At 40.3% G+C, this 45,960-nt stretch carries 35 protein-coding genes, 1 tRNA gene and 1 pseudogene; 16 read left to right on the top strand and 21 right to left on the bottom strand.

What is annotated here, in order from left to right:
• The 3 genes from C7H19_RS20485 to C7H19_RS20475 form a co-directional block, all read right to left on the bottom strand.
• On the bottom strand, window positions 1–467 hold a 467-nt coding region (locus C7H19_RS20485), incomplete at its 3' end, for a hypothetical protein (protein WP_146136564.1).
• 585 nt (window positions 468–1,052) lie between these two features.
• Window positions 1,053–1,126: transfer RNA gene (locus tag C7H19_RS20480), tRNA-Arg, on the bottom strand.
• A 95-nt stretch (window positions 1,127–1,221) separates the two neighbouring features.
• On the bottom strand, window positions 1,222–1,539 hold the full coding sequence (locus C7H19_RS20475; RefSeq protein WP_106458776.1) for a 2Fe-2S iron-sulfur cluster-binding protein: 318 nt from the start codon (window positions 1,537–1,539) through the stop codon (window positions 1,222–1,224).
• Window positions 1,540–1,773: 234 nt separating this feature from the next.
• On the opposite strand from C7H19_RS20475, the gene C7H19_RS25920 reads away from it, so the two are divergent.
• The gene (locus C7H19_RS25920; protein ID WP_181280691.1) at window positions 1,774–1,950 is read left to right on the top strand and encodes a hypothetical protein; all 177 of its coding nucleotides are present in this window, start codon (window positions 1,774–1,776) and stop codon (window positions 1,948–1,950) included.
• Window positions 1,951–2,008: 58 nt separating this feature from the next.
• Here the strand turns inward: C7H19_RS25920 and typA are convergent, their stop codons facing one another.
• On the bottom strand, window positions 2,009–3,802 hold the full coding sequence (gene typA / locus C7H19_RS20470; RefSeq protein ID WP_106458775.1) for a translational GTPase TypA: 1,794 nt from the start codon (window positions 3,800–3,802) through the stop codon (window positions 2,009–2,011).
• 162 nt (window positions 3,803–3,964) lie between these two features.
• Here typA and C7H19_RS20465 point away from each other — a divergent pair, with 162 nt between their 5' ends.
• Window positions 3,965–4,573 carry a chorismate lyase gene (locus C7H19_RS20465; protein ID WP_106458774.1) on the top strand — a complete coding sequence of 203 codons (609 nt, stop codon included), beginning with the start codon at window positions 3,965–3,967 and terminating at the stop codon, window positions 4,571–4,573.
• Window positions 4,574–4,592: 19 nt separating this feature from the next.
• Here C7H19_RS20465 and C7H19_RS20460 read toward each other — a convergent pair whose 3' ends face one another.
• Complete coding sequence (locus tag C7H19_RS20460; RefSeq protein WP_219907699.1) at window positions 4,593–4,994, bottom strand: hypothetical protein; 402 nt, start codon at window positions 4,992–4,994, stop codon at window positions 4,593–4,595.
• Between the two features lie 66 nt (window positions 4,995–5,060).
• On the opposite strand from C7H19_RS20460, the gene C7H19_RS20455 reads away from it, so the two are divergent.
• On the top strand, window positions 5,061–5,846 hold the full coding sequence (locus C7H19_RS20455; protein WP_245927675.1) for a hypothetical protein: 786 nt from the start codon (window positions 5,061–5,063) through the stop codon (window positions 5,844–5,846).
• A gap of 35 nt (window positions 5,847–5,881) precedes the next feature.
• Entirely contained in the window at window positions 5,882–6,229 is a 348-nt protein-coding gene (locus C7H19_RS20450; RefSeq protein WP_106458773.1) for a phage holin family protein, read from the top strand.
• A 195-nt stretch (window positions 6,230–6,424) separates the two neighbouring features.
• Here C7H19_RS20450 and C7H19_RS20445 read toward each other — a convergent pair whose 3' ends face one another.
• The 6 genes from C7H19_RS20445 to C7H19_RS20420 all read right to left on the bottom strand — a co-directional run bounded on the left by C7H19_RS20445 (window position 6,425) and on the right by C7H19_RS20420 (window position 17,157).
• Window positions 6,425–10,333, bottom strand: coding sequence for a VCBS domain-containing protein (locus tag C7H19_RS20445; protein WP_181280690.1), 3,909 nt, complete (start codon window positions 10,331–10,333; stop codon window positions 6,425–6,427).
• A 327-nt stretch (window positions 10,334–10,660) separates the two neighbouring features.
• Window positions 10,661–12,253, bottom strand: a complete 1,593-nt coding sequence (locus C7H19_RS20440; RefSeq protein ID WP_106458771.1) for a TIGR03032 family protein — start codon at window positions 12,251–12,253, stop codon at window positions 10,661–10,663.
• A gap of 237 nt (window positions 12,254–12,490) precedes the next feature.
• Window positions 12,491–13,288: a hypothetical protein gene (locus tag C7H19_RS20435; protein ID WP_106458770.1), complete on the bottom strand. Its 798-nt coding sequence runs from the start codon at window positions 13,286–13,288 to the stop codon at window positions 12,491–12,493.
• A gap of 70 nt (window positions 13,289–13,358) precedes the next feature.
• Window positions 13,359–14,153, bottom strand: a complete 795-nt coding sequence (locus C7H19_RS20430; protein WP_106458769.1) for a type 1 glutamine amidotransferase — start codon at window positions 14,151–14,153, stop codon at window positions 13,359–13,361.
• 6 nt (window positions 14,154–14,159) lie between these two features.
• Entirely contained in the window at window positions 14,160–15,494 is a 1,335-nt protein-coding gene (locus C7H19_RS20425; RefSeq protein ID WP_106458768.1) for a Mur ligase family protein, read from the bottom strand.
• Window positions 15,495–15,675: 181 nt separating this feature from the next.
• A complete protein-coding gene (locus C7H19_RS20420) occupies window positions 15,676–17,157 on the bottom strand; it encodes a calcium-binding protein (RefSeq protein WP_106458767.1) in 1,482 nt (493 codons plus the stop codon).
• Between the two features lie 174 nt (window positions 17,158–17,331).
• Here C7H19_RS20420 and C7H19_RS20415 point away from each other — a divergent pair, with 174 nt between their 5' ends.
• The 3 genes from C7H19_RS20415 to C7H19_RS20400 all read left to right on the top strand — a co-directional run bounded on the left by C7H19_RS20415 (window position 17,332) and on the right by C7H19_RS20400 (window position 23,003).
• Window positions 17,332–19,998 (top strand): two-partner secretion domain-containing protein, encoded by a 2,667-nt coding sequence (locus C7H19_RS20415; RefSeq protein ID WP_181280689.1) that lies wholly within the window; start codon window positions 17,332–17,334, stop codon window positions 19,996–19,998.
• Between the two features lie 185 nt (window positions 19,999–20,183).
• Complete coding sequence (locus C7H19_RS20410) at window positions 20,184–22,580, top strand: CHAT domain-containing protein (RefSeq protein ID WP_219907698.1); 2,397 nt, start codon at window positions 20,184–20,186, stop codon at window positions 22,578–22,580.
• An 81-nt stretch (window positions 22,581–22,661) separates the two neighbouring features.
• Window positions 22,662–23,003 (top strand): XisI protein, encoded by a 342-nt coding sequence (locus C7H19_RS20400; RefSeq protein ID WP_106458764.1) that lies wholly within the window; start codon window positions 22,662–22,664, stop codon window positions 23,001–23,003.
• A 9-nt stretch (window positions 23,004–23,012) separates the two neighbouring features.
• Here the strand turns inward: C7H19_RS20400 and C7H19_RS20395 are convergent, their stop codons facing one another.
• Genes C7H19_RS20395 through mutT form a run of 5 tightly spaced genes read right to left on the bottom strand, consistent with a single transcriptional unit; the run spans window position 23,013 to window position 28,961 of the window.
• Entirely contained in the window at window positions 23,013–23,765 is a 753-nt protein-coding gene (locus tag C7H19_RS20395; RefSeq protein ID WP_106458763.1) for a DUF928 domain-containing protein, read from the bottom strand.
• Window positions 23,740–26,118 carry a CHASE2 domain-containing protein gene (locus C7H19_RS20390; RefSeq protein ID WP_106458762.1) on the bottom strand — a complete coding sequence of 793 codons (2,379 nt, stop codon included), beginning with the start codon at window positions 26,116–26,118 and terminating at the stop codon, window positions 23,740–23,742. The genes C7H19_RS20395 and C7H19_RS20390 overlap by 26 nt, the downstream gene beginning before the upstream one ends.
• 6 nt (window positions 26,119–26,124) lie before the next feature.
• Window positions 26,125–27,339: a DUF1822 family protein gene (locus tag C7H19_RS20385; RefSeq protein WP_219907697.1), complete on the bottom strand. Its 1,215-nt coding sequence runs from the start codon at window positions 27,337–27,339 to the stop codon at window positions 26,125–26,127.
• Window positions 27,282–28,505, bottom strand: coding sequence for a sigma-70 family RNA polymerase sigma factor (locus C7H19_RS20380; RefSeq protein WP_106458760.1), 1,224 nt, complete (start codon window positions 28,503–28,505; stop codon window positions 27,282–27,284). The genes C7H19_RS20385 and C7H19_RS20380 overlap by 58 nt, the downstream gene beginning before the upstream one ends.
• A 33-nt stretch (window positions 28,506–28,538) precedes the next feature.
• A complete protein-coding gene (mutT, locus tag C7H19_RS20375) occupies window positions 28,539–28,961 on the bottom strand; it encodes an 8-oxo-dGTP diphosphatase MutT (protein WP_106458759.1) in 423 nt (140 codons plus the stop codon).
• Window positions 28,962–29,172: 211 nt separating this feature from the next.
• Here mutT and C7H19_RS20370 point away from each other — a divergent pair, with 211 nt between their 5' ends.
• On the top strand, window positions 29,173–29,466 hold the full coding sequence (locus tag C7H19_RS20370; protein WP_106458758.1) for a hypothetical protein: 294 nt from the start codon (window positions 29,173–29,175) through the stop codon (window positions 29,464–29,466).
• 95 nt (window positions 29,467–29,561) lie between these two features.
• Here the strand turns inward: C7H19_RS20370 and C7H19_RS20365 are convergent, their stop codons facing one another.
• Together C7H19_RS20365 and C7H19_RS20360 are read right to left on the bottom strand one after the other, a co-directional pair.
• Window positions 29,562–29,912: a DUF760 domain-containing protein gene (locus C7H19_RS20365; protein WP_106458757.1), complete on the bottom strand. Its 351-nt coding sequence runs from the start codon at window positions 29,910–29,912 to the stop codon at window positions 29,562–29,564.
• Between the two features lie 141 nt (window positions 29,913–30,053).
• Window positions 30,054–31,010 (bottom strand): RNA polymerase sigma factor, RpoD/SigA family, encoded by a 957-nt coding sequence (locus C7H19_RS20360; protein WP_106458756.1) that lies wholly within the window; start codon window positions 31,008–31,010, stop codon window positions 30,054–30,056.
• Between the two features lie 512 nt (window positions 31,011–31,522).
• On the opposite strand from C7H19_RS20360, the gene C7H19_RS20355 reads away from it, so the two are divergent.
• The 3 genes from C7H19_RS20355 to C7H19_RS20345 all read left to right on the top strand — a co-directional run bounded on the left by C7H19_RS20355 (window position 31,523) and on the right by C7H19_RS20345 (window position 35,903).
• Window positions 31,523–32,137, top strand: a complete 615-nt coding sequence (locus C7H19_RS20355; RefSeq protein WP_106458777.1) for a histidine phosphatase family protein — start codon at window positions 31,523–31,525, stop codon at window positions 32,135–32,137.
• 180 nt (window positions 32,138–32,317) lie between these two features.
• Window positions 32,318–33,691: a cobyrinic acid a,c-diamide synthase CobB gene (locus C7H19_RS20350; RefSeq protein ID WP_219907700.1), complete on the top strand. Its 1,374-nt coding sequence runs from the start codon at window positions 32,318–32,320 to the stop codon at window positions 33,689–33,691.
• A gap of 439 nt (window positions 33,692–34,130) precedes the next feature.
• Window positions 34,131–35,903 (top strand): iron uptake porin, encoded by a 1,773-nt coding sequence (locus C7H19_RS20345; protein ID WP_106458754.1) that lies wholly within the window; start codon window positions 34,131–34,133, stop codon window positions 35,901–35,903.
• A gap of 115 nt (window positions 35,904–36,018) precedes the next feature.
• Here the strand turns inward: C7H19_RS20345 and psb35 are convergent, their stop codons facing one another.
• Window positions 36,019–36,228: a photosystem II assembly protein Psb35 gene (gene psb35, locus C7H19_RS20340; protein WP_106458753.1), complete on the bottom strand. Its 210-nt coding sequence runs from the start codon at window positions 36,226–36,228 to the stop codon at window positions 36,019–36,021.
• Window positions 36,229–36,349: 121 nt separating this feature from the next.
• On the opposite strand from psb35, the gene C7H19_RS20335 reads away from it, so the two are divergent.
• The 3 genes from C7H19_RS20335 to coaBC are packed head-to-tail and all read left to right on the top strand — an operon-like array spanning window position 36,350 to window position 41,997.
• Window positions 36,350–39,970, top strand: a complete 3,621-nt coding sequence (locus C7H19_RS20335) for a CAAX protease (RefSeq protein ID WP_245927674.1) — start codon at window positions 36,350–36,352, stop codon at window positions 39,968–39,970.
• 9 nt (window positions 39,971–39,979) lie between these two features.
• Window positions 39,980–40,726: a DUF3011 domain-containing protein gene (locus C7H19_RS20330; RefSeq protein ID WP_106458751.1), complete on the top strand. Its 747-nt coding sequence runs from the start codon at window positions 39,980–39,982 to the stop codon at window positions 40,724–40,726.
• A 23-nt stretch (window positions 40,727–40,749) separates the two neighbouring features.
• Window positions 40,750–41,997, top strand: coding sequence for a bifunctional phosphopantothenoylcysteine decarboxylase/phosphopantothenate--cysteine ligase CoaBC (coaBC, locus tag C7H19_RS20325; protein WP_106458750.1), 1,248 nt, complete (start codon window positions 40,750–40,752; stop codon window positions 41,995–41,997).
• Window positions 41,998–42,022: 25 nt separating this feature from the next.
• Here coaBC and C7H19_RS20320 read toward each other — a convergent pair whose 3' ends face one another.
• On the bottom strand, window positions 42,023–42,598 hold the full coding sequence (locus C7H19_RS20320; protein WP_106458749.1) for a hypothetical protein: 576 nt from the start codon (window positions 42,596–42,598) through the stop codon (window positions 42,023–42,025).
• Between the two features lie 78 nt (window positions 42,599–42,676).
• Window positions 42,677–43,549, bottom strand: a complete 873-nt coding sequence (locus tag C7H19_RS20315) for an MBL fold metallo-hydrolase (RefSeq protein ID WP_106458748.1) — start codon at window positions 43,547–43,549, stop codon at window positions 42,677–42,679.
• A 226-nt stretch (window positions 43,550–43,775) separates the two neighbouring features.
• Between C7H19_RS20315 and C7H19_RS20310 the strand changes: the two genes are divergently transcribed.
• Window positions 43,776–45,581 (top strand): ABC transporter ATP-binding protein, encoded by a 1,806-nt coding sequence (locus C7H19_RS20310; protein ID WP_106458747.1) that lies wholly within the window; start codon window positions 43,776–43,778, stop codon window positions 45,579–45,581.
• Between the two features lie 170 nt (window positions 45,582–45,751).
• Window positions 45,752–45,960: pseudogene (locus C7H19_RS20305) on the top strand (photosystem II q(b) protein); the annotation flags it as partial.

Genomic DNA, 45,960 nt, shown 5'->3' with positions numbered 1-45,960 from the left:
TTCCTTGATACATCGCGCCAAAGCGTCGTAATCCAACTGGACGGGCTTGATAGTGCAGTAGAACAAAATGCCCAGTCGTTATAAATTAAGCTGTTATCAGATTTATTCCACACAAGAGAACCATCGCTTTGATGCGTCCAATAGTGTTTTAAAGCTAATCCTTGAAAGTTTTGAGATGGTGAGGTTAACAGGCTAAATTTCAAGGGTTTAAAAGCTTTCTTAATTGAGTAGGTTAGTTGAAGGCGGTAATCTTTCTTTGCTCCCAAAAGTAATAAATACTCATTTTGTTGCCCATCCTGACCCGATCTAGCTAAACGATCGCGGTCATGGTTCCAACGACCAACGGTTAAAACGTTATTAGGAAGATTGGATAAGACACAATCATCTAAAAAGATTTGCTTGGAATCGGGATTAAAAGGTTTTTTCAGTAAAGGTAGCCTTAAACCTGTTTTTAACCCTCGACGCATCCCTAGAAGTCTCCTAGAGAGGGTTTACCGCTTAATGAGACTGCTTCGGAGTAAAAGGCGGTACTGACGCTACGAACATAGAATACTTTGCCTGATTGGTAAGAACCAGTATCTAAGCCTAATCCTTGGTTTGTCGCTCTAAATCTTCGATCCGCGTTGGCGGTGCTTGCTGTTTTGTCGATCGCGTAATAAAGGGCTAGGGCTAACCAATCTTCGATGCTATCTGCGTTAGCGGTCAGACCATCTGGTAACGCAGCCGCTAAATCTTTTTGAACGAGAATTAAAACCCGATCGTTTGCCTGAAGTGTATTTAAATGAGTTGTGGCTTGAGCGGGTGTTCCTGTAAATGCGTTGGGTGCAAATGTGTTGGGTTGCCTGAATTTCTAATTGTAGTCAACAACATTTAGAATACCCACAGAAATGAAAGGTATTACATTAGACAAAATCTTTTGTGACCATCTCTGACGGTGTATTACAATTAGGCTTTCAAGTGTGTTACACAAAGGATTTACTAGATTGATACTAGAGAATTTTTTCTAAAATCAATAAAACCTTTACTACACAAGTATTTTAGCTTATCTTTAACGGGTACGGCAGGATTCGAACCTGCGACTCGCTGCTTAGAAGGCAGCTACTCTGTCCACCTGAGTTACGCACCCTTTTACACATGGCTTTTTATTATATCATAACAGATACAGAAAACAATTAATTTTTAATGGAGACGCGATCGGCTCGCGTCCTGATTATAAAGACTTTAGGGTTTACCAAACTGTCTTTGATAAACCATTTCTTCTTTTTCGGAGACGAGTTTAATATTTGAGCGTGGGTAAGATACACAAAGCAATGCGTAACCTTCACCTTGCAATTCTGGTGAAAGTCCCATTCCGTCGCTTTGTTCGACTGTTCCTGTTTCTAGGTGTGCCGCGCAGGTTGTACAAACTCCAGCATGACAAGAACTGGGTAAATCTATACCCGCATCATAAGCCGCTTGTAAGATGGTAGTATCTTCGGGGACTTGAATTGTATAACAATTTCCTTGATGGTTAATTTCAACCTGATAGGTATTGGACATAATTATTGAAAACTCATTACAAGATTGCACTCACTTGATCTAATTTACCTTGAGTCTTGACTGCTTCTGTCAAACCATGTAACGAAATCTTAAAAACTAAAAATACAAAAGTAGATTGTAAAGAAAAGTAGCTATATTTAAAGCTTCATTGCAATTTGAGGGTTTTTCGATTGTGTCAGAAAACAGGGGTGATATTGTTGGTAAACGTCAATTTCAGGTAGTCTTTTAGCATCTATGTATAACAACAACTCTGATAAAGATTTATTGGGTGCAGCTTTAACCGCCGCTTTGGGCGCAGGAATTGTTACTTCTTTTGCTGTTGGACAAGGACAGCATCCGATGATAGCTTTAGGAATTACAGCGTTTGCGGGCTTATGTGGTGTTGTCTGTCGTCAGTTTGATTTAATATAAAACATTACCGAAAAAAGGGTTTGGCAACCAAACCCTACGACAAAGAATAAAATTAACTTTAACGTTTAGCTAATTTTTTCGATGGCATTTTCCGTAGACGAACCGATACTGGGGTAACTTCCACCAATTCATCTGACCCAATGTATTCTAATGCTCGTTCTAGAGTCATTTCAACGGGGGTTTGTAATTGGTCTAATTCATCACCTGTTGCTGAACGGTGGTTAGTTAGCTGCTTGGTTTTACAAACATTCAGTTCTAAGTCTTGAGGGCGATTATTTTCACCAACAATCATACCTTTATAAACTTTAGTTCCTGGACTGATAAAGAATGCGCCTCTGTCTTCAGCATTTTTCAGGGCGTAGAAGGTAGCCACGCCTTCCTCAAAGGAAATTAATACACCATTACGACGTGTTTCTACATCACCCGAAAGCGGACGATATTCTAAGAAACTGTGGTTCATGATGCCTTCACCACGAGTCAGACGAATAAACTCACCTCGAAAACCAATTAACCCTCTTGCGGGGATAGTAAATTCTAGTTGAGTGCGTCCATTTCCGCCGACTTGCATATCCTGCATTTCGCCTTTGCGTTGCCCAAGACGTTCGATACAAGAACCGACCGCAGCTTCAGGAACATCTAAAATAAGATATTCATAGGGTTCACAAGGATGACCATTGACTTCTCGGTAAATGACTTGTGGCTGTGATACTTGAAACTCGTAACCTTCACGGCGCATCGTTTCAATGAGAATACCTAAGTGTAATTCACCGCGTCCAGAAACGAGGAATTTCTCGGCTGAGTCCGACTCTTCGACCCGCAAAGCGACGTTAGTTTCTAATTCTCTCATTAAGCGATCGCGGATTTGTCGAGAAGTAACAAAAGTTCCTTCAAGTCCAGCAAAAGGAGAATCATTTACAGAAAAAGTCATCTGTAAAGTGGGTTCGTCAACTTTAATCAACGGTAACGCTTGTGGGTCATCAGGAGAGGTTAAAGTTTCTCCGATATTGGCATCAGCAAAACCCGCAACCGCTACAATAAAACCGGCGCTGGCTTCGGCTAATTCAACTCGTTTGAGTCCTTCAAAACCTAATAGTTTACTAATTTTGGCTTTAACAATTTCGCCGTTTTCTTTAACTAAAGCGGCTTGTTGACCAGCTTTAATTGTACCGTTATGAATGCGACCAATTACGATCCGACCGAGATATTCAGAGTAATCTAGGGTTGTGACCTGCAACTGTAGAGGTTTCGATAAATCGCCGGCTGGTGGTGGAACATGATGTAAAATCGCCTCAAACAGAGGTTTCATGTCTGTTCCTTCTTCTTCTAGTTCATTTTTCGCAAAGCCTGCTAAACCAGAAGCAAACAGCGTGGTAAAATCGCACTGGTCATCATCTGCACCCAGTTCGATAAAAAGGTCAAAAACCTTATCAATTGCGCCGTAGGGTTCAGCGTTGGGACGGTCAATTTTATTAATAACGACAATTGGTCTTAAACCCTTCTCAAGGGCTTTCTTGAGAACAAAACGGGTTTGGGGCATTGGCCCTTCATTAGCATCAACAATTAAAATACATCCGTCAACCATCCCTAAGACCCGTTCAACCTCGCCACCAAAGTCAGCGTGTCCAGGGGTATCAACGATATTAATTAATGTATCTTTATAGCGAACTGCGGTATTTTTAGCCAAAATAGTAATACCCCGTTCTCTTTCGAGGTCATTGGAGTCCATCACACACTCTGGTACATCTTCACCTTCTCGGAAAATACCAGACTGTTTGAGGAGAGCATCAACCAAGGTTGTTTTACCGTGATCAACGTGGGCAATAATGGCTACGTTACGAATCGGCAGCGACATAGAATTTAGAGACTAAGAATTATATCTAAGTAGTAAAAATTTCTTAATAATTCTAGCCTAGCTTAATTCGTTGAAAATTAACAGTTTTTTTATTTTTGACGACTTTGCAGGCTTGAGGAATGTTATCATAAGCTAAATAAACATAAAGTTTTATTAAGAACCTTGACTGCAACCCTTAGACCTCAAAACAGTCCTCTCACTGCCTCTGGGTGGTATTCCCTTGACCCCATTTGGCGAGGAGATGAAGATATAGTAAAGCAGGGGCTACCCCATCAGCAGCTTTCCCCACCTTGGCAAATGCTTGTACTGGGGGACGGTTCCCCAACGCGTCATCTTCAATTACTGACTGGGGAAAAAACCGAAGTAGATGTAATTGATATGTCTTTAGTCGGAACTGATGATGATGGAGCCCCGATGCAAGTTCAAGTTATTTCCGAACCGAGATTACGTCGTCAAGTGTGGTTAAGAACGGCTTCTGGACAACGTTTAGCCTATGCTGCTTCGTGGTGGGATGCTAATCATGTCGATGAGTATCTTCAGAATCGTTCTTTACCGATATGGGAAAGTCTGACTCGCTTACATACTGAGTTATATCGAGATGTACAGGGCATTTATTACGGTCATTCTCCAGATTTAGAAAAAGCTTTTCAAGAAAAAGGTCCGTTTTGGGGTCGTCATTACCTGTTTTGGCACAATAGAAAACCCCTAACCCTAATATATGAGGTTTTTTCGCCCTATTTGAGCAAATATCTTGGACCTATGGGAAATTAACACGTAATTAATTGTGTATCTAGTTCTCTTGTCGAATAACTCGGCCGTTTGTGTCTGTCCGATAGACCCAAGTTTGTTTTTCTCTGGTGATGACTACTCTCCAACCATCAATTAATGCTTGGCTACACATTTCGTCGGGTTTGGCTAGTCCTAAACAGCCATCTGTCCAAGATTCATGGGTAGCATTCATTAACTTGAATTCTTCAGCCGGAAGATTAGTCTGTTTAGATAAATCATTTTGAACCGCTTTGAGAACTGATGCGGGTAATTGTTGATTTTCTTTAACTTGGGACTGTGATTCTTCACTCATGGCAAAAGCAGGGTAAGTGATGAACACAGGGAGCATAAAGGTAAAAACAAGCAATAATACCCAAATCGTCGAAAAGCTTAGGCCAAGTGTCGTCGTTTTACAAGATTTCATGATCAATATCACCTCAAAAATGGGAACACTACTGATGTAGTCTTTCTCAAACCGCAGCCCTTGAATATGTCCTCTTTGGAATCATCATATCTCATTTCTCAACTTCCCTCCTCCACCCCAGGGGTTGAAACTAATTCAGTTAAAGACCAATTATGGATGTATGGAACGTTTAGTCTGTTGGCTATTCTTATAGCGGTTTTAGTATTTGGCAAAGTGAAACTGACCCAAGCTCATAAAAATTTACAATTTGAACAGTATAAAAGCCAAGACCTTAAGAAAAAACTTAAGTTAGCTTTACATACTATTAAAAAAATGGAAACTAATCCAGATTTGGTACATTCGAGGGCATTTAATTTAGACTATCTTCGGATGCGAATGGATGAAGAGGTATTCCATTATGTAATTGTTAATCAAATTAAACTCAAAATTGTACAACTTATTGGGGAAGCTTTACGACCCAGTACGGCTAAAAATGCGGTAGGTATTATCCCCGGAAGTCGTCAGGTTGAAGAAACTTTTGATGTTACTTATGAGGTTGAAGCACAAGAGGGAAAATGGAATAAAGGGGTACTTTTTCGCATTCAGATTAAATTGACTAAATTACCGACACAAACGACAACTGCAACGGTTAATGAAATTATTGAGTGTATCGAAATATTTTTATCGGCTGCGGAGGAACACGATAACTGGCAACCCGCGATACATGGCCATGTTGTTTTAATGAGTTGGGATCAAAAGGCTAAACCCACTCCATTAATGATTTTAGAACAATCTGAAGAAGGGGTTAATGTTAGTTTTCGTTCGGCTCCAGTAAAGTCTATTTCGTCGGTTTCGTCTAGCCGTCCCCAATAATGTAAAATTAGATTAATATTTGGACTTGATGAACGATGTTTTCGTTTCTTTTGACTTGGATTCTGACAGCACTCGCTTTACTTTTAACCGCGTCTATTGTACCAGGTATTAGTATTGCTAGTTTTTCTGTGGCGATTATTGCTGCTGTTGTTTTAGGTTTAGTAAATGCGATCGTTAAACCGCTTTTAATCTTTTTTACTTTACCTCTAACTATCCTGACTTTAGGTTTATTTATTTTTGTCGTGAATGCGATCGCTTTTTCTCTGGTGGCTTATTTTACGCCTGGTTTTCATGTTGGTGGCTTTTTTCCCGCTTTGTTTGGTTCAATTGTTTTATCGATTATTTCGAGTATTTTAAATAGTTTGTTTCTTTCTGGAAGTTAGCGTTTAAGAATTTTAATGCTGTTTGCACAGTTTCATTAAGTGGTCTGAGTTGCCAATTTAATTTCTGTAATAATGGGTCTAGCGCAATATTGGTTAGGTCGTTGATTTGATCAATCAATTGTATGGTCTAAAGATACCATAAAGAAGATTTCTCCCATTCCATTGTAGAAAATAGAATAGGAGATTTAGGTCTGGTTAAATAATTACATTTGTACCAATAATGAAATTAGTTGCTGTAGTATTGTACAGAGTCGCCATTCTGACAAAACTATTAGCCCCACCATCAGCGTCAATCTGTAATAAGGTACTATTTCCTGACTGGAACAAGCGTAAATATCCGTCAGCTACGGGATTACTGCCACTATAACCGATATTGTCCAATAATTCCGTTAGAATTAGTTGAGCTTGGGTATGATCAAACTGATAAATTTTATCGCCCGTTATTGCTGTACCGCGATCGCTCATTTCTTGATAGACAAATTGGTTAACTTGTGAACCGCCATAAAGGGTATCACTTCCACCACCGCCTACCAGTATATTATTACCTAACTGCCCAAAGAGAAAATCATCGCCATCACCGCCATAGGAAGTATCTTGACCATTGCCGCCATAAATGGTATCATTTCCACCATTGCCGAAGAGTAAGTCATCCCCATCACCAGCTTGAATGAAATCATCGTCATCACCGCCCTCGATGGTATCATTTCCACGACCACCCTCGATGCGATCATTTCCGCTATTACCATAGACAAGATCTTTACCGGCTAGTCCTTTGATGATATCGTCGCCCGCACCTCCAGAAAGCGTATCAGCCCAGTTAGTTCCCAAGAGTTCTCTTGATACAGTTATCTGAACTGTACCGATATCCGTACCACCATTGCCGTCGTCTACGGTGTAGTCTAAGCTAAAATTGCCCACACTTGTTGGGTTGTATGTAATAAAGTCATCGGTTTTATCCAGAAGTGTTCCGTTATCGTTGAGGGTTGCTGTACCACCAGTGATGTTAGAGATACTGGTAATGCTTAAGACATCTCCATCGGCATCCGTATCATTGCTTAGTAATGTAGATACTGAAATGTTTATTGGAAAATTAACAACCGCCGTTGCTGTATTATCGAGCGCAACAGGTGATAAATTATCATCAAGACCGTTAATCGTAATGGTGATGTCTTGAGTAGTTCCATCAATACTTGATACGGTAAAGGTTTCGGTTTTCGTTTCACCTGTATTAAGATATTGTACGGCACTATTGACAACGGTGTAAGTATATGATCCTGCACTGGTGATGCTGAGGCTGCCTAAAGGAGAGCCAACTGGTACAACTGTTGTACTAAATTGATTTTCGCCCGTATCAGGATCAGTAACCGTAAGTGTACCGGTTGCGGTTAAATTAGGATCACTATCATCTTCTGTTACAGATGCAGATGATGTTCCTGTAATTGTAGCAACATCGTTTACGCCATTAATGGTAACGGTGATGTTTTGGGTAGTTCCATCGACACTTGATACGGTAAAGGTTTCGGTTTTGGTTCCACCTGCACCCAAGTATTGTACTGCACTATTGACAACGGTGTAAGTATATGATCCTGCGCTGGTGATGCTCAGGCTGCCTAAAGGAGAGCCAACTGGTACAACTGTTGTACTAAATTGATTTTCGCCAGTATCAGGATCACTGATGGTTAGGCTTCCCGTTGCTGTTAGATTAGGATTAGTAGTATCTTCTGTTACAGATGTAGATAATGTTCCTGCAATTGTAGCAACATCGTTTACGCCAGTAATGCTAACGGTGATGTTTTGGGTTGCAGTACCATCAATACTTTTTACGGTAAAGGTTTCGGTTTTGGTAATTCCTGCTCCTAAGTATTGTACTGCACTATTGACAACGGTGTAAGTATATGCTCCTGCACTGGTGATGCTGAGGCTGCCTAAAGGAGAGCCAACTGGTACAACTGTTGTACTAAATTGATTTTCGCCAGTATCAGGATCAGTAACCGTAAGTGTTCCGGTTGCTGTTAGATTAGGATTAGTAGTATATTCTGTTACAGATGTAGATAATGTTCCTGTAATTGTAGCAACATCGTTTACGCCATTAATCGTCATTGTAACAGTAGCCGTAGCTGTTCCACCTTTGCCGTCGCTGATGGTGTAGGTAAAGCTGGGGTTTGACACAAGTCCCGCAGTCATGGAATTATACTGACCGTTGGGGTTGAAGGTGAAGGTGTTGTTGGCGTTGAGGGTTAGTAGTGCGCCACTTGGGAGTGTGCGCGGGCTACCGACGGTGATGGCTGTGCCGTTGACTTGGGTGATACTGAGGGACTCGCCATCGGGTTCGCTATCATTAAGCAAGACATCCCCAGTTGTAACGGCGGTATCTTCATTGGTTGTTGCACTATCGTTTACGGCAACTGGCACTTGGTTATTGAGGTAGTATTTGAGCGTGCCGCCACCTGCTCCAACAACGGCATCAAGATCCCCGTCCGAGTCAATGTCAGCAAAGGTGGGCTTGCTATAATTCACCACATCGATGCCATTAAAGGGGTTAGATGTCCCTGTTTGCTCCCTGTATACCGGAGCAAGGGCTGTCCCTGTATTCTTATAGTATAAGAGCCTGCCGTATAATTCTCCAACAACGGCATCAAGATCCCCGTCCGAGTCAATGTCAGCTAAGGTGGGCTTGTTAAAATACCCCACATTGATGTCATTGAAGGGGTTAGATGTCCCTGTTTGCTCCCTGTATACCGGAGCAAGGGCTGTCCCTGTATTCTTATAGTATTTGAGCGTGCCGTCCGATGCTCCAACAACGGCATCAAGATCGCCGTCCGAGTCAATGTCAGCAAAGGTGGGCGTGCTATAATTCCCCACATTGATGTCATTAAAGGGGTTAGATGTCCCTGTTTGCTCCCTGTAGACTGGAGCAAGGGCTGTCCCTGTATTCAAATAGTATTTAAGAGTGCCGTATTTTTCTCCAACAACGGCATCAAGATCCCCGTCACCATCAATGTCAGCTAAGGTGGGCGCGCTAGAAAGACCCACATATATGTCATTAAAGGGGTTAGATGTCCCTGTTTGCTCCGTGTATACCGGAGCTAGGGCTGTCCCTGTATTTTTATAGTAGTTAAGATTGCCGTCATATTCTCCAACAACGGCATCAAGATCCCCGTCACCATCAATGTCAGCTAAGGTGGGCGCGCTAGAAAGACCCACATATATGCCATTAAAAGGACTGGTAGGAGGTTGGGTGAAGTTTACGGGTTTTGGGGTTGGAATGTTCTCGAAGTAGTTAAGATTGCCGTCAATTTCTCCAACAACGGCATCAAGATCCCCGTCCGAGTCAATGTCAGCAAAGGTGGGCGTACTAAAAGACCCCACATCGATGGTATTAAAGGGGTTAGATGTCCCTGTTTGCCCCCTGTAGACCGGAGCAAGGGCTGTCCCTGTATTCTTATAGTATAAGAGCCTGCCGTATAATTCTCCAACAACCGCATCAAGATCCCCATCACCATCAAGATCAGCTAAGGTGGGCTTGCTCAAAGACCCCACATATATGCCATTGAAGGGGTTAGATGTCCCTGTTTGCTCCGTGTAGAAGGGAGCAAGGGCTGTCCCTGTATTCAAATAGTATTTGAGAGTGCCGTCAAGTGCTCCAACAACGGCATCAAGATCCCCGTCCGAGTCAATGTCAGCTAAGGTGGGCGCGATAAAAGACCCCACATATATGTCATTAAAGGGGTTAGATGTCCCTGTTTGCTCCGTGTAGAAGGGAGCAAGGGCTGTCCCTGTATTCAAATAGTATTTGAGCGTGCCGTTAGATTCTCCAACAACGGCATCAAGATCCCCGTCCGAGTCAATGTCAGCAAAGGTGGGCGTACTCCAAAAACCCACATCGATGGTATGAAAGGGGTTAGATGTTCCTGTTTGCTCCGTGTAGACTGGAGCAAGGGCTGTCCCTGTATTCAAATAGTAGTTAAGATTGCCGTCACCTTCTCCAACAACGGCATCAAGATCCCCGTCCGAGTCAATGTCAGCAAAGGTGGGCGTACTCAAAAGACCCACATCGATGGTATGAAAGGGGTTAGATGTTTCTGTACGTTCGATAAATGTCATGAACATTCTCCAAAAACCAATGAGTCAACTATTGACAAATTATTTTTTTTGTGGTAGATAAATATTTTTCTACTGCATTAAGTAATTCTTCAACAATCTTCTTTCATCTAATCGTTTATTTACTTGATTCGCAGCGATCGATATCACCAGCAACCTGTGATTCTTGTCACACCGTAAAAACACGGATAATACCAAATCCGTATAAATCGAACTCTTTTCATTAAGCTTTAGTATGACTGGGCTTGGAGACCAAACCCCTACAGGATATTTTTTATTGAGTATTTATGGCGGATTTTATCTAATACATATCGCGTCTTTACAAGATCTCTAAACGTTTAAGAATTTTAATGCTGTTTGCACAGTTTCATTAAGTGGTCTGAGTTGCCAATTTAATTTCTGTAATAATGGGTCTAGAGCAATATTGGTCAGGTCGTTGATTTGATAAATCATTTGTATGGTATTGCATTCATTCTTCGCCAGTTCCAGTTCTAGGGCATATACTAAGCGTTTGCCGATACCATGTCTTTGATAGGGCGGTAACACTAAAAGCGAGATCAGTTCTGCTATTCCATTGGGAAGGATTTCTGCAATAGCAAAACCGACAATTTCACCGGTTATTGATGCCGAAAGTCCAATCAGTTCGCCGCGTTGGGGTTGATTTTGCCAACGTTGACTCAAACGAGGAAAAGTCAAATCATCATAGGCGAGGGCGTTACTCGGAGTGAGATGATAAACTCGTTGATATTTAATTTGATTCCTTATAGTTTCCCCTTCCTCATAGGAGGGGGTTAGGGGGCGGTGGAGAGGGTGAGGTTCTGAGGGAAGTCCCGCTACAGGGGCAGTTTTACCCAGACTTGGACGTTGTGCGGTGGGTTTGGTAATCACAATACCCCCCGAACCTGGGAAAGTGACTAAGCGTTGAATATCATCGTTTTGCAGTCCCATTGTTTGTGGACGACGCACACCGGGCAAAACTACCACATCAAATAATTCTTCAACAATGCCCTCTAAATGTACCCAGTGCAGAAGTTCTCCAGTGTTAAGATCGATCGCCATTAGTCCACATTGAGGGGTTTTTCCTTCTTTGGCTAACCTTTCTTCGAGGGCGAGTCCGGTAAAAGTACGCGCCCTTAGTTTCGACAAACCCACCAAGGCAACATTTCCCCAAAACGCTAAACCTCGCACGAAACCAGGACAAAAAGTAATTGGGACAAATTTTTTATCTTCAATATATCCTAGTTCACCTGTACCAGAATTGAGTAACCACAATTTCCCTTGATACCAGCGTGGCGAGTGGGGCATCGATAAACCTGTGGCTATAATTTCGTTATTCTGTACATTTATAACTACGCCCCCATTTACTCGATGATTGCGCCAACCCGCCGCCGTATCTGATGTACTACAAGCCGTCACATAAGCCAAAAGTCCATCTTTCATCGCTAACCCATTAAGGTGACATCGGTCTTCGGCGACTAATTTAGAAATAAACGGCGGTTGCCAGATGGGGACAAAACTATAATCCTTACTCAAAGTCGCCAGACAGCTAAAATCGCTATTGACAAAAATAATATTTTGTGCATTGTCCACGACAACATCATGTACATTGAGATCCCCTGTGGTGTATGCGGTTCGGGGAATATAAAGACGATCGCAACTTCCCTGTAATTCGCTTCGAGCGAGGTGGTTATCGAAACGCCAGACCTGATATCGTGTACTCAGATAAAGTCGATCGCCATCTGCATAGAGTCCCATCGGTTTATCGAGTAACCTTTCATGGGCAGCTAAACGCCCTTCAGAATTAATCCCAACACAAAACAGGCGATTTGTTTGATAGGTAGTAAAAGCAAAGCTAATTTGTTCTTGTTGTAGCCATAAAGGGAAATCACTTGACGATGTTATTTGTAATAGAGGATTGTTCATGTTTGTTATAATCTTTTTTTAAAAAAATTAATAAATATAAGATAATTGAGTCGGTTTCTTAAGACAATAGGTATAAAATTCGCTTTTTTTGTTGATTCTGTCGTTAGTGTTAGACTGAATATCATTCTTAATAAATTTATTAGTAAAAAATTGGGCTTGGAGACCAAGCCCCTACGCGAAGATGATCAAATTGGTCTTAAATTTAACTCTATTACAAGTGCGATCGATGTTTTTATTTTAGGAGTTATTTTCTATATTAGTCGGAACAAAGGTTCTTGTTCTTCTAACATACTTCCAGGCAATACCTTCAGGATCTCTACTTTGACTCCATTGGGCAAAGTCTGGTTCAGATTTTCGTCTACCAACGGTACTAGAATTAGTATCAAGACGTTTGGCTAATTCCGATTGAATTAGGGATAATTGATCAGATGATTCACTAAGAAGGGAGTCATCAGATGAATCAATTAAATCGCTTTCATCTTCATCATCTTCTTCAGTCAAAGTAAAATTAGATGGTGTTTCATCCTCTTCTAATTCTTCTTCAAAATCAAGAATCTTAGAAATGTTCATCACCGAAGCTTCTGGAGAAATAACCGGAGAACTTTTTGTCTCGATAATTTCGTCTTCTTCTTCTTCGACTGGATCACTGTCAGCGAAAATGCTACCTAAAGCGTTTGCCGTCAAAAAGTAATAAACAACGCCTTCATCATCTATTTTCTTGCGTTGTGCGCCAAATTCTTCGGCTTTTCTCTCTAAAAACTCTTTGGCCGTCCATCCGCTTAGATTTGCTTTTTGTGATAAATCCATCGGTGTCAGACAACCTTGGTTTTCCGTCACTAATTGATGAAAAACTGGATCAATTGTACGTGACCATTTTGTCCACTGATAATTCTGCCAGATTTTCAAGGCTAGACTTAATCCCATAAAGAGTAAAATCCACTTCCAAGCAGTGAAAAGGATCATAATCACGATCGCTAAGGGAAGGATTAGGATTAAAAAGCCAGCCGTAGTACGATCAAATACGTTTGCAGTCATAATGGTTAATTTGCCAATCGATATCAATGGCAAGTTGAATCGCTTCTGCCATAAAGTCCATCCTTACAGTTTAGGGTTTATTGGCCATGCTCGTTAAGTCTAATCGCTTAAACATGGCTTGACGGGCTTGTAGGGCTAAAGAATCATTAAGTTTTGTTAAATTAATCGGGGTTTGATATTTTTCTAAGAGTGCTTTTTGGATTAACCAATCGGCAATAAAAGGGTTTTTCGGTAATAATGGCCCATGAGAATAAGTAGCGATCGCATTTCGATAAAAAGCCCCTTCATAACCATCCTCTCCATTATTCCCATAGCCTTGAATCACTTTTCCTAGGGGGGATACCTGCCCTAAATATGTTCTTCCTCCGTGATTTTCAAAGCCTATGACCACAGGAGAATCATTTAGGAGTGTTTTTAAGTTTTGTGCTAAAGGAGTGGCTGTAATCTCAAATACGACGTTACCGATACAACGTTTGGCATCGGGTCCAGGGTGTTTACTAACCATATCCAAAATCCCTAACCCTTCGATACGTTGTCCTAAAGCGGGTTCGTAGTAATGTCCCAAGAGTTGCGGGGAACCACAGGTAAATACTCCTGGTGTTCCTGCTTCTATTCTCGTAGAAATTGCGTCTGCTTTGGCACCTTTTAGATCCCGCATGACGATTTCTTGTTGTCGATCTTGCGCCCCACCACCGACAATGAGATCAACTTGGTGAAAGGTATCGATCTCGGTTTGTTGATCTAGTGGGATAATTTTTACAGGGATATTACGCCACTGACAACGACGCTGTAAAGTAATCACATTTCCGCGATCGCCGTAGGTACTCATTAGGGTAGGATATAACCAGCCGATGTTCAATTCCATATATTTTTATAAGATTTTTCTTCCTGTTAAAATTTCTCTGACTTCTAACATAGCCGAATAAGTTGGCAATATATATAATGTGTCTCCTTTTTCTGTATAGTCTAATGCCGTTTCTATGGCTTCTTTCAAGTCTTCTTTTATAATTAAATTCGATTGATTTTCTAAATCTCGACTATATTCTAATCTGAGAGCCAGATCAAAAAGACGATCGCCTGAGACAATTAATTTACCACCAATACTCGCTAATTTTTCTGTATCTACATCCCAGATCCAAGAAACATCAGTCCCATCGGGTATTCGATCGTTTAATATCACTAAAGTTGTGGATGGTTTTCCCTCGATTTGTAGGTCTTTTACAGCGCGAATAGTTTCATTCATGCCCACAGGATTTTTAGATAAAAGAATACGGATATTTTTCTCGTTAATCGTCAATTCTTCGGCGCGTCCAAATGCGGCTTTAAAGTTGATCGCCGTCTCAAATATCGTCTCAATATCTATCCCTATTTCTTTAGCAACTAAACCAGCAGCCAAAGTATTATATTTATTGTAAACACCAATCAGAATTTGTGGCCAATCCTTACTATTTAAAGTTGGTTGACTTTTATTGAAACCGCAAGCAGGACAACTAAAATCACCCAAATGAGAAAGATAAACCCCCTGATAGTCTAAAGAATGACCACAATTAGGACAATAAATAGAGTCTACTGCGTGAGGAATTTCATCTAGATATAAATTTGTTTCACTTAAACCAAAAAATAGAACTTTTTGGGGGAGATTTTGTCCTAAATAAGATAGAGTTGGATCATCAGCATTTAGGATAACTGTAGTGGTTTTTGGTAGAGGTGATATTGCTTGTTGCCATCGACGACTAATGGTATCTACTTCACCATATCTATCTAACTGATCACGAAATAAATTTAGCCCAACAATAAACCGAGGACGACAATCTTTTAATACGAGTGGTAAAACATTTTCATCGACTTCTAAAATAGCGTAATCGGCGTTAAGTTGTCCAAATAAATTCGTATTTCCGAGTAAAGTTGTGATTAAACCATTAATTAAATTAGCACCCGTAATATTATGAGCGATCTTTGCGCCGTTGCGTTCTAATATTGTTCGTAAAAATAGAGATGTTGTCGTTTTTCCATTCGTTCCCACCACTAAAATAACACCATCTTTTACCTGTTCACACAACAAAGGTAGTAAACGCGGATGTAAACGTCGTGCAATTTCACCAGGTAAGACACTAGCCGCACCAAGACGAAGTTGTTTTACAATAGCAGTAACGGTTTTAGCTGTCCCAACGGCCAGGGCTAAACGAATTCGATCGAGCAGTTGCATGAGTTTAATATAATCAATCTGTATATTCTTTTTTAGAATACTCTACTGACCATAGATATCGGGTTGCTCAGTGAAGTTCCATTCTTTGAAAGTTGATCTCAGGATATATTGACTGGAAAAACCCCTTAAAGAACAATTCGTCTTTGAAGGGTTAGATGAAAAGGATAAATGAACAAAAATCTTAAACAAAAACGAAGTTTGCACCGATCGTAACATTAGTCGTATCTTGTAGAATCCCTAATAATTCAACACCATAATAAATCAGCGTGTCTGTAGCCGACGTACCAGTAGTATTGCTAAATTGTAGTGAATATTGACTGATATTACCTGCAACTTGGATTTTATCATATGTGGCCGAAAAGTCGGTAATCGTAGCGCGTCCAAGCCCTATATAAAAAGGATTTCCCGCTTCACCTAGAACAAATGTATCTTGTCCTGCATCACCTGTAAGGATATCGTATTCTACACCAGAACCAAAACCACAGAGAATATCGTCGCCTTCTCCACCTAATAGAGTATCATTATTGAATGAGCCATAAAGTGCATCATTGTCATCGCCACCGTAAAGAATATCATCGCCACCGAAACCATAGATAGTATCATTACCAACAAGTCCATAAAGATAGTTGCTAACTTCGTTACCACCGATCCAGTTATTTAGAGTATTACCTACACCCGTAGCAGCAGAACCAGCAAAACTTAAAACTTCCACGTTGTCGGGTAAAATATAATCAAAGTCAACAATAACGCGCTCGGTCCCTTGATTCTGGCTTTCTATAACTACGTCATTATTAGAATAGATATAGTATTCATCATTGCCAGTTCCGCCCATCAACTGATTATATCCTGTTCCACCAATCAGATAATCATTACCTGCACCACCGTTTAAGGTATTATTTCCAGCGCCACCATATAAATAATCATTACCACTTCCTCCATCATAATAGTCATCGCCATCCCCACCATCAAGGGTATCATTGCCACTTCCTCCATTAAGACTATCATTACCCGTTCCACCGATGAGATAATCATTTCCATTTCCACCATCAAGGGTATCATCACCATCAAACCCATCAAGGGTATCATCGCCATCCAAACCGCGTAATCTATTATTGTAGAGATTTCCAACGATCGAGTTATTCAGAGTATTCCCTGTTCCCGCAATATTATTACCAATGAGTCTTAAATTCTCTACATTGTCGCCTAATGTGTAATTAATTGAAGCATAAACGGTATCAAAACCCTGATCTACATACTCCGTAACAACATCATCTTTATTATCAACATAGTACAGGTCATTGCCATAACCGCCGTACATTTGGTCTTTTCCTGTACCACCATCAAGGGTGTCATTACCATAACTACCATAAAGAAAATCTTGCCCCAAACCTCCATAAAGAAAGTTATTATCGAATTCAGCCAAAGTACTCGCTACTGCAAACAAAACATCATTACCTTTGCCACCAGTAATTGTATCTTGACCTTTGCCTCCAGATATGGTATCATTACCATCCCCACCATCAAGATAATCATTGCCGCCACTAGCAGATCCTAGCCCATTTCCGCCAAATATCCAATCATCACCATTATGACCGTAGATGAAGTCGTTGTCAGCACCACCATTGAGAGTGTCGTTGTAATCAGAGCCATGTATAGTTGTCATATGATTAACTTCCTTTTTTACTTAAAACCCTTACATTCAATACACACGATGGGGTTTTTGATTTTATGCAGTGAGTAGGTAAAAAATCATCAACATTTTTTTTGGCTCAGTGCGATCGTGAGAAAATAATGAAATAACGCATCCTTAGTTCTTGCCTTGAAAACAGTCTCATTCTTGACCCTAGTAGCATTTTTTGTTTTAATCTCTAGAGGAGAGCAATTCGCATATGCTCAAATAAAAAGCGATCGCACATTGGGAACCGAAGCATCTGTAATCAATTCTCATGCTGAAGGGGAAACAATCGATCGTATCGAAGGTGGAGCGATCCGAGGAAACAATCTATTTCACAGTTTCGCTGAATTTAATGTTATAGATGGACAACAAGTCTATTTTGCTAACCCAACAGGTATCAAAAATATTTTTAGTCGGGTAACTGGAAATAATCCCACCAATATTTTAGGAACTTTGGGCGTATTGGGTGAGGCTAATTTATTGATACTCAATCCTAATGGTATTTTCTTTGGTCCCAATGCAAGGATAGATCTTAAAGGAGCATTTGTCGCAAGTACGGCAGATCATTTAATATTTGATGGTTATGCTTTTAGTGCCAACAATCCTCAAGAAGTTCCCCTGCTCACTCTAAATGTACCGATCGGCTTACAATATGGAAATTCAGGCGCGATCAAAGTACAAGGATCTTTACTTGAGGTTTCCCAAGGACAAACTTTAGCCTTAGTTGGTGGTAATCTCAGTTTAGAAGGTGCTTCATTACTTGCTTTTGGGGGTGAAATTGAGTTAGGAAGCGTTTTAGGTAATGCAACGGTGCAGATCGATTCTAGCGATTTTAGACTACATTTTCCCAATGAGTTAGGCAATATTTCCCTGAATAATGAAGCGAGAGTGAGTGTCAGGTCAGAAAATGGCGGTAATATCCGAATTAATGGACATAACCTCGATATTTTAGGTGGAAGTGTATTATTAGCAGGAATAGAATCAGAATTAGGAGCGAGGGAAAGTCAAGCAGGAACTATCGAAATTAATACAACTGGAACAATAACCCTAACAGATGGCAGCTTGATTAGTAATATAGTAAAACAGGGCAGTGTAGGGAATAGCGGAGAGATTAACATCACAACTCGATCGCTTTCAATAACAAAAGGCGCAAGCGTACAAGCCAGCACATCAGGACAAGGAAATGCGGGAAATATCAATATTATTGCTCAAAAATCAGTAATTTTGGATGGAACAGATCTAACAGGTTATCCGAGTTCTATATTTAATACAGTCAGACAAGAAGCAGTCGGAAAGGGTGGCACGATCAATATTACGACGGAAGAACTTTCGGTAACAAATGGAGCATTATTAAATGTTGGCACTTATGGAATAGGAGATGCCGGAAATATTAATATTATTGCTATAGAAAAAGTTTCTTTTGATGGAGCAGATCTCGCAGGTTATTCGAGTGCAGCCATCAGCGAAGTGAATATAAATGCGATCGGTAACGGTGGTAGCATTAAAATTACGACGGGCGATCTGACGATGACTGATAGTGCCTATCTCAGTGTTGGTACCGATGGACAAGGAGACGCAGGAAGTATCATAATAAATGCTCGTAATACCGTTTCTTTTGATGGTGTAGGTAGCAATAATGCTCCAAGTCTTGCTTTAAGTATTGTCGATGATCAAGGAGTCGGCAAAGGTGGCAATATTAATATTATGGCTCAGTCACTTTTTTTGACCAATGGTGCTGTATTCGTTGCGAGTACGAATGGACAAGGAAACGCGGGTAATATTAATATTCAAGCTCAGAACATAGTTTCTCTTGATGGCATAGGTAGTAACGATATTCCCAGTGCGCTATTAAGTCAAGCTACTCCCGATGCAACTGGCGACGGTGGTAATATTAATCTCACGACTGATGCTCTTTCTTTAACTAATGGTGCGCTATTTAGTGTTAGCACAGAGGGACAAGGAAAGGGCGGCAGCATCTCAATTCAGTCTCAAACGGCATATGCTAGTAATGGTGCTAGTATTTCTGTTGGGAGTCAGGGAACGGGAATAGGCGGCAATCTTCAACTTTCAACAAATACGCTTGTACTGAATAATAATGCGTCACTGAAAGCCCAGACGAATAGTAGTAAAGGCGGCAATATTATTTTACAGGTACAGGATTTATTGATGTTGCATCATACCAGTCAAATTTCGGCAACGGCGGGACTCTCTGGTGCTGGAGGTGATGGCGGTAATATTAATATTAATACTGGTTTTTTGGTGGCTGTGCCGAATGAAAATAGCGATATTACGGCTAATGCTTTTGAAGGTACTGGGGGTAGAATTGAGATTACAACCCAAGGGATTTTTGGCATTGCATTTCGAGAATATAATACGCCTTTGAGTGATATTACGGCGAGTTCTGAGTTTGGTATTCAAGGAGAGGTGATCTTTAATCTTCCCACTATTGAGCCTACAGAAGCATTAGCACAATTACCAGTTAATACGGTTGATATCTCTCAACTTATTGCGCGAACTTGTCCACAAGATGCCGGAATAACGGCTAATAATCAAGGAGAATTTTGGATAACGGGGAGTGGTGGTTTACCGTCTTTACCTAGTCAACCTTTTAATGGTGATGCAGTCTGGCAAGATTTACGAGCGATCGTTCCTCAACCCATCACCAGTCCTAGTATAAATCGGGAAGAGACATTAGAAAATCAATCAATTATTGAAGCTCAAGGATGGGTGATCACAATAGACGGCCAAATTATGCTTATCGCCCAAGAAAACCGCGTTACGCCCGACTATTCTAAAGCAATTCTCCGCAATTGTCAGATTACTCCTTAAATATGAACAAAAGGCGCAAAAATAGTCTAATATTTCTCGGAAAATTCATTTTAGGCTTGATTCTGGTTTTAGTGTTTGCATTCGTCGCCGATTTTTCCGTAGTAGGTCGCGCCTATAACATAATATATAAAAAAAGTCAAGCAAATTTAATAAGTTTCAATAAAACTTCTGCGGTTGGTGAAATAGTGCAGCAGGGCAGGGAATTCTATCAGTTAGAACAATTCTATCAAGCCGTTACAGTGTGGCAACAAGCCCTAAAAATATATTACTCACAAGATGATGAACTAAACCAGATCCTAGTATTGAATTATCTCTCGCTGGCGTACCAAAAACTAGGACAGTGGGAGGAAGCGAATAGATCGATCGCAGAAAGTCTAAAACGTTTAAAAACCAATCATCCTGAGCAATTATCCCTATTAGCCCAAGCTTTAAACGCCCAGGGAAGTCTACAATATACCCAAGGACAAACCGAAACCGCCTTAGAAACATGGCAACAAGCAACCGCCATTTATCATCAAGTAGCCGATGAAATAGGCTATATAGGTAGTTTACTCAATCAAGCCCAAGCACAGCAAACATTAGGACTTTATTTAAGTGCGAAAAGAACCTTAGTTCAAAGTGAAGAAATTCTTCAGCAACAATCTAATCTACAACTTAAAATAACTGGGTTACGAAGTCTGGGTAATACTTTACAAGCAATTGGTGAGTTTGAGGAATCTAAACGCGTTCTCGAACAAAGTTTAGCACTTGCCCAAGAACAAGGATCATCAGAAATAGCCGCAACACTTCTGAGTTTAGGAAATACTCTGCGATCGCAACAAGAACCCGAAATCGCTTTAACTCACTATCAAAAAGCCGCTAACCTTTCTGGAACAACAATTCTGCGGGTTCAGTCCCAACTAAATGAACTGGATCTACTTTTAGAATTAGAGCGATCGCAACAAGCCAAAAACCTCGCTACAATCATTGAAAAACAGATCGATGATTTACCTATTTCTCGCATAGCAATTTATAGCAAAATTAACTTAGCCCAAAGTTTACTTAAATTTCCTGACCGACAGCCGCTTAACATTGCTAAACTTTTAGTTACTGCTGTTCAACAAGCCAAAACACTTAGCGATCGTCGTGCTGAATCCTATGCTCTGGGCTATTTGGGGCAACTTTACGAAAAATCCCAGCAATGGTCAAACGCACAAAAACTCAGTGAACAAGCATTACTTCTAGCCAATGCGCCAGATTTAGCCTATCAGTGGCAATGGCAATTAGGACGTATTTTCAAAGCCCAAAAACAAGCCGAAATAGCCATAAACTATTATAACGCCGCATTTAATACCCTGCAATCCCTGCGTAGTAATCTCGTTGCAATTAATTCAGATATACAATTTTCTTTCCGTGAAAGCGTAGAACCCGTCTATCGTCAATTGGTCGATTTACTGTTGAGTTCCACAGACACCGAAAACCCAAGCAACTTACAAAAAGCTCGTGAAGTCATCGAAGCCTTACAAATAGCCGAATTAAACGACTTCTTTCGCTCTGCTTGTCTAGAAGGACAGAAAGTACCCATCGATCAAATCCCTCAAACAGAAGCAGCCGTAATCTATCCCATTATTTTAACCGATCGCATAGAAATCATTCTCAGCTTGCCAGAACAACCTCTCCGTCACTATAGTATTTCTGTATCAGAACAAAAAGTCAAAAAAGATTTAGAACAACTGCGCTATTATCTCGAAAAACCTTATATTACCTCAGTCGGAAAATCTTTAGCTCAACAAGTCTATAACTGGTTAATTCAACCCATAGCAGCAAATTTAACTCAGAATCAGATTAAAACATTAGTATTTGTATTAGACGGAGAATTGCGTAATGTACCGATGGCTGCTCTTTTTGATGGACAACAATATTTAATCGAAAAATACGCGATCGCCATTGCCCCTGGACTCCAATTGCTCAACCCCAAACCCTTACTACAGAAAAAACTCAACGTACTATTAGCCGGACTTACCCAGGAACGTCATGGATTTATCGCATTACCCAATGTTATCGAAGAACTCAAAAACATACAAACGCAAGTACCATCACAAGTCTTATTAGATAAAACCTTTACCAGTTCCGAACTGCAACAAGAACTAGAATCTGTTCCTTTTTCCGTTGTCCACCTAGCCACTCACGGTCAATTTAGTTCCAAAGCCGAGCAAACCTTTATTTTAGCATGGGACAAACCGATTAATGTTAACGAATTAAAAACATTGCTTTTAGTGAGGGATAAAACGAACTCCGAAGCACTAGAATTATTAGTCTTGAGTGCGTGCCAAACAGCCGAAGGAGACGATCGAGCCGCATTAGGACTAGCGGGGGTTGTAGTCAGATCACGATCGCGTAGTGTACTCGCTTCTTTGTGGAATGTCGATGATGCGTCGGCTGTTCCCTTGCTCAGTCAATTTTATCGGGAATTAGCCACCAAAACCAAAACAGTAACTAAAGCTGAAGCCCTTCGTCAAGCTCAATTATCCCTTTTACGAGATCCAGATTATCGATATCCTGTTTATTGGGCTTCTTTTGTTTTAATCGGAAATTGGCTTTAAGCAAGATGTAATTCAACTTGTCCTCAATAAACATCAACTGCCACTCATTGTTGTAGATACAGAAACAGAGGAGATTAGACAATGGATAAATTAACTGAATATCCCCAAATGATTGAACGTATCTTGACGGAGTATGTAGAATTGTGTAACCGTCGCCATAACCCAGATCTCGAAACATTTTTAATTGTAGATAAGCCAAAGGGTCATTATATCTGGATGAATCTAGGTTGGCCTAACAGTGAACGTCTTATGGGTATAACTGTCTACGTTCGTCTTAAAGATAGCAAATTTTGGATCGAAGAGGATTGGACTGAAGAAGGGATCGCAACTGATCTAGTTCGTGCAGGTGTTGACAAGGAAGATATTGTATTAGCATTCCATGAACCTAAGATGCGATCGTACACAGATTTTGCGGTAGCGTAGAAATTGGCTTTAATCGTCGGTTTGCCAAACGATCGGAGTTCGAGCCATAGGAGCCAAACCCACTTGCTCTAATAAGTCAATCCATGCCGTCTGAATGGTTGGTGAATTGAGATTATCTTGCTCACTGAGGCTCGTTAAAGCATCGTACCAAATCCCGTTGGCGGCGTAAACAGTAGCACGTTCTAAAGGCGTTTGAGTGGTTTTAAGTTGCTCTAAAAGTGTAGCCCCGATCGCCACTCGTTCAATTGTACCTCGAACAAAAACCGAATTAGAGGGACTTTGGGGGTCACATTCCATTAAAAATATCCAACGATACTTTTTACCTATAATTAAGGGGGAAGTTGTCGCAGGAAGAGAAATTCTCACAATACCTGACACTGTTTTCGTTAAAGTAAATCGTGTGGTATAAATTTCGTTATCGCTTTCATCCTGTAAAACAAATTCTACAGTTTCAGCAGTTGTTCGTTCTGGGACATAAAACATCAATGTAGGATGTTCGGCAGTCGTTAACCCCCAAACATAGGATTTTTCCGCCGTCTTTGTCACAGGAACAAGAGCCATCAAAGACCGATCATTACGGCAATTTCCGCGACTTCCCCCACCTTGAACTCGTCCTGTTGGTTCTCCTGTGTCAGGGGGTGGCGGTGGTACAAATTGGATGACATTAGGTTCAGTAGAAGCGTAGACCGATGAGTTAATGAGTACAGTAGTCAGTGTATAAGTTAAAGCGATCGTCCTAATCCAAAATTTTGTTTTTTGCATTTTCCTCTCTCTCTATTTTTCCATCAATTATCCTGATCCGCGTTCCAGTCACCACCAAAGCGAATATTGCTGGAACCAAGGGCAACCAACCACCACAGAGGAGCAACAGAAAACAGGTTCCCGATAACGTTACTCCTGCTATAATTCCAGAACGTCCCAAGTCAGAGCGGGGGTGAAAACGGAAAGCCAGAAAGCCACCGGTTAACGACCAACCCCAAATCCAAATAATTTCACCCCATTGAGGCAAATACCACAACAGAGGACGATTATCTAAAACAGCACTTAAGATTTGACTTAGCATATGTGCTTGGATGAATACGCCTGGAATTTTAGCTAAAGATCCCGCCCCATATGGTGTAGCCCAGTAATCTGCTGTACTATTAGCCGTAACTCCAATTAAAATGACTCGATCTTTAATTGCTTTCGGGTTAATTTCTCCTTTGAGAACTTGGGATAAAGTGACTTGATCCGCAATTTGGCGAGGTGAGTCTAGGGCGCGATAATTCAGCATTATTTGACTGCCTCTGGCATCAATCGATTGATAACCGACTGTTCTGCTTATTAAACGAGTAAAAATCGTCTGTTTTAATTGTAAATTTCCTTCTTTTGTAAAAGTAGGCGAAATTCCTTGACCATGAAGATAGAGAAATGCTAATTGGACACTAAAACTATAGGCTGTGGTACAAGAAGAGGAAACGGGTAAGGGCGACATAAATAGGAGATGACGGCGTAAAATTCCATCGTTATCAGCAATAAAATCGCTAAAACCCAATCGTGAGAGGGGTATTTCTGGCGGGGCGGCGATCCCAGTTGGATCATTTTCTCCATCACTACGCTTGCAAATGGCTATCAGGCGATCGCTTTTTTGTAGGCGCGTTTTTAAGTCTGGATGTAGAGACGCGCCATGGCGCGTCTCTACGGGAAAATCTCGATAAATATCTAAACCGATTGCTCGTGGTTGATTCGATTCTAATATAACTAGGAGTCGATTTAGCACTTCATCTGATAAAGATCCGCGTCGTGCTTCTTCTCCTTGTGCTTGGATATCTTTTTCGGTTACAGTAACGATCAGCAGACGAGGATCGGGTGTTTCAGTTGGTCGCAAACCCATTAAGCGATCGAATGCCCATAACTCCAGTGGTTGTAGCATTCCTAACCATCTTAGTCCAACAATGATCGCTGTCACGACTAAACTATTAATCAGTAGTTTTTGATAGTTCGTTTTTGCTCTAGTAATGGGTATTTCCTCAATTTTGGGTAGCAATGAGCGCCAAGTTGGAGGAATTTGAGCGGGGTTTTGAAAGATTACAGGAAACCATGTCGCACACTTAAACTCGGTTTCTCTTGGCTGTAATTTTTCTCTTGCTTCTCTGACAGACTGATAGAAAGATTCTCCTCTAGCAAAGGCGGATAAAAAGTGTTTTAAAAATTCTTGTGCTATTATGTCGGGTACGGGTTCCCGCATGACAATACCTTGGGGTAAATGGAGATCTTCTAAGTCCCAAGCTAAACCTAAACCATCGCAAGAATTAAAAATAGCTAATTGTAAACCTTGCGCGATCGCATTTTTGAGAGCATATTTTAGCTGAGGAATTGTCAGACTATTTCTGCTATTAATCTGAATTTTCCCTTGTCCTTGGCTGGAACTATGCCCCGCAAAAAACAGAATATCATATCGACTCTCCCAAAGATGTCTATCTAAGTCTGTTCTTGTTGGTTCTACTAAAAATTGTAGTTCGACGTTGGGTAATTGTTCTAATAATAAGCGATCTGGCTCTAAATCGATGCCTTGTCCATTGCCTAAAATTGCTAAAATTTTGATGCGATCGTTTTTATGAGTTGTCTGTTTTTGCACCGAGCGAGCATAATCTGGTAAACTAACTGCGAGTTCTGCTTGTGGATAATCGTCAAAAAAAGACCATATACACCAAGGAAATCGAAGTATCGTCCGATTTTCTGAAACAATAATCAGGCGTATTTCATCTGTTGGACTAAGATAAGTTCGGAGTTGTCTTTCTATTGGGCGAAAAGATGCCGCATTTAACCATAAATTAAGCTGATTTTGTAGTTCATCACAAGCTTGCTGAAATTCAATACTCGAAATATGTGTCACATCTTCTGACTCTATTTCAATTTCCCACGTCCGATAACGCCAACCCAAACTAGAATAATGAGCAGATAAGAGTAATTGCCAGTTTTGATAAGCGAGTTCTAATTCTGGTGATTTCGGTAAGCTTGCAGTAAATTGGAGTGGATGAGGATTAGATTGCCAAAGTTGGGCGATAACTGTAGTATAGCCCTGTTTCCAGTCTCCTTTCCCTAAATTTAAGACAACCAACTGACTTTTGTCCATTTTTTTTCAGGTGGTGAATTCTTCTATAAAACTGAAATTGTCTAAAGATACTTCGATGCTAAAACGCATTTTTTTCGGACATTTAAAACGTTTTAATTGAATAAAGTTATCGACGGAACGTGCCTCTACAGATTGGAGGATTTCTCCTGATGCTGAAATTAAGGCTAATCTAAGATTACTGGGTAAACAAAGTGGGCTTTCTGTTGTTCCGAGTCGCACACGAATACCAAGACGGCGATCGGGTTCGGTTTCTAATACCAATAGTAAGACAAATTGGCGATCAGTTCCTTCTAAATTGACCAATTTAACTCGTTTAATGACATTTTGTTCTGAATCTCTCAAATTGAGTAAAGACGCGTTATAACCCGTTTCCATTAGGTTTTCGAGCGATTGCCAAGTCTCCTCGAAACGATTTTGCCACCATTGACCTAAGTTTACGATCTGCTTTACCCCTCGTCGCTGTTGATACAAGCGTTCTAGTGTGCTAGATTCTTCGAGTAAGGTTCCCCAAAATTCAAAGGGAACTTGTAGTCTAAGCAGTGCCAAGTCTGGGTTACTCAAGCGTTGCAGTAGAGACGCGCCATAATTTTGTTGTAGGGTTTGAGTAATGGGTAAGGTTGCCCGTGTCGGTTCTGCGGGAGATACTTGACGGATCACCCATAAAAGTGTTATGTCTTGATTTAAAAACTCTTCTTCAAGATAATAATTGCGATCGCTTGCGTCATAGCTACTTTTGGCTACAATTTCTTGATGAGTGGTATATCCCCAAATTCTCAGCCAGCCCTCATCAAGATTGATTTGTACGGCAAGATAATAATCACCAATCCAACTGGGTAAATCTACCCATTCTTGGGGGATATAAAATTCGCTTGTATCTAGGCTTTTACTGGGAATTAAAATGAGTCGCTTTCCTTGAATTTCTATAGCTGTGCCGTTGACAACTTCCCAAATAGCCGCCAATGGATGCAAAGTTTGCCAAGCTGTCGCATTTGGCTCATATTCCGCTTGTAACCAAGGTAGGAAGGTATTTAGACAAATTTGATTAAGATAGGTATGCCAACGCCCTTCAGGAGTCGAACAAGACTGGCTTTGTTGCCAAGATTGCTCAATAGACGCGGGCGATATTTCTAGCCATAATTGGGTTGTGGTATCGAAAGAAAAAGTCATGGTTTGGGTAGGGATGAGCGATCGCTGATATTGTGATAATAATTCTGCAACCACTCCTCTAATATTGTAGTAATGTCTATTTTTACGGTGGATGTTACGGTAATATGCAAGGTTTCTTCACTCCATCGCACCAATGCTAGTAATAATATTTCTCTGGCTTTAGTGAGGCGGCGTGAAATTTGATACTGTTGCATCTGTAAGGTTTTAGCGATTTCTTGCTGAGTGAGTTGTTGTTGGTAATAAAGTTGTAAAAGCTGTTGAAAAGATGGTTCGATTTGGGCTAAAGTTGAAGTTAAGATAGTATTGATCTGATTGTGTTGGCTTTGTCTTTGTTGGCTTTCTTCAACTGCGATCATCTCAGTCAAAAGCGATTCATCTAAAGGCGTTGAGAGATTCTCAGATATTTCCAATTTGCCGTATTCTTCCCCAGATTTAGGCATATTCAGGGAATGAATGGGAGGATAGAGATAAGTACGGACTAAAGATGCACTCAAAAACAGCCATTTTTCGAGAGTTTGGGGGCTGCATTGGGGTTCAGATGCGGAAAGTTGAGTGAGACGCTGACGATTGTAAAGTTTTGCGATCGCTTCCCATGTTTTTTGATCGCTTTGACTTAGTTGACGGATGCGGCTACTTTGTTTAGGAAAGTCTATAGTTGTAAAGCAATTCCACGCTAAACAATAGCGATTAATGGTTTCTTGGTTTAGTCCCGCGTTTTCTAATGATTCTTTAAGTTGTTTTTTGCTGATTTTATGCAATAGTCCCCAATCATTACATAACTCAACTTGGGATCTTTGACGCAGTTCATCTTTTATTAAATTACGAAAAGCAACCGCCGCATATGTTTTGAGTGTTGCCCTCGGATCTGGTTTAAAACCTTTAAGAATTTTCTCGATGCGTGCGATCGCTACTTGAAAACAGTCTGATAATTTATAATGTTTGTTGCCTAAAGGGGTGATTATTTTTTGTGATGTCCAATAACAGGTTTCTTGTAAGTAGGCTGATAAATGTGTTTTGGCTAAATTCCCATTCTGTTGTTGCCATTGTTTGTACCAATAAAACGCCCAGAAATTTTCTAAATGATCTGTTTGAGGAAATTGTTTTAAGCTATACTGCATACTCCGACGCAGTTGTGGATCTTTTGCCCAACCACTAAAGCGATCGGCTTCAAATTTGATAAATGTTGAAAAGATTTCTATGATATCTTGGCGCGGCTGCATATTTTAACACATTTTTATCATAAGAATTGTGTCTTATTTGTCTAATTTTTTATTGTTTAACGCTTTAATTATTTCAATATTAGCTTTAGGAAAGGGAAATTGTGTAATTTCATCGATCGTTACCCATCTAATTTCTTCGCATTCAATGGGACGCGGTTCACCACTGAGATAGCGGCAGTTGTAGACTTGTAAGGTGACGCGAAAATGAGTATAAGCATGATCAACAATAATTAGTAAATCATTGACTTCTATTTCTATATCAATTTCTTCTTTAATTTCTCGCTTGATACATTCTTCTACGGTTTCGTTGGGTTCTATTTTGCCCCCCGGAAACTCCCAAAGTCCACCGAGTAAACCTTTTTCGGGACGACGATCAATTAATATTTGTCCAAGTTCATTATAGATGACGGCGACACCGATTTGTTTATGAGGAATAGGCGCGGTAGTTTCTGTCATGGAGAATAACGGGGTTTGCAGCAAGTATTATTTTACCAAACCAAAATCGAGTAAGGATCTTGGTTTTGTCGCCAGAGTAGAATTCTTCCCGCAAGGAGCATACTAAAATGAAGAATTAAACCCGTCTAATTAACCCATAATATGATTAGTCCTGCGGAATCTGACCTCTAAGGGATTGACGGAAAACTTATATAATAGGAGTTTAACAAAAATGACTGGTGAAGAAATTCAAAAAACCATAGAGCAGATGTTGGCTGTTCAAAAAGAATTACAGGAAAGTCAAATCAGGTTAAAAGATCAGCAAGAACGGGAACGAGAAACTATATCGATTCTGGTAGAGGAGATATTTAAGTTAGTCGCTCTTAACAACCAACACGAAAACCGCATTAATCAACTAATCGGTTACAGCATCACAGAAGAAAGCGATCGCCTTACTCTCATGGAACGGTTGATGAGGGTAGAACAACGCTTAGAACAGTTAGAGAATCAACAAAACGAAAATTAATTACTTGAGGGGGTGACGTGTGGCCACCCGTTTTTCGCTCTTCACGATGTGTCGATAAAAGATCTTGTCTGTTGCTTTAGACATGAATAATCTTATTATTCAGTAAACCCGTCTTCTGAAGTATGACTTTGGATGCTAAACAAAGATTTTTCAAAGTTCATACGTTGTTCGGCATTGCGGAGAAAGTAACCACTCATCATAGCAGAAGCGAGTAAACGTCCTAAATTTTCTCGACTGGTATTCACGGTTACGCCAAAATGTTCAGAAGGAAGATTACCGAGTAAACCGATAATATTACGTTCCATGACTTGAAAGACTTCTGATGAATCGGGTTTAGACAGTTGAGTGATTGTTTCGGGACTCAATGATTGTACATATTGCCACAGGCTTTCGCCAGCTTCACCATCTTGATTAAAAAATCCTTGACGATTCAATTCATTATTCACGTGTTGGCCTCCTGTGGTCTTTTGGGTGAGAAAAAAAATTAATAGTCTGATTTCGATTCTTGTTCCTTTAATTTAACAGCTTTTTAAAAGGGTTGGGAGTCGGTAGAACCGTACCTTAAGATTCAGTTCCCCGACTTTTGATTAACTTGCGAGATATTCTTTGATATTCGCTTTACGTTTTCTCAGTTTGGCTAGGGCTTCCCGTTCAATTTGTCTGACCCGTTCTCGGCTAATATTAAGACGATGACCGATTTTAGCTAAAGTAAGCGGTTGACCGTCCCAAAGTCCAAAACGTAAGGCTAAAACTTCCCGTTGTTGGGGGGTGAGATCTTCCATTAGCTTTTCGAGGTCGATTTGTAAAGACGCATGGGTAGCGAAATCCTCTGGAGATGGCCCTGTATCTTCTAATAGTTCGCCTAATTCTGTATCTTGATTATCCCCAACTCTGAGGTCTAATGAAAGGGGCTGTCGCGCTCTTTCTAAGTAGTCTCTAACTTGTCTGGGTGTGAGTTCCAGTTCTTCGGCTAATTCTGTAACACTTGCTGCATGACCATTTTGTTGAGCAAGGTAGCGTTGTGCTTTTTTAATTTTATTGAGTTTTTCGGTGATGTGAATGGGTAGGCGAATTGTACGGCTTTTTTCTGCGATCGCTCGTGTGATCGCTTGACGTATCCACCAATAAGCATAGGTTGAAAATCGATATCCTTTGGTGGGGTCAAATTTTTCGACACCGCGCTGCATTCCGATCGTACCTTCTTGAATCAGATCTAGTAAATCTAGATTTCGTTTAAGATATTTCTTAGCGACGGAAACAACTAGACGCAGATTCGCTTCAACCATCTTACGTTTAGCATAATCTCCTGCACCAATTTCGCGGTTTAGCTGTTCTTCGGAAATTTTCGCCACCTGCGCCCACTCGCTGGGTGTGGGTTCGTAGCCTAGTTTGTTCGCTAATGACTCTTTAATTCTTTCTAAATCCATGAGTCTTTGTACCTGCTTGGCTAGGACGATTTCCTCTTCATGGGTGAGGAGTGGAACTCGACCAATTTCTCTGAGATAGGCGCGGACTGGATCAGTGGGATTTTTTGGAGTTTTCATGACGAGTGCATCGCTCTAATTAATAGTTGGGAAAACAAGGCTAAGGCTATTGATGTGAGTGCTTGGTTATCGAGAATAAGTTATGAGAGTTATTTATAGATTTGTTAACTCTAATATAAAGATCGATAGTAAGATACAGACAAGTAAGCTAAGTAGATAAAATTTCTTCAACTGGGTAGCCTCCTAAAAAATAAGCATTTTTCGGTTTATATGGCTAGTACTTGTTGTCTCCTTGTTGTCTCCTTGGCGAAAATAATTGTTTACTTATCCTTAATAATTATACACATACTGTAAAGTATTGTAAAGCTTTTTTAATTAATCTTCCTATATTCTGAGAAAAGGGATAATCGGGGAATGAGTATCAAAACTGTACTCATAGATTAATCGGATTCGGTTAAAATTAGTGCATCCTAGACAACAGAAAATTAAAATCGTTTGACGAAAAAAAGGACAATTTTTTTGGGTAAAATTTAGTGACAAAGATCACAAAACTCGTTTCAATCATTTTAAAAATGTCACAAACAATTTGGATGGCAAGACATGGTAACCGTTACGATTTTGTTAATCCTGAGTGGTTTAATACTGCACCAAGACGTTATGATCCGCCCCTTTCAGATGATGGACTAATTCAAGCCCAAGATCTCGCTTTAAGACTACAAGGCGAAAAGATTAGTCACATTTTTTCTTCTCCTTTTTTAAGAACGATTCAAACCGCTTATCCAGTGGCAGAACTTTTGGATCTCCCCATTAAATTAGAATTTGGATTAAGCGAATGGCTAAACCCTCAGTGGATGAGCAATACACCACAACTACACTTCTTCGAAATGCTTGAGCTAAATTATTCCCGCATTGATTGGAGTTATACATCTTGTGTGATTCCTCAATATCCAGAAAGTGAAAAGCTCATGCAGCAACGGACAGCCCTTACCGCTAAACGATTAGTTTCTCGTTTTTCTGACAATATCTTATTGGTAGGTCACAAAGCATCTATCCTAGGTACGACTGTCGAATTAATCGGAACTGAGCCAAATATTAATACTTCTTTTTGCGCTCTTGTTAAAATAGTCCGCAAAGGCGATAAATGGAAAATGGAATTAAATGGTGATACTTCTCATTTTAGTCAATAAACTGAACCAATTCGCTTTAATTGATTGAAATAATTGTGTATATTTTCTATTTTAATCCAGATTTTTTATGAATGATGACCTAATTTTGTTTTTACTGGGTGTAGCAGTCCTAATTTTATATTTAATATTTTCGGCTATGACGGAGATGGGTACTAAATTTCCCCCAAAAAAATAATGTCGATTATTATTGCAGGCGAAAGAAGTGGCGTAGGTAAAACGACAATAACTTTAGCGATTTTATCTTTTTTAATCCTACAAGGTGAGCAAGTTCAATCTTTTAAAGTTGGGCCAGATTATATCGATCCCATGTTTCATACAGCGATTACTAAGCGTCCCTGTCGTAATCTAGATCCAATTTTAACTTCAGAAGATTATGTTAAATTTTGTTTCAATTATTATTCACAAAATACAAAATATGCACTAATCGAAGGGGTAATGGGATTATTTGATGGAGTAAAACTAGAGCAAAATAGGGACTATGCAAGTACAGCCCATATTGCTAGAATTCTTGATCTGAGCGTTATCTTAGTGATTGATTGTAGTCGTCTTTCAGGCTCTGTCGCAGCGATAGCGAGGGGTTATCGTTGTTTTGATCCCAGAGTAAAATTAGCAGGTGTAATCTTAAATAAAGTCGGAAGCGATCGACATTTAGAACTGTTAGAAGAAGCTTTATTGAAGGTAAATATGCCGATTTTTGGGGTTTTTCGTCGTCATGATTTAATTACCCTACGCGATCGACATTTAGGATTAGTCCCAACTCAAGAAATCCCCGATTTAAACCCATTATTTGAACAATTAGCCACAAAAGCGCAAATAAGTTTAAAATGGGAAACTCTTTTACCATTATTAACGGTTAAGCGAGGTTTTATCCCTCCCTCACCCAACTTGATTCTAGAAACCGCTAAAGTGAATTCCGTTAAAATTGGAGTGGCGCAGGATAAAGCATTTAGTTTTTACTATCAAGATAATTTAGATACATTAGAAAAATTAGGAGCCGAGCTTGTTTTTTGGAGTCCCATAGAGGAGCCGAGTTTACCATTAGGATTAAAAGGCTTATATTTTGGCGGCGGTTTTCCAGAAATGTTTGCTCAAAGATTAGCCGAAAATCAAACCGTTAGAGAAGCGGTGAAAAAAGCGATCGCTTCTGGAATGCCCACTTATGCCGAATGTGGCGGTTTAATGTATTTGTGTGAGCATCTAATTGATTTTGAACAGAAAATTTGGCCGATGGTTGGCGTATTGCCCGCATTGACACAGATGGGAAAAAGTTTAACTTTAGGGTATCGAAAAGGAACCGCACAACAAGACAGTTCAACGATCGTAGCAGGATCTAGTATTTGGGGACATGAGTTTCACCGTTCCCAAATTACGCCACTTCCAATGTATCCCCTGTTTTTGCTGGAAGGTTTGTCCAAAAATGCGCCACAAATAGCAGAAGGATGGACGGTGGCTAATCTCCATGCGTCTTACTTACACGTACATTTTGGGGGATATCCTGCGGTTGCCCAAAGATTTCTCAATTCTTGCCTTGCATTTTCTCTTCGAGTTAGTTAAGCTGTAAATAGTTAGATTTTAGTAAAAGCCATTTAGGGAATAAGGAGGTGATGCCCATGATAGAAAGTAGTAAAAGCATGGGTCACCTAGTTGATGCAAGTCGGCTGTGTGCCGGGGCTGTTCTCTAGCTCTCAGACTTAACCCTTTAAGACTGGCAATCTGGAGATTCTTCCGGCAGTCAGACATTAACTAGGAGACCCGCTAGACCGCCTTTATTCTTTGTATTACCAATCAATGATCGGGTAATTCAAAGATTAAGGGCGGATAGTCTATTTATATAGGTCTTTGGGGCAAGAATTTTAAGGAAATAAGAAAAATTTTTAAACTGTCTATTTTTTTACGCCCAATTAATTTATATATAATACAATGAACAATGAGGTTATAAACGTTGAACGTGAAGTAACTTCCATAATGGTGTATGGTGTGAGGAAAATTTAAAATGTCTAAGCTGACTTGGAAATCATTACTAATCAGCCCAGCGCTTTTAGGAATTGCGTTAGCAGTTTCGTCTCCGGCTCAAGCTAATGAGGCGCTGACCACGATTGAAGATAGTCAAACGGGTTTTACAACTGAGAATACGAATCAGGTTCAACCAACATCGAACCCAGTCGTTAATCAACTCGAAGATTACGGTGCAGAAGGCTCTCTAGCCACACAAGATCAGGTAACAAGTGTTAACCAATTACGAGACGTAGAACCTACGGCTTGGGCTTTTGAAGCACTCAGAAGCTTAGTAGAACGCTATGGTTGTATTGTAGGTTATCCCGATCGAACCTTTCGCGGCAACCGTGCGCTATCCCGTTGGGAATTTGCCGCCGGTTTAAACGCTTGTATGAACACGATGGAACGTCTTATCCAAGATGGCGTTAGCGTAGCCCGTGAAGATATCGACAAACTCAAAAGATTAATGGAAGAGTTCCAAGCTGAACTCGCCGCTTTGGGTGCAAGAGTTGATAATTTAGAATCAAGAGTCTCCTTCTTAGAAGATCATCAGTTTTCAACAACGACTAAATTAGCGGGTGAAGTCATCTTCGCTGTTACCGATGTTTTTGGTGATACAGATGAATCAGTACAAACCGCTTTCCAAAGTCGGGTACGTTTATCTTTTAATACAAGTTTCACCGGTAAAGATCGTTTAGTCACTCGGATTGCCGCAGGTTCTGGTAATCCGTTTGAGTTAGATTTTGAAACCGTCAGATTTTACCCCAACGGTAATATTGGCACAACTCCTTTAGATAATGTTGCTAGTCCTACTTTAAAACAAACGTTTAACCTAGCACCGAGTACCGATAACGATGCCTTAATCGACTGGTTAGCTTACTATACTCCAGTTGGCCCCGTCAGCTTATACGTTTCGGCTTGGGGTGGTATTCCTAGCGACTTCTTACCGACGACAAACCCCTTCTTTGAAGACTACGACGGCGGTAATGGTGCGCTATCGACTTTTGCTTCAGAAAACCCAATCTTCAGAATTGGTGGCGGTTCTGGTGGTGGTATCAGCCTTCCCATCGGTGGCGGAATTCTCGGACCAAATGCAGCAATAACGGTTGGTTATTTAGCTCCTTTTGCTAATGATCCCCGTGAAGGTGCTGGTTTATTTAATGGTGACTATGCCGCTTATGGTCAGTTAAACTTTAACTTGTTTGACAAATTAGCGATCGGTGCAACCTATGTTCACGGTTACCACAGTGCGGATAGTGCGATCTTTACCAATACAGTTGGTACAGAACTGGCTAACTTCTCCGAATCTTTCTTAACTAACAGTGGCTGGTCTGTTGATTTCCGTCAAAAAGTCACGAATAGCTATGGTCTACAAGGCGCACTCCGATTAACTGACTGGTTGAGTGTCAGTGCTTTCGGGATGTATTCTGATGTCACACTTTTAGGCCGAGGTAATGCCGAAGTTTGGAGTTATGGTGGTGGTGTTTCCTTCCCTGACTTATTTAAGTCTGGAAACGTTTTAGGTATCTTTGCTGGTGTACCTCCCTATGTAGCTGGTTTAAATGCAAATATAAACCCGGCTGATGGAGCCGCCGATCAAAGACGGTACAATGCACCGCTTCACGTCGAAGTCTTCTACAAATACCAAGTCACCGATAATATTTCTTTCACTCCTGGTGTCATCTGGATTAAAAATCCTTCCCAAGCGCGTCTTCAAGGAGATAACGAAGACGTATTTATTGGTACACTTCGCGGTACATTTACCTTCTAAGATCGTGTCTATATAACTTATCTCCAGTCAAACTCTGTCTTTTAGGGCAGAGTTTTTTTAGTGTTTTGGGAACCTTAACTCTAAACTTATCAAATAGATTAGCGAGGATTTCACATTAATTATTTTTACTTTGATCGGATGCTTGTTCTTCTACATCTAGTTTTGGTACAAAATCAGGACGATCGGTATTTTCCCATCCTGCAGGTCGTTTAGAATTGTACCAAGCGATCGATCCGATTGTAACAGCAGCAATAAACCCAATCACATAGACAGCCACGAAATAAGTTGGAAATGTACCCGTAGAAGTAGTAGATAATAAATACATAAGTTAATAAGTCTAAAGTTTTGTAACTAAACTGTTGCTGATCTTATCAGAATTAGACACATCGTTGATAATTTTGTGTGATTGTGGTTATTGTTTGCTTTTTTTAAAGCCAATTATGCCTATGCTAGACCTATATGAACTGTGGACACTCACACAAGGCGCATTAAGCTTACAGTTTCAAGATTTCCAAGAGATTAATAGCTTGACAAATGGCTTATTATATGCTACACCCATAGCACTTTTGTCAGGTTTATCGGTTGGCTTTGGTCAAATTATTATACTTTTCGTTAACCGCGTCACACCGATTCGCTTTATTTTCAGCTTACTGATCAATGCAGTTTTATATACATTCGGTTTTTTATTTCTAGTTTTTAGTACTTGGTTAATTTGTTTAGTTCCGGGGTCAGTACATTTATCTTTTAGCAGTTTAGTAAAAGTATTAGGTTTAAGCTATGCGCCGTTGTTGCTAGGTTTTCTGGGAGCTATACCTTACTTAGGCGTTCCAATTATTTCGATTCTTTCTGTTTGGCATTTATTAGCGATGGTCGTCGGTTTTGCGGCGATCGCGCAGGTTCCATCTGGTATAGCGTTTGGTTATGTAGCCTTTGGCTGGATTGTTCTACAGATTTTACAACAAACAATCGGACAACCGATCGCTAATTTTGGACGCTGGTTAGCCGATCTTGTAGCAGGAGTACAACTCAAAACCCGTAACCGTGATATCGTCCAACTTATACAAACTGGATTAAGCGAAATAGTAACACCCGTAACCAACAGAGTACAACTAGGTGGAGGGTCGACAGTCGCTTTACAAAAAGAACCGAGTAGTATCTCCAAAACCATTGAAGTCATCTTATTTTCAGTTGGGATGATTATTTTAGGATTGCTCATTGCTGTTTTATTACAACCCTTAAGATCCGATCTATTTGGTTGGTACAAAAATGCGCCTAACATTTTTCAATGGAGTTTTGATCTCCTTTGGATCGGATTTATTGCGATCGCCGTAGCTGGACTTCTTGCACCCTTAGAAACCCTTGGTTGGTGGGCGGGTTGGTACAGTGACGAAGTTGATCCCACCGTTAATATTGGTCAACTTGCTGAACCAATCTCAGAAAATGAGAATATTTCTCGATATTTAATATATTTAGATGGAATTGGTCAATCTAGCTCCCAATACTTACCAGATGTGGAAGATTTTCTCGATGCTTTAGCCCCTGCATTACCAAATGATATCGCCTTAATTCGCGGTTTAATGACCTATTCAGTCATGAATAACCCCCTCGATGATGAAAATCGCCCTTTAGCCTTTTTGTGGCGTACAGCCGATCGCTTACGGTTGGCTAATCCTGCGAGTTTATTGGGACTAATGGTTAACATTCGTAATGTTCTCATTGTTGCGGTTTCTGCCGATCAACGGTACGGACCGATCTACAATCAGGGAATTGCTCAGATTATGTATAATTCTCTGATTAGTAATGGTTATAAGCCAAATAGTAATATTCCCATTACTCTAATTGGTTATAGTGGTGGGGGTCAAATGTCGGCTGCTTCGGCTCCTTTTTTAAGACGGGCAACTGGCGCACCTATCGACGTGATTTCCTTGGGAGGGGTGATCAGTGGTAATTGTAATATTTTAAAACTAGAACATTTGTATCATTTAAAAGGGGAGCAAGACAGTGTAGAACGCCTAGGCCCGATTATGTTTCCAGGACGTTGGAAAATATTTTCTCTATCTTATTGGAATCGAGCGAAACGACGAGGAAAAATCAGTATTATTTCATTAGGGCCAGTAGGTCATCAAGTTCCGGGGGGTTTACTCGATCCTAATGCGCGATTTGCCGATGGAAGGTCTCACTTACAGCAAACCATCGACTATATTTTAAAGATTTTACGAGGACAACTTTTAATTACACCCACCACACAAATTCATAAACAGCTTAGTAACTACGCACTTTATAAACAAGCAGATATAAATTGTCCAAGTTATTATCCCCTAACACAAACCGTTGATCTATCTTTATATCAACCGATCGGCGAATGGATGGGGCGTTTAATTTTACCCGAACTCAGTGAGCGATCTCAAGTACGTGGGGTATTATTTAAAGTCCATCACACACCCAGAGAATTTGAACATCTGATCGGTCAGATCGTAAATCTCAGATGGGGAAATGATCCTTATATTAAATATATGCGACGGGCTTTACTGCGCGATGTACACTTTAGTGCCGATGCCGAATATACCAGTAAATATGGTGGTTTAGTACATCCCGATCGCCTCAATCATTGGCGACAAGTCGATCCGCTAGAATCTTTAGCTGGTTCTCGTCCAGTTGATGATGTGATTGTAATGCTATGTGGAAAAGTAGAGACGCGCCATGGCGCGTCTTTACAATCGGAAAAGACAAAACGTTATAACTTGTATATTCATGAACAACCAGTACAAATTAGTGGGCGCTATTATGCTTTAGTTAAATTTATTACTCCAATTACAGGAACCGATCGCTTTAAAGTCATTCATTTTAATCCCAATAGCAAAAACTTTGACGGTGTGACTGAAGTTGTCCGAATGCCTCCTGTAATAGCGGATCAAAACGGCTGTTATCCTTCAACTGTTAATAAAATTGAACAATCTCTCCTCAATGATACGGGATGGTATATTTATGGTGCAAAAGATCAAGAAGGTCGTTTTGTCGTGCAATCATTAGCACCGCGATCGCTCCTACGACTTGTACCAGATCGAGTGCTGTTCGGAACAAGAGCATCTTATCAGTATATCCGTCAAGAAACATGGGCAGATATTAAAGAACAAAAAGGGAAAATTTCCTCTGTTTTACTGTGCGGGGGCAAACATATCGAAGAAACTGGAGAAATTCAACAAGCGATATCGACATGGAATGAAGGCGATCAAGGTTTAGTTTTACACGTTTATGGCGGAATTGGGGGTAAGAAAAAAGAACCCGCCGCCGCAACTCCGATCTTTTTTGGTCATTTTGCCTATGGTGTAGCAACAGTGATTCGAGAACCGATCGCGGGGGAATTAGTATTTGATATTCGTTACTATCAAGTCTATACTCACAACACCGATGGTTTGATTGCAGGGACATTACATTGGTCACGGTATATGGGCGATCGCCAATTTGGTTGGGCGGGAGTTCGTCCCGTGTGTGATCTAATAATCAAACATACACCGGTGACTAAAGAATTTGACTTTGATTTTGATGGTATTAAAGAATCGGCTCTTAGTATGATGGAACTGCATCTACAAGCAATGACCGCACGTTATCGAATTGGAGATGGCACAGGGGGAACTTATGTCGGACCTGCGAATAATTGTTCTCAAGACTCCAATCAAGCTTTATTTGCTAGTATTCGACATATTCAGCAAATGATTAATTCTAACCATTCGTTTGAAAATTGGCTCTCAAGAAACCCCATTCAGGCTGGCCGATATCAACAATTAGTACAATTAGGCCAATCATTGCAAAAAGAACTACAACCATTTGGCGCACCTCGTTCGGATTGGGAGAATAACGAATACAATCTGGGTAGTACATTAGAAGACGCACCCCTAAGAAATCTTTGGACAGGGATCAGCAGTTGGAAAACTCTTTTACCTCGTTTCGCAAGCGATCGAATTGTTCAGGTATTCTTAAAACAGGGTGCATCTGTGTGGGTGCTTCGTACCAATCAAATCGGCGGAGATGACCCAGATATTGAGCCTATTAGTCCATTTACGCTTTAATGATCTTTTATGCTGCATCAATCTATACTAATTTTTGTACTGTTTTTATCATCAATTCCTTTTGCTCCCAAACCGGCGCTCGCTCAATATGTTAGTTGTGAGAGTGAACGGGGGAAAACTAATCGTTGTCGAATTGATGCAAGAAATGGCGTTCGTCTTGTGCGAGAACGTTCTCAAACACCATGTGATGGAAATTGGTCTTATCGAGATGGGTATATAACGGTTAGAAATGGTTGTCGGGGAGATTTTGAAGCCATTCGTCGCAATAATAATAATAATGACGATTGGGGGAATAGTGGAAGCGGGAATAGACAACGTGTCACCTGCGAGAGTGTCCACAATAATAAGAAAAGTTGTCCGATCAATACTCGTGGTGGTGTGCGCTTGGTAGAAGAGTTATCTAGTGCATCTTGTCGCAACAACTGGACGGCTGATGGGGGATATGTCACGGTGAGAAATGGCTGTCGTGGCGTGTTTGAATCTCGTAACAGTGGAGGTAGTGGGGGTAGCAGTCGCTATCGAGAGTTTGGCAATATTGCGGGTCTGGGTTATTTTGTTGTGGATCGATCGAGTTACTATCGTAATGGCTCCGTTCAAGAATTTGATGCGATCGTCAATAATAACCGCGAAAGATGGTGGGTTAACTGTCGTAATGGTGTTCTCGGACAAGGCAATGATTTTGACTATTCTTCTCGGAGCAGTCGCAACCAAAGCCCTAGACAAATTGTCGATTTTGTCTGTAGTGATCGCTACTAATTTACATTTTACTAAAATTATCTATGAAAATTTGGGATTTTACGCCACCACCTGAGTCAGATTTAGAGGATCATGATGTTCCCTTAGATGGATATCATTTACAGAATAAGCGCATCGCTTTGTTAGTAACTGGGGGTATCGCCGCCATGAAAGCCCCCATACTGGCTAGAGCCTTACGACGATATGGGGCGCAGGTAGTGGCGTTTACCTCAGATGAAGCGTTACGCTATACCACCATCGATACCTTAGCATGGAGTACCAATAATCCCGTCATCACCCATCTTACCCCTGCTGCCGAACATTTAAGCGATCGTACACCGTTTGATTTGTATTTAGTCGCACCAGCAACCTACAACACCATTAATAAAATGCGTTATGGTATTGCTGATGGCGTAATTACTACAACTCTAGCGTCTGCGATCGGTCGTATGGAACAAGGCAAAACAAAGATTATGATTGTTCCAACGATGCACGGTAGTTTACATAATTCCATTCTAACGGAATCATTGAAAACACTACATCAAATGGGTATTGCAATTATGCCACCCAGAGAAGATTATGGTAAACATAATTTACCCCCAGAAAAAGAAATTACGGTTGAGGTTTGTCGTTTAATCAGTCATTCTCCCCTACAAGGAATGAATATTTTAATTACTGGTGGGCCAACTCCCGTTTTAATAGATAGTATTCGTCGTATAACAAATCGTTTTACTGGACATTTAGGCGTAGAAATTACCGAAGAACTGTATTTAAGAGGGGCGAATGTACATTTAATTCATGGACAAGGAAGTTATCAACCTCCATCTTATTTACCTTATCAAATTATTGATACTTATGACGAATATTTAACACAAGTTCTAAACACTTTAAGTGATAAAAAATATGATGTAGGAATCTTTACCGCCGCCGTAGCAGACTATAAACCCGAAGAAATATTAGTCGGTAAAACGCCGAGTGGGGGAGTCTTAAAAACAATTAATTTAGTTCCAACAATTAAAATTATTGAAGTCGTTAAAGATAAATTTCCTGATTTATCGATGATTACTTTTAAATATCAAGAAAATGTTAGTCATGAGAAATTAATTGAAATCGCTCAAAATCGATTAAACAAAGGTTATTCGGCGGTCATAGCGAATCGAGGCGAAGAATTCGGCAACCAAGGTGAACAAATTGCCTATTTAGTCACCGCTAATCAGGAGCCGCAAAAAATGATTAGTAAAAAACAAATTGCCGTAGAAATCGCCAATTATATTGAACAAAATAAAAAATAAATAAATATTTAGCACACGAATTAATTTAGTCGGGTAAAGCAAAACCCGTTCTAGGATCGCGGATAAATAAACCAAGAACTAAAGTAGACATAACCAGATCCCAAACAGGGGTTACTCTTTCGGCATCATCTACCCAATAATCGAAAGTAATTAAACATTGAACATTAGAACCTAAACCGAGCGCAATTCTCGAATAAGCAGGACGATTTTCTTGAGGATCAATAAACTTAAATTGAGTCCAAACGACGCGGGCAGTTTGTCGCTTAAATTGATGAATTTCGTCTTGTTCGATGGGTTGTCGCGTATCATCTTTAACCACCTTTTTTAATAGATCAACCAAAGGAAACGCCGCCCAATTTCCAGGAGGTAGTAGATTAAAAGAAGCTTCTAAACGACAATCATCTTTAGGAGGTTTGCGATCAAGAAAACAAAAGGAATTTTCTTGCGGTTCAAAATGCCAATTATCGGGAATATCAAAACGTAAAGCCCCTCTCCCGGCGACAAAGATTCGAGTACCGGGTTGTGATTGCCAGTTATGATTCTCTTCGAGTTCTAGAGTTTCTTTAATCCATTTAAGATCGTGCTTTTTGCGCTTAGACATAGACCATAATAGAAGTTAACTTTTATTTATTACTGTAGTATATCTATTTTGTGGGGACGAGCAAAATCAACTCAATCACTAATTTTTCTCTAGCCAATCTAAACACACTTGCATTTCATGTTTCATGGATTTTGCATCAGTCTGGAAACGACGACCATGACCCGGTAAGACCCATTCAAAAGTATAATTTGCTAAGTTCTTCATTGATTTTTTTAATTCTGACCAAGAATACCAACAAGCATATTTAAAAGCATAAAGATGATGGAGGGTTTCCGACCAAGCTAAATGATCGCCTGTAAATAAATATTTGTTGTTATACAATAAAACAGTATGACCTTTAGTATGTCCTGGAACGGGGATAATTAAAAGCTCAGAATCCAAAGAATAAGGTTCATGATCTGATATTTTAATTTCTACATCTTTGGTTCCGCTCGATATTTCATCTTTATGGAGAATGCGATCGCAACCGAAATGCTCATGAAATTTCTGATGATCGGCTACATCATCTCGATGAGTTAAATAGAGATATTTAATTCCGCCCATTGCTTCAATTTTCTTAACCAACGGTGGTGAGAAACGGGGAGAATCTACTAAAATATTACCTTCAGGACGAACAATTAAATAACTCGCTGCACCAAAAGAATTTTCAGCATGATAACCACAGTGATAAACATTTTCTGACACTAAAATAGGAATACTTTCTTGAACTGTTTTAATATCTTTGGGTTTTTCGACTGTACCAATAGAAGCAGTTGGGCAAGATAATAAAGCTTGTAATGCGCGTAATTCTTCTATACTATTACTAGGCTGATGATAAACTGCTGATTGCTCGCCCGCTTCATAAAAAACCTCTGGAGCCATCCAGCGACAAGTATCACAATCTATACAAGTATCATCAACATAAAAATTACCTTGGATATTTTCCGAGCGACGCTGTTGTAATTTAGCCATTTCTTTTTCCTGCTTTTGAAGGATTTCGACTGAAATGTGTACAAAGGTTAACTAACGATGATGCGATAATTCTGTGAGGATTCGTTTTCTGATAACAAATCTGATTTAATTATATCTTTTAAAAAAGGGTAGATGTGTGGTCGTCAAACCCTCTTTGTGACTTGACAGATTTACGCCCTGTTAAATCGATAGAATATAACAATTACAACAAGTTTTTCTTCTTCTTGTGCCAACTCATCTAAAACGCGCCCATCCTCTGTCTCGTCTTCTCAATTATGGACGTAATTATCGCCATAAAATCAGACAAGCGACCATCTATTCTATCCTTAATAAACTCTTCGATCTCGCTCCTCCAGTATTGATCGGAGCCGCCGTAGATGTGGTAGTCAAGCCACAAGAGTCTGTAATTGCTCGTTTTGGAATTTATGACGTTTTTAGTCAATTATTGATTTTAACGGCTCTATCGGTCTTAATTTGGGGCTTAGAATCGATTTTTGAATATGCCTACGAGTATATTTGGCGTAATCTAGCTCAGAATATTCAACACGATCTACGTTTAGATGCTTACAGCCATATCCAAGATTTGGAGTTAGCTTATTTTGAGGAGCGTTCGACGGGTTCTCTTTTATCGATCCTCAATGATGATATTAATCAATTAGAGCGATTTTTAGACGTTGGGGCTAACGAGATTTTACAGGTTCTTACAACGGTAGTGGTTATTGGAACGGCTTTCTTTGTGCTAACTCCTACGATCGCTTGGATGACTTTGTTACCAATTCCTGTGATTCTCTGGGGTTCTGTTGCCTTTCAAAATTTTCTCGCGCCTCGTTATGCTGATGTTAGAGAAAAAGTTAGTGATCTTAACAGCCGTCTTTCAAATAATTTGAATGGGATGATGACGATTAAAAGCTTTACTACAGAAGCTTACGAGATAGAACGCCTCAGAATTGAAAGTGAAGCCTATCGTCAGAGTAACCGTAAAGCGATCAAGTTGAGTGCAGCATTTATCCCTTTAATTCGTCTTGTTATTCTAGCGAGTTTCTGTGCGATACTTTTATTTGGCGGCATGGAAGTAGCCAAAGGTGAGTTAGCAGTAGGAACTTATAGCGTTTTGGTTTTCCTGACTCAACGCCTGTTATGGCCGCTAACTCGTTTAGGACAAACACTGGATCTCTATCAACGGGCAATGGCTTCGACTAACCGGGTGATGGATCTTTTAGATACTCCGATCGCTATCTATTCTGGTGATATCTCGTTACCATCAAGCGAACTTCGTGGGGAAATTATTTTAAATCAGGTTTCTTTTGCTTATCAAGAAGGTTATCCGATTTTAGAAAACCTTTCCTTAAAGATTCCGGCACAACAGAAAATTGCGATCGTTGGTTCGACGGGTTCGGGAAAAAGTACTCTTATCAAATTGTTGCTGAGACTTTATGAAATTTCCACAGGAAGTATTACCCTTGATGGGATCGATATCAGGAAAATTTTTCTTCACGATTTACGGCGTAGTATTGGTTTAGTCAGTCAGGATGTCTTTCTTTTTCATGGCACGGTTAAAGAAAACATTGCCTATGGTAATCCTGATGCGACGATGGAGGAAATTATTAAAGCCGCTAAATTGGCCGAAGCTCATCTATTTATTGAGCAATTACCTCAAAGATACGACACAATTGTCGGAGAGAGAGGACAGAAGTTATCCGGAGGACAAAGACAACGGATCTCAATTGCTAGAGCGATTTTGAAAAACCCACCTATTTTGATTTTCGATGAAGCTACCTCCTCTGTCGATAACGAAACTGAAGCCGCGATCGCCCGTTCTTTAGAACAGATTACCAAGCATCGCACGACAATTGTAATAGCCCATCGTCTGTCTACGATTCGTCATGCTGATTGTATTTATGTCATGGAATACGGGCAAATCGTCGAACGTGGAACCCATGAAGCATTAATTGAATTGGGAGGAATCTACGCTAACCTCTGGCGTGTTCAAACGGGGGAGGGACAAACTTTTATGTTTTCAAATGTCAACTAAAAAATACGCTCACTGCAAGACATTTTTCCGATTTCATATTTACATAAGTAAAACTTATAAATCTTATATGTAATATTTTTGTGAAAGTTCTTTACAAACCGTTACAAAATGCTTAAGATAAAAACATCATACAAATTGAACCTTGAAAACCAAATAGGAATCATAAAGCAATGACCACCACCCTACAACAACGCTCAAGCGCGTCAGTATGGGAGCAGTTCTGCCAGTGGATCACCAGCACCAACAACCGTCTATATGTCGGCTGGTTCGGTGTACTAATGATCCCCACCCTGCTTACCGCTACCACCTGTTTCTTAATCGCCTTCGTCGCTGCACCTCCAGTAGACATCGACGGAATCCGCGAACCCGTAGCAGGTTC

It is taken from the genome of Aphanothece hegewaldii CCALA 016, assembly GCF_003007785.1.
GTDB lineage: Bacteria > Cyanobacteriota > Cyanobacteriia > Cyanobacteriales > Microcystaceae > Chroococcus > Chroococcus hegewaldii.
This window is presented reverse-complemented; position numbering and strand designations above follow the sequence as displayed.

Bases quoted from the DNA above. Each gene is read 5' to 3' on its own strand.
- C7H19_RS20475 (WP_106458776.1), bottom strand. From the start codon at position 1,539: ATGTCCAATACCTATCAGGTTGAAATTAACCATCAAGGAAATTGTTAT.
- C7H19_RS25920 (WP_181280691.1), top strand. From the start codon at position 1,774: ATGTATAACAACAACTCTGATAAAGATTTATTGGGTGCAGCTTTAACC.
- typA (WP_106458775.1), bottom strand. From the start codon at position 3,802: ATGTCGCTGCCGATTCGTAACGTAGCCATTATTGCCCACGTTGATCAC.
- C7H19_RS20460 (WP_219907699.1), bottom strand. From the start codon at position 4,994: ATGAAATCTTGTAAAACGACGACACTTGGCCTAAGCTTTTCGACGATT.
- C7H19_RS20455 (WP_245927675.1), top strand. From the start codon at position 5,061: ATGTCCTCTTTGGAATCATCATATCTCATTTCTCAACTTCCCTCCTCC.
- C7H19_RS20450 (WP_106458773.1), top strand. From the start codon at position 5,882: ATGTTTTCGTTTCTTTTGACTTGGATTCTGACAGCACTCGCTTTACTT.
- C7H19_RS20445 (WP_181280690.1), bottom strand. From the start codon at position 10,333: ATGACATTTATCGAACGTACAGAAACATCTAACCCCTTTCATACCATC.
- C7H19_RS20440 (WP_106458771.1), bottom strand. From the start codon at position 12,253: ATGAACAATCCTCTATTACAAATAACATCGTCAAGTGATTTCCCTTTA.
- C7H19_RS20435 (WP_106458770.1), bottom strand. From the start codon at position 13,288: ATGACTGCAAACGTATTTGATCGTACTACGGCTGGCTTTTTAATCCTA.
- C7H19_RS20430 (WP_106458769.1), bottom strand. From the start codon at position 14,153: ATGGAATTGAACATCGGCTGGTTATATCCTACCCTAATGAGTACCTAC.
- C7H19_RS20425 (WP_106458768.1), bottom strand. From the start codon at position 15,494: ATGCAACTGCTCGATCGAATTCGTTTAGCCCTGGCCGTTGGGACAGCT.
- C7H19_RS20420 (WP_106458767.1), bottom strand. From the start codon at position 17,157: ATGACAACTATACATGGCTCTGATTACAACGACACTCTCAATGGTGGT.
- C7H19_RS20400 (WP_106458764.1), top strand. From the start codon at position 22,662: ATGGATAAATTAACTGAATATCCCCAAATGATTGAACGTATCTTGACG.
- C7H19_RS20395 (WP_106458763.1), bottom strand. From the start codon at position 23,765: ATGCAAAAAACAAAATTTTGGATTAGGACGATCGCTTTAACTTATACA.
- C7H19_RS20390 (WP_106458762.1), bottom strand. From the start codon at position 26,118: ATGGACAAAAGTCAGTTGGTTGTCTTAAATTTAGGGAAAGGAGACTGG.
- C7H19_RS20380 (WP_106458760.1), bottom strand. From the start codon at position 28,505: ATGCAGCCGCGCCAAGATATCATAGAAATCTTTTCAACATTTATCAAA.
- mutT (WP_106458759.1), bottom strand. From the start codon at position 28,961: ATGACAGAAACTACCGCGCCTATTCCTCATAAACAAATCGGTGTCGCC.
- C7H19_RS20370 (WP_106458758.1), top strand. From the start codon at position 29,173: ATGACTGGTGAAGAAATTCAAAAAACCATAGAGCAGATGTTGGCTGTT.
- C7H19_RS20360 (WP_106458756.1), bottom strand. From the start codon at position 31,010: ATGAAAACTCCAAAAAATCCCACTGATCCAGTCCGCGCCTATCTCAGA.
- C7H19_RS20355 (WP_106458777.1), top strand. From the start codon at position 31,523: ATGTCACAAACAATTTGGATGGCAAGACATGGTAACCGTTACGATTTT.
- C7H19_RS20345 (WP_106458754.1), top strand. From the start codon at position 34,131: ATGTCTAAGCTGACTTGGAAATCATTACTAATCAGCCCAGCGCTTTTA.
- psb35 (WP_106458753.1), bottom strand. From the start codon at position 36,228: ATGTATTTATTATCTACTACTTCTACGGGTACATTTCCAACTTATTTC.
- C7H19_RS20335 (WP_245927674.1), top strand. From the start codon at position 36,350: ATGCTAGACCTATATGAACTGTGGACACTCACACAAGGCGCATTAAGC.
- C7H19_RS20330 (WP_106458751.1), top strand. From the start codon at position 39,980: ATGCTGCATCAATCTATACTAATTTTTGTACTGTTTTTATCATCAATT.
- coaBC (WP_106458750.1), top strand. From the start codon at position 40,750: ATGAAAATTTGGGATTTTACGCCACCACCTGAGTCAGATTTAGAGGAT.
- C7H19_RS20320 (WP_106458749.1), bottom strand. From the start codon at position 42,598: ATGTCTAAGCGCAAAAAGCACGATCTTAAATGGATTAAAGAAACTCTA.
- C7H19_RS20315 (WP_106458748.1), bottom strand. From the start codon at position 43,549: ATGGCTAAATTACAACAGCGTCGCTCGGAAAATATCCAAGGTAATTTT.